Raw genomic sequence first — 55486 nt, forward strand, 5'->3', positions numbered from 1 at the left:
GTCGGCTCGGATGGAATCCGGGTGAACTGCGTGACGCCCGGCTGGGTGATGACAGAACGTCAGCGGACGCGGTGGTTCACGCCGGAAAAGTGGGAGGCCGCACAGGCCCGCCAATCCATCAAGGGCGAGATCAGGCCGGCCGATGTGGCGGCGATGATCTTGTTCCTGGCGTCGGACCAATCGCGCATGTGCACTGGGCAGAATTTCATTGTGGATGCCGGTGTTGTCTGAACCATGAACGGTCTGGAAAACATCATCGATGCAGCCTGCATCGTGACCGACAGCAATGGGATGGCACCCTATCTGACCGATTGGCGGGGACGCTACCAGGGCATCGCGCAGGCAGTCGTAAAGCCTCGCACGATAGAAGAGGTGGCGGCCGTCATGCGTTGGGCGTCATCGACGGGAACCCCCGTCGTGCCGCAGGGAGGCAACACTGGTTTGTCCGGCGGGGCAACGCCTGACAGATCCGGACGCGCCATTGTTTTGTCCCTTGAGCGCATGAACAGAATTCGCGCCATCGATCCGGTCGGCAACACACTCGTGGCTGAGGCAGGGTGCATTCTGGCGCATGTTCAGGAGGCTGCAGTCGAGGCAGGGCGCCTCTTCCCGGTGAGCCTGGGCAGCGAGGGCTCGTGCCAGATCGGCGGGATCGTCGCCACCAATGCAGGTGGGATCAACGTCATTCGCTACGGGATGACGCGTGACCTCGTACTGGGCCTCGAATACGTCACCGCCGCCGGAGTGATTGTTCCTGGTCCCCGCCGTCTGCGAAAGGACAATGCGGGGTTCGACCTGAGACATCTTCTTGTGGGATCGGAAGGAAGTCTCGCCATTCTCACGGCAGCGGCGTTCAGGATCGTGATACCGCCCCCGGCCCGGGTGAGCGCGCTTTGCGGCATCACCGATCCAACCTCTGCGCTTTCGCTTCTCTCCCATCTTCGCGAGGTCGGCAGCGACGCCATCACCAGTTTCGAACTGATGTGCGATGGTGAAATGACGCTCATCCGTGAACGGCTGCCCGAGATCGCACAACCGCTCTCCGGCCGTTACCCGTGGTATGTCTTCGTCGAGCTTGGCGGATCGGTTCAGGAACCGCTTGAAGACCTTATGAGCGACGCACTTTCTCAGGCCATCGACAGCGGCATTGTCCAGGACGCGATCTTGGCACAAAGCGTCGCCCAGGCGCAGGCGATCTGGCACGTCCGATTTGCCGTCTCAGAGGCCAATCGCCTTGCGGGCTTCTCCGTCTCGCACGACGTCAGTGTCGCAACCGCCGACCTCCCGGCATTTCTAGCCGCCATATCGGACCGCCTGCCGCGGATTTTTTCCGGCGCTCGTCCATTGTTTGTCGGCCATGTGGGCGACGGCAACATGCACGTCATCTTGCACTTTCGTCATGACGGGCCGAAGAGTCGGTTGGAGCGTGACGCGCTTGCGTTGCGGGTGAACGATGCGGTCTATGACATCGTGGGCGAATTTCGGGGGAGCATCTCGGCAGAGCACGGGATCGGCCGCTCAGGGCTGGCAGTCTTTTCGAAGACGGCAAACCCCGAAGAATTACGGCTCATGCAGGGCATCAAACAGGTTTTCGATCCTGCACATATTCTCAATCCGGGCGCGGTCGTGGACCCTCCCCGCACGCGCGACTAGCGCGAAAAACCGAGAGACCCAATTTCTATGATCACCTTGGCCAATGACGATCTCACAGTCACTCTCTCGCTTTTCGGCGCGGAACTTCAATCCGTGACCAGTCGAGACGGTCGATCCTGGTTGTGGAGCGGTGATCCTGCATTCTGGCCGTCGCGCGCGCCCGTTCTGTTTCCGGTCATCGGGAAGAATCCGCAGGATCGGGTTCTGATCGATGGCGTGCGCTATCCGATGGAGGGGCATGGCTTCGCTCGCAGCAGCACCTTCGATCTCGTTGAACAGGAGGCCCAGGGTTGCGTGCTTCGCTTGACCGATTCAGAGGAGACGCGACGCTCCTTCCCGTTCGCATTCGCTCTGGAGCTCGCATTCGCACTCGACGGGCCGACCGTGCTCACGACGGCAAGCATTTCCAATACGGGAAGCGCGCCCATGCCGTTCTGCTTTGGATTTCATCCCGGGTTTGTCTGGCCTCTGCCAGACTCCGTCGGCCGTGCACACCAGATCCGGTTAGAGGACGGGCTATCGCCTGCTTTTATCCGTGCAGACGCGAACGGTCTCATGCTTCCAGAGCTTCACCCATCTCCCTTCCACAACGGCGAACTGGCGCTAGTGCACGATCTCTTCGCAACCGGCGCCCTTGTTTTCCACGAGGGCGCAGGCAAAGCCCTGTGGTATGGCGCCGTCGACCGTCCTGGTATCCGGGTCGCGTTTGCCGACATGCCACAGCTGGGACTTTGGACCAAGCCCGGTGCGCCCTTCCTGTGCATTGAGCCGTGGCATGGGCTTCCCGCGCCAGCAGACCGCGCAGAAGGTCTCGCTGAACGGCGAGGCAGCATGACCCTCGAGCCCGGCAGGAGCATCAGTCTTGCCATGAGCATGACTTTCGGCGTACCGGCGGAGTGAGAACGCCCGCGAACCGCCGGCACCCCTCGTCACAGCATGGCAGCGTATCCATATCTCCTTCGTCCATGCCACACCGTGTCGGAAAAGAGTTCGCCATGCCCCCGCTTTCGATTCTCGATCTCGCGCCCGTTCCGCTAGGGTCGACGCCCGGTGGTGCGCTTCGCAACACCCTCGATCTCGCGCAGCATGCGGAACAGTGGGGCTATCGTCGCTTCTGGCTTGCGGAACATCACAACATGGTGGGCATCGCCAGCGCCGCGACAGCTGTTGTGATCGGGTACGTGGCAGGCGGCACCCACACCATCCGCGTGGGCTCTGGGGGCATTATGCTTCCCAACCACGCGCCGATGATTATCGCCGAGCAATTCGGCACGCTGGAATCGCTCTATCCAGGTCGGATCGATCTGGGTCTGGGGCGCGCGCCGGGCACCGACCAACAGACCCTTCGTGCCCTTCGCCGCGATGCCTCGAGCGCCGAGGCCTTCCCTCAGGACGTGCTGGAGTTGCAGGCTCTCCTCGGGCCGCTTCAGCCGGGCCAAGCCGTGCAGGCGGTCCCCGGGACTGGGCTAAACGTCCCCCTTTGGATTCTGGGGTCAAGCCTGTTCGGCGCACAATTGGCTGCGATGCTGGGGCTTCCCTACTCTTTCGCGTCCCACTTCGCGCCGGCTGCGCTCATGCGGGCATTGGAGGTCTATCGGGCGAACTTCCAGCCCTCAGCGCAACTTGATCGACCCTACGCGATGGTCGGCGTGAATGTGGTTGCGGCAGAAACCGATGCGGAAGCCCAGCGCCTTTTCACCTCGCCACAGCAGCAGTTTACGAACCTTTTCCGTGGCACGCGCGGCCAGCTCTTGCCTCCGATCGACGACATCGAATCCTATTGGTCACCGTCGGAGAAGTCGCAGGCGATGAGCATGCTGGCATGCTCCTTCGTCGGGTCGCCTACCACAATCCGGGGCGATCTGGAGAAGTTCGCGCGGCAAACAGGCGCCGATGAGTTGATGGTCGCGTCGGCCATTTACGATCACGGCGCGCGGCTGCGATCCTATGAGATTTTAGCCGGGGTTAAGGTCGGCGCGTGACAGTTGCGCGTGTCATCTAGGTGCTATTCGCTGGCGGCGCGGGGCTGGCGCGGCGAGCCATGGTCGGCTATCACGCCTGATGACCATTCGCACCACATACCTCGTTCAAACATTCGAGATCCACCGCAAGCGCCTCGTGCCGACAATCCGCACGGCCGTGAAGACTGAACAACAAGCCGAGCGGATGGCGCAAAGCGCCGCAGAGCGGAAAAGCGGTGCTGCGGCAATTGAAATTTCTGCAGACGATGAGACTGGGGAGGTGAGCCACATCAGGATCATTTCGACCTTCGGTGAGGTTCCCGAGGATTTCGCCGAACTCCTGCAAAACGCTTAAGTTTTTCGGAGAGCATCTTGAGACGTCACTCCGAGCGGAGGAAGTTCCAAATCACCCGTCGAAGAGCCTTGAAGGTTTCAGGTCTACCGCCGGATTGGCATACCCACGAGAGTGATGTTTGGCTTGGCTGATGCTGATGGGCGGTGCCCCAGATTCATGACCGCCGACAGCTTTGGTTCGATGTGAGTTCTGAGGCCCCGACAAGAGCCCCGCCCGCAGGGTTCTCTCTGGGGCGTTGTACCAGGATCGACTATATGATCTGCGGACTGGTTGATCCCTAACCGATCGCCAAATACTTGGGTTACCCTGGCTGAGAGTCTCGCCTGATCGTCGGGCCTGTCTTGGGTCGTAAGTCGGTCATGAGGTTCGCGTTGGTTTCTCGATAGCGCCTTCATCAGGAAGGCGAAAAACAGAGGGCGGCAGATAGAGATCCGCCCCCTGTTTGTTTCGTCTTAGAGGCCCGAATAGCGGCCGCGCTCGCGGACAACCTCGTCCGGGGTGTAGGCAGGCGCCTCAGCGTCAAAGCGCGTCCAGCCGCTCTGGCGATAAACCTCGCCACGCGCAGCAACATCGACGGACTTGTGACGCTCCAGGATCGCGCGGGCTTCGGTTGCGCGAGCGTCTTCAACCTTTGCGGTCACAAGCGTACCACCGCGGCGCACGCCTTCGGCATACACATGGGCATCGTGCTCAGGCACGCCGGCTTCCGTGAGGGCCCCAACAATGCCGCCTGCAGCACCGCCGACAGCCGCGCCGGCGACCGCGCCAAGAGCCGTCGCAGCCAGCCATCCTGCAGCCACGACAGGCCCGACGCCCGGAATGGCCATGATGCCAAGCCCCGTCAGGAGGCCGCCTACGCCACCCACTGCCGCACCAATTCCTGCGCCCTTGCCGGCGTCCTCGGCGGCTTCGGAGTCATGATGCTTATCATGCCAGCTGTCGGAATTATTCGCCACGATGCTGATATGGGAGTGTGCCACACCGGCGGCTTCGAGCGCGTTCACGGCAGACTTTGCTGCGTCATAGGTGTCGTAGAGAGCAGATACGGTCGTTGTCATCGTTGTTTCCTCGAAAAATACTGGATCGGAGAGCACATCACTTCGGAAAGACGTTGCCCTGATAGTCGAGGCTCACGTCATGAGACGTTCCCGCCTTCGAGGCCTTGCCGCGCCAGATGCCGTCCTTGTCCTTTGTCAGAGCCGAAACACTGGTGAACCCTGCCGCCTCGAGACGCGTCTTCGCCTGAGCTTCCGTGAAGCTGTTTGCACCAGCAGCCGGCGTTCCGGTGGCGTTCGTGCTAGGCGTAGCGACGGCAGGCATCGCGGGATTGGGATTTGCCGGGGCGGGTGCCTGTGCAAAGGCAGCGCCAGCCGTCATGGCAAGGGCAGCTGCTGCGGCGAGGAATTGCTTCATTTCGGTGCTCCGTGATCGGTTAGTGAGCACCGAGAACGGATTGTGCGGAAGTTCGTTCCTGCAAATCACGATTTCAGCCTGTGGCGGGACTGAGACGAACCGTGCAATTGGAAGACTGTAAAAAAAAATCGACCGCACGACGATCGTCGTCGGGCTTCGTCTGTTTCGCGTCGACATACGGCAGCTGTCAGCGCTCGAATGCCTTTAGGTAGCGGGCCAGCAGATCGATCCTGCGATCATGGCTTCGATGCGTTCACTTGGACGATGCGTCGTTTGCGATGTTCGACGACCACCGGTCGCGCGCCGCGAGTTGCAATGGGGTTGGGCACACTTCGCGCGGGCGGCAGGCGAGATAGCTTCAGCACCTCCCGCCGAACAAGTTCGGGCGACATCCCCATCAATTGGGACGCGATTTCGACCTGAGCGTCAATTTCCTCGGTCAGACATTGTGCGGCTGTAATAGCCTCGTGCAGGTCTGGCGGATCGACCCGGGTCCGCCGGCGTTTCCAAGCGTCCGGTATCTTTTTCTCAGTCATCGTCAAACTCCTGCTGCGACAATAACGCCTTCCTGGCACAAATTGTGCACTGCACAAAACGTCGCAGATGCGTTTCCAACAGGATTTCGCCTGGGGATGGGCCGCTGGAGCGGCGAATTCGGCCGACGCGACCAGCCGCCCCGGTAACAGTCGTAACTTTTATCCAGACCGGCGTCCCAGCGTAACCGACGGTTCCCTTCGAGCCTCGCCGGGCTCCATAGCCCGGGAATGTGAATACTCACCCGGGAGCGGCATCGGACGACCGGAGTGAACGACTGAACAAAATCTTCAGCGTGATGCGACCAAATACGGCCTCGCGGTGTTGATAGGCCGAAAGGGACCTTCATGACCGAGATTGGCGACAGCCCCCGCATTGTTCTGGTCGTGGAAGACGACGCTTTGGTACGCTATAGCGTCGTGGAACTGATCGAGGCTGAAGGCTTCGAGGTCCTGGAGGCGAGAGACGCAGATGACGCTCTATCGCTGCTTGAGGAATGTAGCGAAGATGTTGCTGTCCTGTTTACCGACATCAACATGCCTGGTTCGATGGACGGACGCGATCTCATGCGTGTGGTCGCGGATCGGTGGCCGCACATCATTCCCTTCATGACGTCGGGCCGCGCCTATGTGTCCGACAGTACGATTCCAAGTCCCGGCCGATTCTTCATCAAGCCCTACCAGGTGACCGAGATTGCCGCCGCCTTTCGTGCCGTCTCACGCCGCACCGGCTGAGGATGAACGCATTTCGATCATGAAATCTCTCTGGTGACGGCTAGTTGTTCAACTCAGGAAGCTTGACTGAGCCGCGTTCAGTCGCTGGTAGAGCCCCGGTTGTGCGAGGAGAGCGCCATGCAGGCCCTCTTGAACCACGCGGCCCCCCTCCACCACGACGATGCGGTCAGCGTTTCTGATGGTAGCCAGACGATGGGCAATGACGAGGGTGGTGCGGCCCTTGGACAAGTCGGCGAGGGCCTGCTGAATTGCCCGTTCGGTTTCCGAATCAAGGGCGGATGTCGCCTCGTCCAAAATCAAGATCGGAGGATTTTTCAGGAAGATGCGTGCAATTGACAGACGCTGCTTCTGACCGCCGGATAACTTGACACCCCGCTCGCCAACCACTGTTTCGATCCCACTCGGCATCGCGGCGATCACGTCGCCCAGTCGAGCCTTTCGCGCGGCCTCGAATATCTCGCCATCTGTGGCGTCTAGGTCGCCATAGGCGATGTTGTCCCGGATCGTGCCTGCGAAGAGGAACACGTCCTGCTGCACGATGCCGATCTGGCCTCGAAGGGACTGAAGAGTCATCTCTCGAATATCAAGTCCGTCGATCGTGATGGAGCCACGTGAGACATCGTAGAACCGCGGAAGCAACGAGCATATCGTCGTCTTGCCGGCACCCGAGGGGCCCACGAACGCGATTGTCTCCCCGGGCCGTATCGAGAGGTCGAGACCGTGTAGAATATCTCGATCTGACGCATAGCCGAAATGAACGTCCTGATAGCGGATACTGCCCTTTAGCGCTGGTGCATCACGCGCATCCGGCCGGTTCGCGATGTCGGGCCGCATATCGAGGAAAGCCGTGTATCGCTTAAAGCCCGCGATCCCTTTCGGATAGGTCTCGATGACAGAATTGATCTTCTCGATCGGTCGAAAAAAGACACCGACGAGCAGCAGGAAACCGACGAAACCGCCGGTGCTCAGATTTCCCTTCAAAACCATGTAGCTTCCGGCCACCATGACCACCATCTGGGTCAGCCTCATGCTGAGATAGCTCAAGGATGTGGAGGCCGCCATGATCCGATAGGCCTCAAGCTTCGTGTTGCGATAGCTCTGGTTATCGATGGCGAAAAGCCGTCGTTCGTGAGCCTCATTGGCAAAGGCTTGAACGACGCGGATTCCGCCAACATTTTCCTCAATGCGCGCATTGAAGCTCCCAATGCGACCGTAAAGCGCGTGCCAGTTTCGTGTCATTCGTCCGCCGAACCGCGTGGTGAGCCACGCCGTGAGTGGCACCACGACGGCCGTGATGATAGCCAGTTGGACATTCACGTTGAACATGAGCGCAAACGCACCGATCAACGTCATGACGGCGATGACGACGTCTTCCGGCCCGTGATGTGCGACCTCACCGATTTCCTCGAGATCCTTGGTCAGGCGCGCTACGAGATGCCCCGTCTTCTGATTGTCGAAAAATCCGAAGGAGAGTTTCTGAAGGTGATCAAACGCCTTGCGGCGCATCTCCGTCTCGATGTTGATGCCCAACATATGGCCCCAGTAGGTCACGATCGCCATCAGCCCCGCATTCAGAATGTAGACCACCAGCAAGGCAGCTGACGCGATTGCAACGAGACCCCACTCGCCGGTCGGCAGCAGCCTGTCGATGAACACCTTCACGGCGATGGGAAAGCCCAGTTCAAGCAAGCCCGACGTCACCGCGCACGAGAAATCGAGAAGGAAAAGGCGGCGGTGGGGGCGATAATACGCAAAAAATCGCCTGAGCACGGGAAGCATGAGAACCTGACCTATGGGACGAACGCCAGCAGAACACATAGAAGTCCGGCTCTGCACAGCAGGAATCTAGCGCAGTCCGGTCACTCCCGGAAGCCGGCTCGGGCGTGCCGCGGCATGCCGGCGAATGCTGGCCGATCGGCGCCGATGGGATGGCGCTCCCCGTTAACGATTGTACCTCACTGGCACGGTCAATGTGAGGGATGGGGCATTGCGGGCGGCTTCAGGCGGCGGTGGCGGAACCGGGTTTGCTCGTTTCACGAGCGCGACAGCCTCCAGATCTAGTACGGGATCGCCCGAGGACCGCATGAGACGCGCTGACAACACCTGGCCAGTCTGGCTGATGGTGAACGCCACCGTCGCGGTCCCTCCGCCAGACGCGCCAGCAGGGAACCGCTTATGCCGGTTGAGATGCGCCAGCAGGCTGCTCCGCCACGACGCCTGTGCGACAGCACTCAACGCACCGGGGATCGGCGATGTGGCAGGCTGCTCCCCGCGTGCCTGGGAGGGCGGCGGGGCGGACGAGAGATCTTGTTGGGGGCTGTCAAGATTGACAGACGGCTTGCGGACCGCTGGTTTCTGGAGAGGTCTCCTGGGCGCCGGCCGTGGAGGTTGTCGGGGGCGGGACGGAGGCAGGACTGCCTCAGCGGGCGCGACCCATGCCTGTTCGGGTAGCGGTGATTCCTGGGAAAGGCTCGGCGTCTCCGGAGCATAATCACTCAACAATGGCGAACGTCGCAGGGGCGTGTTTTCGTCGACAGCTTCTGGAGTTGCAGAATCTGGCCTGGCGGTTAACGGCTTGGGCTGCGTCTCCAACAACAGCGGGCCAGGCGCGACATCCTGCAGAACCGCCTCCGCGGCGGCAGGCAGCGGTGAAAGCTCCAGGAGAATCGCCGCGGGAGAGCCCGCGGCGTGCGTGCTGATATTCGATCGCGACACCAGCATCACGATCGCGGCCGCATGGACCGCAAGCACGAGGGTGCCCGCACAGATCCAACGCGCCAAGACGGCCGCGCTCTCATCGCGCGAAGGCGACAAAAGAGAGCCGGCGGAAGCACTCATGGGCCAGTGGTCTCAATTCCCTTGGCAGGAAGCGGTTGTCCCGCGTCTTCGACTCCCACCAGCGCGACCTTCAGGTAGCCCGCCGACCGCAGCAGGTTCATCACCACCATCAGATCGCCATAGGCGACCTGCTCGTCCGCTCTCAGAAAAATTCGTTGATCCCGCTCGCTGCGTGTTTGCACATCCAGCGCACTCTGCAGGCTCGCGCGTGCCACGACGTCACTGCCCAGCGAAAGACTGAGATCCCTCTTCACGGTGAGAAACAGTGGCTCATCCGGTCGCTGTTGCGAAGTGGCATTCGAAACTGGCAGGTCAACTGCCACATCAACGGTCGAGAGCGGCGCTGCGACCATAAAAATGATCAGCAGCACCAACACGACATCGATGAACGGCGTCACGTTGATCTCTGAGACGTCTGCCAGATCGCCGTCCTGCGGATTTTTCAAGGACACGCCCATGCATCAACCCGCTGGCTGTAGAAAGCGCGAAGCGTTCGGCGCTACGGCGTGTCTTTCGCCCCCATTGGCCCTGTGGTCGCTCTCACTCCGGCGATCAAGGTCGCGCGAAAGATGCTGCAGAACCTCTCCGGACGCATCGGACAGGCGAGCACGATAGCCGGTGATGGCGCGAGCAAACATATTATAGATGATGACCGCTGGAATGGCCGCCACGAGGCCGATCGCGGTGGCAAGGAGCGCTTCGGCGATCCCTGGTGCAACGACCGCCAGGTTCGTGGTCCGCGCCTGGGAAATCCCAATGAAGCTGTTCATTATCCCCCAAACAGTGCCGAACAGCCCGACAAAGGGAGCCGTTGCGCCGATGGTGGCGAGAAGTCCCGTACCGCGCGCCATGGCCCGACTCGCCCGCGCCTCGATCCGTGAAATGGCGATCGATGCGCGCTCCTTGGTTCCCTCAGCGGCGAGCGTGCCTGACTGCTGCATCTCACGCGCAGCGGCGCGAACAAGGTCGGCCACCGGCCCACCCGCCGACCGGCTGGCATCGACTGCAATCAGGGCCGTCTCAAGGGATGATGCCTTCGCGACCGCGCTCGTGGCGATCCTTGCATGGCGCGTCGCAGCGGCAAGCTCAAGTCCTTTGGCCAACCAGATTGTCCATGTGACGAGGGAAGCAAAGGCAAGGCCGATCATCACCGCTTTCACGACAATGTCCGCCTGATTGAACATGCCCCACGGGGACAGGTCGCGCGGCAGCGCACCCAGTGCGGAATCAGCCCTGGACGCTGGCGAAGCGGCTGGCGTCGTTGCTGGAGCCGCTCCGGAGGGCCCGACTGAGGTCGTCACCATTGGCGGCGCGACGGCCGGCACCGTCTGCGCGTGAGCGCCCACAGTCGAGAACCCCAGGATCAACATCAGGCCCATGATGGTGAGACTTTTTCGCCTGCCGGTCATTCTGACGTTCCAGCCGGGCCATACGCCCTCGTTCTTGTCATCGTCGGTCTTGCTCCGTGCGTCTAAACTCTCGCCAAAAGGCGAACCGTAGGGCTTCCGTGACACGTCTCTCGGCTGGAACAGCGAGCCGAGACTGAAGCGATTGCGCGGCTTAGACCCCGTGACTCGATCTACTCGTCAAGCGAGCCCGCGGCTCGCCCGGCGTCATAGTCCAAATAAAATTACCCTGCAAATACAATGTTTTAGAGATCCTCTAAAGAGCTCCAAATACCGTCCGCAAAGTCTCGTGGCGCTCAGGGGACGTTGGTATATCGCTGAGCGAACTCAGCACTGAGGTATTTGAGCTGCGCAAGCGGATGAGGTTGCGAGCCTTCCAAACTTGGCTTCAGGACTTCTCGCCAGTGTGCCGCAAATGTGAGATAGTTTTTTATCGCGCCCTGAACGGAAGTCCCCCATGTCACGCCCCCTCTCGCTGCGTCCGGCCGCCATCGAATGAACCGACCATCCAGCCGTAGTCTTGCCGAACGCACCCCTGCTGTCTCAGGACGCAATGAGGAGATGATCTGGATTGCAGGCGGGACTTTCAGGATGGGCTCTAACGATCACTATCCGGAAGAGGCGCCAGTCCACCGCGCGACGGTCGATGGTTTCTGGATGGACCCTACACCCGTCACCAATCGTCAGTTCAAGGCCTTTGTGCAGGCGACCGGCCATGTGACGACCGCAGAAACGGTTCCCGATGCGAAAGACTATCCGGGCGCGATACCGGACATGCTGAAGGCTGGATCATTGCTGTTTACCCCACCCCATCATCCGGTTGATCTGCGCGATTGGAGTCAGTGGTGGACATTTTCATTCGGCACCCAATGGCGGCGCCCCCAGGGTCCGACGAGCAGACTCAAAGGTCTCGAGGATCACCCCGTCGTCCATGTGAGCTACACTGACGCTCTCGCCTATGCGAAGTGGATCGGGAAGGACCTTCCCACGGAGGCAGAGTGGGAATTTGCAGCGCGCGGGGGACTTGATGGCGCAGAGTACGCGTGGGGTGATTCACTCACGCCGGAAGGCGTGCATATGGCCAATACATGGCAAGGTCAGTTTCCCTTCGAGAATACACTGCAGGATGGATACGCACGAACCTCCCCGGTGGGAGTCTTCCCGGCCAACGGATTTGGTGTTTTCGACATGATCGGCAACGTCTGGGAGTGGACGACGGATTGGTATGCTCCCAAGCACAACGAGGACGCGCCGAAGGCCTGCTGCATTCCTGAGAACCCTCGTGGCGGCCGGGAGGATGCAAGTTTCGATCCGCAGCAGCCCGAGATCCGCATCCCACGTAAGGTGGTCAAGGGCGGCTCCCATCTCTGCGCGCCGAGCTATTGCCGTCGATACCGGCCCGCTGCACGGCACCCCCATCCGGTCGATACATCGACGAGCCACATCGGCTTTCGCTGCATCCGGCGGGCTTGATCAAGCGCCGTCCCGTCGCGTCTCACCAAGGTGGAAAGACTGTCTTCCTGTCGTTCTTCATGTCGACGACGAGCCAGTCGCGCTGAGGCGCCTCGTCAAGGGCAGGCACGCCGCCGGAGACCGTCAGGAGAGCCGCGAGAAGATCACAAGCGCCGCCAGGTAGAGACCGGCGACCAATGCCGCGCCGGTGACATTCGTTGCCAAAGCGGAGCCGGGCGCTGCGAGCCACCAGTTAAATTTGCGGCTTGCCCAGGGCACCAGCCAATTGAGGAGAATGACACCGACAACGTTCCCGACAAAAAGCGCCAACCAGAAGGGAAGTTCGAGCCGTCCCATGAGAATCGGCGTTTGCACAAAGATGCCGAACAGAAAGACCACGGGGTAGAGCATCAGCAGGACAACCATGTTCTGCTTCCACGCCGCCGGGCCTTGCGTGGATCCGTCAGATTTGAACCATTGGTCGAAGCCGGTTCTGACGATGCGGGTGTGAAACTCCTCCGTAAAGGAGACGGCCTCTGCGAGAAGTTTCTGCCGATCCGGAGAGTTCAGCCAGTTCTGGAGATGCTCCTCGGAATCAAATCTGACGATGGCAAGCCAATCGTCCTGCACGCCGGGCAACGGTGGTTCGAACCGATATCCCTGGAAACCTGGAGCCTTGGACTGAGCGGCAGCGATACGTTGTTCCCAGGCGCGATAGGATATTTCGGACCCCTTCTTGATCCGCGTCGCGATCACAGCCGAAACTGGGGCCGGAAGAACGCCAGACCCGCCGTCGCGGACAATATGAACATCGTCCTTTCCGGCCAGCATCGGCAATGCAGCCCGGACAAGGTCGAGGCGCTCATGCGAATGAAGCCAAGCGACCGCCGATTTCTCGCTGTCGAAGTCCTGCAGAATGACCCAGTCGATCTGCATGGGAGGATTCGGCGGCATGACCGTCTGGCGCAGAAAGCCTGGAAAAGTCCCGGCTGTTTTTCCGATTCCATCCTGCCAGGTGGCAAACGTCGCCTCCTGACCAGGGACGACCTGGGTCTGCGTCACGATCGTGACGGGTGCCGGCATCGTCCCTGCGCTCATGCGTCGTGACTCAGTCTGTCAAAGATCCGGTCTGGCGTGAGCGGGAGATGAGCAAACCGAACGCCGGTCGCGTTCGCAAGGGCGTTCGCAATGGCGGGTGCCACCGGGTTGATGGCGCTTTCACCTTGGGACTTCGCGCCAAGCGGGCCGATCGCGTCGTAGGTATCTGCAAAGTGGACCTCGCTTTCAGGCACGTCTGCAAAAGCCGGAATCCGGTAGTTCCGGAACGCCGGATTGATGACGGCGCCGTGGTCATCGATCATCATGTTCTCGGTCAGCGTCCAGCCAATAGCCATCGCGATGGCCCCATCAATCTGGCCGCGGCATTGCATTGGATTGATCAGGCGTCCGATATCGGCCGCCTGGACGCTTTGCAGAATTCGAATCTCGCCGGTCACCTTCTCGACCGCAAGCCGAATGCCGTGAACGTTGAAGGCCACGGTCCTCGGGGAGAGATAGGCTTTACGCTTCGCCTCGAATCGGTGCCCGACCGCATGTCCGGCCTTCCAGAGATCCTGTAGGGACATCCGACGATTGCCACAGACGATCTCGTCATCGTCAAGATGGCACTCCGAGGTCGGCGCTCCCGTGTGGCGGCTGGCAAAATCGAGGATGTTGTCCAACAGAGCATTTGCTGCAGCATCAACCGCCCTCCCCGCCACAACTGTCCCTGTGCTCGCGAATGTTCCCGTATCGTAGGGTGTGAGGTCGGTATCGGCGTTGATAATCGCAACCTGATCGGCGCGCGTGGAAAGAACGGATGCCGCGATCTGGCGATGCGACGTGACAGAGCCGTTGCCCATCTCCGTCGATCCGATAGCCAAGTGATATCGGCCGTCGGGCAAGAGCGCCATCTCGGCGCCGGACCGGTGCTCCGTGGGTGGTCCGCAATCCAGCATCGCGAGAGCGACACCCGTGCCACTCTGCCAGTTTTCGCCGGCAGGAGGCTCCGCGCCGCGTCCGCTGGAAAGCGCGTCTTCAACGAGATCAAGGCACTGATCGAGTCCGTAACTTCCAAATGTGACGTCGGACGGGTCCTTCCAGACCGATTCCATCCAGTCGCCCGGCCGCACCATGTTCAGTCGGCGCATGGCGAAGGGGTCGATCCCGAGGGTGCGGGCAAGATCATCCATCGCCGATTCGATCGCAAAGGTGGTCTGCGACGCACCATAGCCGCGAAACCCGCCGCCCGGCACGATGTTGGTATAGACGGCGTATCCCTCTGCCCGCTTGTTTTTGCAGCGATAGGCCGTCAGCGGATTGCCCAGAGCCGCCGCCAGTGTCTCGCCACCGTGGCCGCCATAAGCGCCGGTGTTCGAGACCACATGAACGTCAATGGCCGTGAGCGTGCCGTCGCGTTTGGCGCCAAGTTTCACGCGCGTCGTCATCTGGTGACGCGTGGTTGCACCGATGAACTGCTCCTCGCGGGTAAATTCCCATTGCACCGGCCGTCCGATCTTCAGCGTCGCCAGAACGCACAAGTCCTCGGAGATCATCTCCTGCTTGCCGCCGAAGCCGCCGCCGATCCGCTCGCAGAAGACATGAACGTCGCGCGGGCTCATCTGGAAAAGGTGGCAAAGTTTTTGCTTGGCGATGAAGGGAGCTTGCGAGCTGGTACGGACGTGAAGGCGGCCGGTCTCGTCCTTCCACGCGATGGAGCCGTGTGTCTCGAGATGGGAATGCTGTACGCGCGAAGTCGAGTAGGTCATTTCGTGAACCGCGTCGGCGCCGGCAAAACCCTCAAGGACACTGCCTACTTCGCCCTTGATATCGACGTAGATGTTCCCGCGCGCAGCATCGCCTTTATCGTGAAGCACGGGGGCGTCGGGCTCCATCGCAGTAACCGGATCGAACACTGCGGGCAGGATCTCGTATGTGACATCGAGCAGATGACAGGCAGCCTCCGCCGCTGCCTCAGTCTCTGCCACCACAGCCGCCACACGCTGGCCCACGAACCGGACCACATTGTCGAGCATATAGGTGTCGTCAGGGTCGACCAGATGGTCCTCATGGGTCGCCGTGCTGTAGAGCCGTCGCGGCACGTCCTCCCATGTAAAGATTCCAGCGACACCTGGTACAGCGAGAGCCTTCTGCCGGTCGATCGCGACGATGCGCGCATGGGCGTGAGGCGATCGCAAAACCTTGAGATGAAGGGCGCCCTCAACCGCGACGTCCATTGTATAATGGGCCTGGCCGGTGACAATGGAAGGCCCGAAAGGATTAGGAAGACTGGCGCCGCATGCGCGACCTGCCACATCGGCTTCGACCGATGTGCGCCCGTGAAGAGCGTCGTTGATCGATCGATACCCCGTGCAGCGACAGAGATTTCCCTTCAAGCTGTGCGGGAGGTCCTGCAGTCTTTCCGCATCGAGCGAGGCTGCGGTCATGATCATGCCCGCAGTACAAAAGCCGCATTGGAAGGCCTGCGCATCGAGAAAGGCCTGCTGCATCGGATGCAGGACGCCGTCGACTGCGAGCCCTGCAATGGTCGTCACTTCCCGCCCGGCTGCGCGAAAGGCAGGCGTGAGACAAGAGTGAACTGGGACGCCGTCGAGCCACACGGTGCAAGCACCGCAATCCCCGCCGTCGCACCCCTTCTTGACTCCGAAACTCCCGAAGTCGCGCAAGAATGTTCTCAGGCATTGACCGGCATGCGGTTCAGCCGAGATCTGTTTGCCATCCACCAGATAGGTCATGCCAGAACCGCCGGTTGCGCCAGTTCCTGTCGGATCTGCTCTGCGAAGTGATACGTGAGGTGATGCTTGTAGGGAGCCGACCCATGCGGGTCGGCAAAATAACCGTCGCCGGGGATGGCCGCGTCAATCGCGCGACGAAGCTCGATCGACGTCGGAACCGCCGGGAAGGCGATCTGCACCGGACGCGGCGTCGCGGCCGTGATGGTCAAAAGCATGTCGCCAGTCCCGCCGGTCTGCGTCCCCACGATGAGAGCGGCCGATCGGCCCAATTTCGTCAAGGAGGCGTGGCGCAGGGCAAATCGTTTGGAGAGGGAGCGTGCAGGAATGTGAATGCTGCGGAGCAATTCGCCCGGCTTCAAAACATTGGCGTGATTCCCCGTCACAAAATCCAAGGCTGGGATTTCACGCTGAGTCCCGTCCCTCTGCCACAGTTCATAGGTCGCCTCGAGAGCGACGGTCAGAGAAATCATCGCGCCTGCCGGCAGGGACATGCAGATGTTCCCACCCACTGTCGCCGCGTTCCAGATTTTGAACGACGCGAGAAGACAGTTGGCGCACTCCTTGATCAGGGCCGCTGCACCCCATTGGACGGGCGGGTTAAACCCGTAGAGTGTCGCGATGCTACAAGTTGCGGCGATGTCCAAACCGCCGTCCGAGAGCGCCAAGGCAGGCCAACCGAGCTGCTCCAGATCGATCAATGTTTCAAGCGAGGGTTGCGGCTCTGAGAACAACCAGGTTCCGCCTGCAAGCCAAGCGTCTCCTGATGCCCATCCAGTAATCTCATCCGCCGTCAATGGGCGTTTGATCGCGCGGATCGCATTGAGATTCATTCACGTTTGTCCTTCGACGAGCATGACAATGTCACGGGATCGAGACGTGTCAGCGGCAATTCGGATCAGTGCAGATCGTCGAGGGATGCCGGCCCGTCACCTGGCGTGACGAGTGTCGGCCACTGGTGCGAGCCGAAGGGAACGGCAGGCGGCAGAAAGGTCGTCATGCCTCTCCGTTTTGTTTCAGCGATGATCGCGGTGCGCGCATCGCCGCCCATGAGCTCATAATCCATCAGATGATAATTCCCGAAGAAGAGCGCGCCGACGGATCGGTCTGCGATGATCCGGGTCAGGGAATCGAGCATGTCGTCAGGTGTGGTGGTGAACGACACCGTCTCGATCAGCAGAAGGCGGTCGTTGATCGCCTGCGGGCCGAAATATTGTGCCAGGACGCTAAAGATCACGTTGTTCTGGCGAGCCACATAGATCGTGTTGCTGGCTGCGTAGGTTTTGTCCCAGTCATTTCCGACAAGCGCCTTCCATTCGGCGAGAACACCCATCCAATGCTTCACCTGGGTCTCTGCTGCCCAGGCGACATTCTTGCGCAACAACGGTGCCTGTTTTGCGGCGAAGGCCTGAAGATTGGCAAAGCCAATGGCGTTGTCTCGGAGTGACACGTCCATGAACGCAAGGTTGTTCTCAAGGACAAGGCGACTGTTCTCTCGCCACTCTTCCGGCATGTCGGTCACAGCCAGACCATCCAGAGCGGATTGCATCCGGCTTCGGAAAGCCAGCATCGACCCACGCCAAGAGGGATCGTTCGGACTTGACAGATAAGGGCCAACGACCTCTGCCAGAGCCATGGTGCTATGCGCGACAGACTTCAGAAGCTGATATGAAATGGGGACTGAGGGCGCTTCAAGAGGCGCCTGTCCCGGCCGGTAGAGGATGAACTTTCCACCCGCGCCGGAGAACAATGCCAAGATAACCGGGCGAGATGCCAGAATGTTCTTTCTGAAGATCGCAGCGGCATCGCCATATAGATCGAACATCGACCGATTAAGTTGCAGGACGTTCCTGGTTTCGACCGCACCTGGGGCAGGCGTCGTCGTGCCGACAAGGCCATCCATATAACTGGGGAGCGTTTGAGCGTGGGCTGGAGCCAATCCCGGCGCGAGGAGAACGAGACCGGCGGCAAGCAAGCTCTTGCGAAAAGAAAATGGCGTCACTCAATGTCTCCGGTGCGATGTCTGATTTGATCCTCCGTAACGTCGCCCGCATGGGCGGAACCGACATCAAACGGGATCGTGAATGGAAATTCTTCTTTTATTTGTCGCGAACGCTTTAGGCATCGTAAGGTAAGAGTGACCATAGAGTTAGGCCGAATGTCTCATCTTGACCGCCCAACAATTGACCTGGCGTCTCAGGCCCGGAGCATCTGCGAACGCCCCTCCTGGGGCCAGATCATCGATCTCTCGACAGAGGGGGTTCCAGCAGAAGAGCGGTTCTCGTTCTGGCGAGACTCGGTATTGCGACGCATGGAGCCGACCCGCACGAGCGATGACGGACGCCCATTTCGCGCGCGGCTGCGGCGTGTTCTAGGGGCGGGAACGGAAGTCGTAGAGCATGCCTCCGACAGCATTGCCGCCATCCGGACTGCAAGTCGCTGCAAGCAAGATGGTTGCGACGACATCAGCATCGACCTCATGGTCAACTGTCAGCGTGCGAGTCTCGAGCACGGGAGCGGCGAGCGGCGCATCAGGGCTGGCGACCTCTGGATTGTCGACTACGCGCGCCCGGTCCGCGTCGTCCGATCGCGCCACCGGGCGGCAGCGCTGATCCTGTCTCGCTCTCGTGTGGAAGACGTACTGGGGTCGGACCTGACGGCTCTTCCGGCCTTGCGTCCGAGCAGCAGCGGAATCTGGGCCTTGGTGCAGTCGCAGGTCAAAATGATCCTGGATGAAGCGCACAACCTGTCGGGTCATCAAAGGATTCTGGCCATGTCCGGTGCCGCCGACATGGCACTCGCGGCGCTGCAGTCCGAATGTCGGGGGAAGGTTGATGGCGAACGACTCGCGGATGGGTTTCACCGTGCCGCTCACCTCTTCATCGAGCGGGAATGCAGCGATCCGCATCTCACACCCGACAGCGTGGTCCTATCTCTGGGATGTTCGCGGGCGTCCCTCTATCGCGTTTTTCTCCGGCATGGAGAGAGTATCTCGGCTGCGATCTGGGAAGCACGCCTGAGCCGCGCCCTTCTTCTGCTAGGCTCGAGTAGCAATCGCCATCTGTCGATTGCAGAGATCGCATTTCGGTCAGGCTTTGTCGAACAGACGTCCTTCAGTCGCATGTTCAAGCGTCGGTTTTCCGTGACGCCCCGCGACGCGCGCGAGCACCGCGCACTGCACGCTCCGCGCGAGGATCATCGGAGCTCTTCGCAAGGGCAAGCAAAGATCGAGAACGTTGTGAGGACGACGTCAGGATTGAGACAGCGCTGAAGCTGCCTGATCTGGCGACATCCTCTCTGTCCAGCGACAATTCGAATGCTCTCCCGGCGAGAAGAGCCATCAGGCAAGCCTCATCCTGGCCATGCGAGCCTTGGGGGCCCAGTGGATCTGCACAATTTCCGGGCTGCGCTGCGCAAAACCTGACCCGTGCCGGGATCGGCCAAGATTGACGCTGCGGTATTATTTCGAATACAAATTCGAACTGCACAGAATTCTTCTGTTGATGCCCAAGAGGTCGTGATGAACCGCTCAGATCAGAATCGTCGTCAGTTCTTGCAGGCGGCGGTAGCCCTCGGCGCTTCGACAGCACTAAGCTCCGTTCCTGCGAGGGCCCAGAGCGGCGACGCCATGACCTACATGACGCCGTTCGGCTTCTTGATGGACTATGCCGAGACACTTTATGGCGCGGTCGGCGGCCAGTTCCAGAAACGCGGAATCACCCTCAACATTGAGGGAGGGCGCGGTTCAGCCATGGGCATCCAGCAATTGACGGCCGGCAACGTCCTGGTCTCTCGCACGGGCGGCACGGACCTTCTCAAGGCCTACGCCAAGGACCCGCAGCTGGTAGCCATCGCCAATGTTTATCCAAAAGACCTGTTCTGGGTCATCAGCCATGCCGATCAGCCGATCCGAAACATTGCGGATCTCGCGGGAAAGACGATCGGGGTGGTGTCGGTAGGCGGCGCAACCGAGAACCTTCTCGATATGATGCTCGCGAAAGCCGGAATCCCGAAGGCAGACGTAAAGCGCGAAGCCGTGGGCACCGCGCCAGCCGCCTTCGAGTTCATCAAGGCGGGACGGATCTCAGGTTACATCTCCACCAACCTGACCGTCTTTCTCCTGCAGCAGGCCAAGCAGCCCATCGAGGCCTGGAGCATTGACAAGGTGGCCCCAACGCCAGGCGATCTTTATGTGACGACCAAGAAGGCCATCACTGAACGTCCCGAGACGCTCGCCAAGTTCCTTCTTGGCGTCAATGACACGCTGGCCGCCCTCACCGCGTCGACCAATCTTACCGAAATTGTGGACGCAATGGCGACGCGCTTCGATCTCGCGGAGGCCAAGAGACCTGACCGCGGGATCCCCGCGCTGGAATTCGCAATGGCAAACTTTAGGTACGTGCACGGGACCAGAATGAAACCGGTCCCGGAGACATTCGAATCCGCCATTGACCTGATGACCAAAGCGGGGATCGTCAATGGCGTCAGCGACAAGAACTATCTCGACATGTCGATCTGGAACAAGGCGTTCGGCTAGAGAGATCCGCGCCACTGGCCGGCTGTCATAGGGACGACTCCTTCTCTTAGCTGATGAGCATCGTCATAATCCGCAAGACCGTGAAACCCTAGCGGCGCAGCGATTTCGATATTCTTCATGGCGGCCTCGAATCGATCAAGAATTTCCAGGCGCGCAGCGTCCCCGCCCCGCAAGACAGAATACGCGATAAAGGGGGGCAGGATGTCGAGACCTGCATACCGGAGCGCATTGTGAATAGGCCATAGGATGCGGTTGATATCGCCATGGCGTCCAGTCGGTTCATAGGCCGTTGCAGCGCCAGCGCATGTGAAGGACAAGAGAGCCCGCCTCCCCCGCAAGCCGCCCTTCTCGAACCAACGGCGTGCATCGCTGCGGGCCGAGACCTCGTGCGCAAAGCCACTTGAGAAAACACGCTCCATCCAACCTTTCAGAATCGCCGGTTGAGAATAGAGCCAGAGGGGAAATTGGAACAGAATCAGGTCGGCCCATATCAACTTCTGCTGCTCGGCCAGGATATCGGCGGCTGTGGAGCCTGAATGGTAGGCTTCCTCTTGCTCGAACGGAATCTGAAGCTGAACAGGGTTCGCGCGAGCCGGAAAATCATCTCCATCGATCGTGCACTTGAACTTCATCTCGTAGAGATCCGAGATCTTCACCTCATGCCCTGCCCTCTCGAAAGCCAGCAGAGCACGGTCCTTCATTGCGCCGTTGAACGATTTCGGCTCTGGATGCGCATAGACGATGAACACCTTCATGGCTTCGCCCAGCCCGTGCGAGGTGTCGTGTCGAGTGCGAGAGTCAGAACGTCCGGGCGCGAGTAATGCCCCGCACTGTCGACCAGAACTTTCGCTCGCAGGATGTCGTGGAGATCAATTTCAGCGATCACGAGCTTTTCCTCCGACCCGGTGTGCGGGCCAGCAATCGTAGCGCCACTTGGGCCGTAGATCGCCGATGACCCGCCGCCGGTCCCAAGCACATCCTGCGGTCCCATGATGGATTCCATGGCCTCAAGATACTGGTCTGTGACAGGGTTTTGAGCGACGATAACAAAGCATTGACCTGTGATCGCATGGGCGCGCATGAGCGTTTCGACGGTCAGATCGTATGTGCCGCCTCGTGCCTTGCTGCTTGCAAAGGTGGGCCAGCTTGCACAATGAATCTGAATTCGCTGGAGGATCAAAGCCTGGCGCGCCAGATTCATCATGTGCTCGTAGCAGATCAACCCGCCAACTCTTCCGACAGACGTGTCGAACACGGACAACGTTGATCCGTCGCCTTGGCCCCAGAGCATACGCTCCGCAAAGGTCGGCTGGAGTTTTCGGTGCTTGCCAAGCACCTCGCCGTTAGAGCCGATGAAGACCTGCGAGTTGTAGATTGTTCCGCCATCGCTTTCGCTGATGCCCATGACCACGTTGGTTCGGGCGCTTGCAGCAGCGGCACAAATGGGCGCGAGTCCGCCGTCCCTAAAGTCGATAGACTGAGCCGCGTACCTCACATGAATGTCGTGCTGTTCCGCCGGCGGATAAAGGTTGATCCAATAGGGAAAGCCCGGGATATAGGTCTCGGGAAAACAAAGAAGCTCGACCGCGCTGCGGCCAGCCTCTTCGATGAGATTGCATGCTTTGTCGATGCACGCCGCCTTGTCGAGAAGCACCGATGAGCTGTGCGCCGCCGCAATGATGTGCTTCGCCATCGAAGGCCCTTCCGCTGCAAGGCCGATCAGTCTTTCGACCGTCACTCGGACGCGTTGACATTTAAAGTTTGTCCTATCATTAATACATATAAGCTTTGACCGACGAAGCATTTCTTGGCATTCGCGACGATTTTTTTCAGGCAGGTTGATGGCAGTGGTTCGTGTCGATCCCGAAACCGACAAGGCGCCTGTCTCGGTGCAGCTGTCAGGGGTTTCAAAGACGTATCCGACGCGCGGAGCGCCGGTGCAGGCGCTTTCGCCAACTGATCTTTCGGTAAAGTCCGGCGAATTGGTCGTCCTGATCGGACCTTCCGGGTGTGGAAAGACGACCTTGCTTCGGCTGATCGCCGGGTTGATCAAGCCCACATCGGGCACGGTTGACATTGTTGGAACGAACTTGTGGCGCAACAACAGGCGCCAGGGTGACGCCGCCTCCGAGATGGGGGTGGTTTTTCAGGAAGCAAATCTGTTTCCGTGGTTGTCCATCGAGGAGAACGTGGCGCTCCCGCTCCAAATGCGTGGATCGGACAAAGCGGATCGATCGCGTCGTGTTCAGGCATTGCTCGACCTCGTCGGCATTGGCGGCTTCGGTCAGCGGTGGCCTCGGGAATTGTCTGGTGGCATGCGACAGCGCGCAGCCATCGCGCGCGCGCTATCGTATGATCCAGACATCCTATTGATGGACGAGCCTTTTGGCGCTCTCGACGCGATGACGCGCGACACGATGAACATCGAGTTGCAGCGCATCTGGATGGAAACGTCGAAATCCGTCATTCTGGTTACGCATTCTATCAGTGAGGCAGTGTTCCTTGCGGATCGGATCATCCTGTTGTCACCGCGACCGGGGCGTATCGATTCGAGCTACGACGTTCCCTTTTCCCGGCCGCGGACGACCGAGCTCCAATCAACCATCGAGTTTCAGACGATCGCATCCACGCTGCGGAAACGTCTTACGGAAATTTCGTGACCGAGGCTGTCCCCATGTCCGAACCAACTTCGCCAGACGGGCGGTCCAGCTTCCTAGACTCGAAGTGGCTGCCGTGGGTGACCACGCCCGTGCTGCTGCTCGCGATGATCGCTACGTGGCAAATCTATGTATCTCGGAGTGGGGTCTCTGCTTTCATCCTCCCGGCCCCCATGGCGGTTGCCCATGCGTGGATCGATCTGCTCGGCAGCGGCCGAGCATGGCACCACGTGCTGATGACGATTTACGCTACTCTCGCCGGCTTCGCGTGGGCGTTAGTGTTTGGAGTTGGTCTGGGGACCCTGATTGGGCGCATTCGCTGGCTTGAGGCAACACTCACACCATTCATCGTCGCGACTCAGGTAATTCCCAAAGTGGCCCTCGTTCCCCTCTTCATCGTCTGGTTCGGGTTTGGAATTACCAGCAAGGTCATCGTTGCGGCCGTGCTCGCCTTCTTCCCGATTCTGACCAATACAGTCCTGGGCGTGAAGTCGGTCGACGCGGGGCACCAGGATGTGATGACAAGTCTCAATGCGTCACGGTGGGAGATTTTCCGCCGATTGGAGCTTCCCAGTTCCATGCCTTACATCATCACCGGCATGGAGGTCGGCATCGTTCTTTCTCTGATTGGCGCGATTGTTGGCGAGTACCTCGGAGGCGCCAGCGGTTTGGGCTTCCTGCTCGTCTCACGCATGAATGCCTACGAAACCGACGGCCTGTTTGCCGTGATGATCCACATGACATTGCTGGGATTTGTCTTCTATTTTGGCATCGGGTTTCTGCGGCGGATGCTCATCCCTTGGCATCAATCTGCCAATATGTGATAAGCGGTCGCGATACGTTGTTTGCTGATCGTGCTGGAGTCTGATTGTCACATGGCCGGACCGCTCGGGCCCAATACCGACACCTCCAAGACCCATAAGCTGTATCTTACGCTTCGGCATTCGATCGTCACAGGTTCTCTCCCCGGAGGAGCCAAGTTTCCGAGCGAGCCTGATCTCGGAAGCCTTCATGGTGTCTCACGCGTGACCGTGCGGCGCGCGCTTGATCACCTCGAGCAGGAAGGTCTGGTTCGCCGCCAACCGGGGGCTGGAACATTCGTCGCCAATCGACCAGAGACCACGCCGTTCGTCGCCGACCTTGCCAATGCGCTGGCGAGCATCGGAGAGATGGGGCGGACCACGGAAGTTCGGTTGCTGTCCTTCGCTTTTGTATCCGCCTCCAACGCGATCGGGCAGGCATTGCTCATGAGCGAGGGAGAAACGTGTCAACGCTCCGTCCGGGTGCGGCTGATCGACGGAGAGCCATTCTCCTATCTGGTCACGCATGTGCCGAGCTCAATCGGAGAAACCTATTCCGAGGAGGAACTGGCATCGACACCGTTGCTGTTTCTGCTCGAACGCTCTGGCGTGCAAGCGCAGCGCGCACATCAGACAGTCAGCGCGACCATTGCGGCGCCGGAAGTCGCGCACGCACTCAACACCGATATTGGTTCGCCCCTGATATCATTGACACGCGTCGTCTTTGACCGGGACGGACGCGGTGTCGAGCACCTTCACGCTCTGTACCGGCCTGATCGCTACAGTTTGAAGATGGACCTCGTGCGATCCGGCAAAGCTGAGAAGCGACACTGGACTCCCAAGCGGCAGAGTCCGGCATAGCTGGCCGCGAAGTTGCTGCCAACAGAAACCGCGATGATTGTGCAGCCGGCACATGCTGATTTTGCACTTCGGCAGGCTGATCATGCTTTACGAAAAGTAAAGGCGCTGTCATATTAATAAGACAAAGTTGGGGTATCCGATGCTGAGCAAGGCAACAATGAACCGGTCTTGGCAGGGACAGTCGATGCCCCGGACGGCGTCAGGTCGGTCTTCTCTCGTTGAGCCGCTCCCCCATCACATCAGCTGTGACGCCGTTCATGTGGCTTTTCGTGCTGATCCGGAAATCATCGCGGCGTTTCTTCCACCGGGATTGGAACCGTTGGAGTCAGGCGAGGGCTGGGCCATGGTTGCCGAGATGGCAAAGGTCAGTCTCTCTGCTCCGGACCAGGCATGGAAGGACCCGGCGCGCTCTTCCTACAACGAAGGTGTTGTGGGGTTCTACTGCCGGTTTGGCGAGAAGATCGGGCGGTATACGGCGTTTGTTTGGGTCGATCGCGACTGGTCCATGGGCATGGGACCCATCTTCGGCTGGTCGAAGCGGCTTGCTCAGGTCGACCGTTCGCGATTGCAGGGGTGCAACCCGGCATTTTCGTCAATGGGTCCGGGCGCTGTTGCGGGAGGGACGGTCAGCCGCTACGGCACCTCCGTCCTGCGCCTTTCAGTCCATGTCCCGGAGGATGCGCAAGCCATTCAAGCGTTGCCTGGTCATGCTGCCAGTACATTTCTGCATCGCTACATCGCAAGCCCCAGCCCTGATGTCCCTGATATCGAGCAGCTTTTCGAGCTGACCCTCGACAACATGTCCATGTCCCCGGTCTGGCCCGGGCAAGGCGCCATCGCTTTTGGCCATGCGGATGACGAGGAACTGCGCGCACTGGGCGACGTGGATGTCACGGGCGGGTATCTCTATCAGCGTGGTTGGACGACGGCGCCCAAAGCTCGCCTCCTTTACGATTACGGTCCCGGTGCGAACCGTTGAGGCCTGCCTGCCGATCAACGATTAAAAAAGAGGGATATACATGAAGACCATCCACCGTCGACATCTGCTGCAGGGCTCGCTTGCACTGGCTGGATCCGCCGTGCTTTCCCCGGCATTGACGCGCCATGCATTGGCGCAAGCTCCTCAGAAAATCAGATATCTCACGCCGTTCGGTTTCATCTTTGGTTTCTCAGAAGTGCTTTACGGCCAGACGGGAGGCTTTTTTGCAAAGCAGGGCCTCGATGTTGACGTGGAAGGCGGACGTGGTTCTGCGATGGCCGTTCAGCAGGTCACTGCAGGCAACACCCTGATTTCACGGACGGGCGGAACAGACCTGATCAAGGCATATGCCAAGGACCCCTCCATTGTGGCTGTCGGTGAGTGCTACCAGAAGGACATCTTCTACATCATCAGCCATGCCGACAAGCCGATCAAATCGCCAATGGACATGGCCGGTAAGACCATTGGCATCGTGTCGAACGGAGGAGCGACTGAGAACCTTCTCGATATGATGCTCGTCAGCAAAAACGTGCCGATCGCTGATGTCCGCCGCGAAGTCGTTGGCAACGCGCCGACGGCTTTCGAGTTCATCAAGCTCGGCCGTATCGATGCCTTCATGGCGACCAATGACACGCTGTTTGCCCTGCAGACAGACAAACAACCCGTGAGTGCGTTCTCGGCCGACGAGTTCGCGCCTTCTCCGGGCCAGGTCTACATGGTTTCGAAGAAAGCGCTGGAGGCACAGACGGAAACCATCGCCAAGTTCATGCGCGGCGGTCACGCGGCCATCGGCGATATGATCGAAAAGCGAGCCAATCTTCTTCCTGTTATCGAGTCGATGACCAAGGTGTTCGATCTCTCCGAAGCCCGGCGCCCCGACAAGGGCGTGTCGATTCTCGCCAATGCCATCACGACGACTTTTGAGCCCCCATTCCGGGACAAGTTTGCGTCAAAGCCGGGTCCGTGGGAATCGGCCTATGACCTGATGGTCAAGGCGAAGATCATCACGCCATTGAACGACCGCGGCTTTTACAACGACAAGGCCCGGAGCCTGGCGTTCGGATAAATCGATGAGAACCCTTCTTCTTCTGATCGATCTGCAACGGGCTTTCTGCGACGAGAATGGGTCGACGGGTCTACAGGGGCGTGATGTGACGCCCCTGGCTGCCGCCGCGCAGGAATGCCAACGTCTGGCCGTGATCGCGCATGCGCACGACGTTCCCGTCGCCTGGACGCGCATGATGCTGAGGCCCGACTACTCTGATGGCGGGACGTTGCTCGCAATGCGACCCAATCTCGCTCGCATCGGTGCCCTCCGCGCGGGCACCCCGGACGTTGACCTGTCCGGTCTCGTGACGCCGGGTGAGAGTGATCTCATCATCGACAAGCCGCGCTACTCCAGCGTCTACGCCACATCGCTGGAGGCGCATCTGCGGGCAATGCGGATCGACCGCGTCGTGGTCGGCGGCGTGACGACATCCATGTGCGTCGAGACGACTGTTCGCGACCTCTCGCAGCGCGACTACGAGGTCATCGTTGCACAGGAAGCCTGCGCCGATTTCGACGACTCTCGCCATCAGGCTTCTCTCGAAGCGATGGCCTTTGGTTTTGCCCCGATTGCTCGAAAAGACGAAGCCGCGGCCGCACTCTTCCAAGACAGCTGGCGGCAAAACTAATCCCCATACACGGAGCTATGTGATCCATGCCACCGATCATCGACGTCTCGGTCAACTTCAAGCCGCACACACAGCTCAAGCTCTATGACGTCCTAGGGATCGATCGAGCCACCGCCAAAGGCGTCGACCCCGACGCCTACATTGCGGAGATGGACCGCAACGGTGTCGCCATGTCCGGCCTGATCGCAAACGTGGTTCAGGATGGCGTTCGGGGCGATCTGCTCGCGACCCATGTGGATGAGGTGTACCCTGTTTTGCAGAAGCATCCGGACCGCTTCTTCGGATGGGTCGGCATCAATCCGTTAGGTGGCCGAGAGACGTTGCGCTACATGGAATATGCCGTGAAAGAACTCGGCTTTATCGGCGTGCACGTCTATCCGCACTGGTTCGGCGTGCCCATCAACGATCGGACCTATTGGCCAATATACTCGAAATGTTGCGAGTTGAACGTCCCCATCACGATCCAGGTCGGACGACAGTCGCCGCGGTCCGGCGCTCGCCTGTGCGCGCGGCCGATCTGGCTGGATGAAGTGGCGTTCGAGTTTCCGGAACTGACCATTATCGGCCTCCACATTGGTGTTCCGTGGGACTCGGAGATGACCAGTGTCGTCTGGTCCTACGAGAATGTCTACATCATGGCAGATGCACATCCGCCCCGGTCTTGGTCAAGGCATATGGTCGACTTCATCGCACAGCGCGACTGGGGAAATCGCGATGGCATGGACCGCGTCATGTGGGGAACCGACTGGCCCGTTCAGAACCTTACCCAATCCATCGAGGAAGTTCGTGCACTCGATATCCCCGAGGAGGCGAAAGCCAAGATTCTCGGCACAAACGCAATCCGCATCCTGAAACTTCCCGTGTCGCTCGACAGCAAGGCAGGGTGACGAAGCCACCCCGCCTTTTGTTGAATCCCGATCAGCCCTGCGGGAGCTTGTAAATTCGAGCAGCGTTATCTCGGAAAAATTTCTGCTTCACGGAAGGTTTGAGGTTCAGGGCAGCAATCTCCCGAGTCGTTCGCTCAAAATCCAGCACAGGGAAGTCGGTTCCGAAGATGACTTTGTCCTGACCATAACTGTTGATGAAATCGACGAAGCTCTGCGGCCAGTATTTGGGGCTATGAGCGTCTGAACCGATAAAGACATTCGGATGCTTCCAGGCCATCGCGATCATCTCGTCCGTCCACGGAATGCCCACATGGATTCCAATGAGTCGCAGTTCTGGGAAATCACAAGCAATACCGTCCAGTGTGATCGGTCGGCCGACACTGCGGGTGCGATGCTCGGGAGCATAGATCATCGACTGGCCGACCTGCAATTGGTAGGGAATGTCGAGCTCGACGCATTTGGCGTAAAACGGGTAGTACTTGGCATCATCCGGCGGCAAGTCAAACCAGTGCGGATAGCAATGGGCTCCGATGAATCCGTCATCCTTGACCGCCCGCTCCAATGCCCTTACCCCATCCATGCCCTCGAACGGATCGATGCCTGCAAGCGCAGAAAACCGATCGGGATAGCGGGAAACAGCATTGGCAACGATCGAATAAGGAAGATGGTAGCACCCGGGCAGGCCCACACGGCCCGCTTTCGGGGCGATCAAAAAACCCCGCTCAATTCCCGCACGATCCATTCGTTCGATCATTGCCTCAAGAGAAATTCCGGACATCAGACCGCTATCGGCCTTCATCTTGCCGACGAAGAAGCCGGGCCCCCAATCGGGACGATGGGCCAAGGCCTCGGGCGTCCAAATATTTACCACCGCATCGATCATCTTCACGTCGGCCATGATGTCTTCCTTTTTCTGATGCGGTCACCGCATTTTATCCACGTCTTTGTCAAGGATCACCCAAAATGAATCTCGCGTCGGCTTTGATCACTCACGCTATGAGCCGCCCCGATCATCCAGCGATCGAGCAAGGCAACGTCATCACCTCCTATGCGCAGGCTGTAGAGATCATCGGTCGGCTTGCCGCTGTCCTGGGCGAACAAGGCATCAAGAAGGGCAACAGAGTGGGACTCTGTCTGTCCGACACTTCGGCGCATCTTCTGCTTCACTACGCAGTCGCCTGGCTGGGCGCCACGATCGTTCCCATCGATTTCCGCTGGAAGGCAACCGAGAAGGTCGCCGTGGTCAAGGCGTTTGGTTGCAAGATTGTCCTGATCGAGGCCGATGACGAGACCGCTCCCCTCATGCCGTCGCTGGTCTTCGATCCCAACTGGCAGAACGAAGAGCGGCCTGTGCCTGCGCCTGTTGACGAGGCGAACTTGCCGATTGTCCTGTCGCTGTCCTCCGGCACCACCGGTAGCCCTACTGGAGCCATGGTCACTCACGAGCAACTTTATGAGCGATTCATTTCGCAATGGGTTGGGATGGGATTCAACTCTTCGGATCGATACCTGCTTGCGACGCCACTCTATTTCGGTGGCGGCCGGTCCTTTGCCATGAGCATGCTCGCCGCTGGAGCGACCGTTCTGGTCCGCGCGACTGACCAGCGGGACGAGATTATCGCGATTGTCAACGAGCGCGATATTACCGCCCTGTTTTTGGTTCCGACTCAACTTGGCCGCTTGCTCGACGCCTGGGACGGCAACGGTATCGCCATGCCCAGCGTCAGATGTCTTGTGACGAGCGGTGCCGCCATTCAACCCGACGACCGCCGCCGCGTGATCGAGCGACTGACGCCGAATTTGACTGACTATTACGCAACCAGTGAAGGAGGCGGAATCGCGGTCCTGTTGCCGCATGAGCAGCTGACATTTCCGGACACCGTCGGACGCCCGGCATTCAGAGTTGAGATCCAGGTCGTGGACGACGAAGATCGGCCGCTGCGCGCTGGCGAAGTGGGGCGGCTGCGCTATCGAGGGCCCGGCGTGTCGACGCAGTTGGTCGATGGGCAAGGTCGATCGACGACCGCGGAAGAAGGTGGCTGGTTCTCGCCCGGCGACCTCGCGCAGATCACGCCGCGCGGCCATGTGCGCCTTGTCGGACGCATCAAGGATGTCGTGATCCGCGGTGGGGTCAATATCTATCCGGTCGAGGTCGAATCCGTGTTGAGCGGCCATCCCGAGGTCGTCGAAGTTTGCGTCTTCGGTATGCCCGATCGGGATCTTGGCGAAGTCGTCGCGGCTGCCGTGGTGAAGCGGGCCGGTGCGACCTGCAGCGAGGACGACTTGCGGGCGCATGTGAAGGAGCGGCTCGCTTCTTACAAGACGCCAAAGCTCATCACATTTGTCGAGGCGCTGCCTCGAAATCCCAGTGGCAAGGTTGTCCGCACCGCGCTGAAAGCGCTCCTTGGCGTTCCCGATGCTTAGTCTCATTTTCCGATCCCGCGCGGAAGGCTCCTGCGTTGCCCGAAACATGATTTTGAAAGACGGAAGTCCGCGCTGGAATGTTGACAATGGAAGTCTGCGCTCGAAACCGCATCGCCAACGCGTGCTTGAATACCCAGGCGTTGCGTGGACATCATGAGAGCCAGACTGTGAGGCGGAATCATAACTCTTCAACCCGCGATAATGTCTAAGAACTCTGAAGAGGGGGCTGTGGGACCTCTCAAACTTCGGCTGCCACACCCGCATCCCGCGCGAGGGCCACTCCAGCGCGTCTACGCGGTTTCTGCCACTTCGGACTTATCTTCATCTTCGTAGGATTTTCCAAGCGCCAGCAGAGCGTTTGTGCCGATGACATCGTTCAGGCCATCGAAATCAAACATGCTGTCACGAAATGCGGCGTTGCTCCCGGTCTTGATGAGCGACCGATAATAGTCCTGCGCCGTTCGCGCGATCGCCCGGACAACTCCGCCCGGAAAGATGATGATGCTGAAACCCTGCTGCCCCAATTCAGCGGCCGAATAAAGCGGCGTCTGTCCTCCTTCCACCATGTTGGCCAGAAGGGGGCGGACATCACCGAGAGCATCGACGATTGCCTTCAGCTGCTCGGCGGATTTTGGCGCTTCCACGAATAAGATATCGGCGCCCGCCTCGGCATAAAGATGCGCCCGCGCGATCGCAGCCTCGAGGCCCTCAATGGCTGCTGCATCGGTTCTGCCGATGATCAATGTTTCCTGGCTATGTCGCGCATCAACCGCTGCTCTGATTTTCCCGACCATCTCGGCTGCAGGAACAATCCTCTTTTCGGCAAGATGACCGCAGCGTTTCGGAAAGGTCTGGTCCTCCAATTGGATCACGTTCGCGCCGGCTCGTTCAAACACCCTGACTGTCCGCTGAACGTTGAGCGCATTCCCGTATCCGGTGTCGGCATCAACGATCATGGGCGTCTCGACGCGGTCGCGGATAAGCGCGATGACTTCTGCAACCTCGGAGACTGATACCAACCCCACATCAGGACGCGCGAGGCGCGTATAGGCGATGGCGGCCCCGGACAAGTAGAGCGCCTCCGCGCCAGCTTGAGTTGCAAGGCTGGCTGTAAGGGCATCACAGATACCCGGCGCGAGAATAGCACCGCGCGACAATCGGGCCGTGATTGTCGAGTCTCCGCGTCCGCTGTCTTCACGCGTCATTTTGAAATCCGTCCTGCGTGCCACGCCGGAGGGCCGGCTACCGAATTATTTGAGTGTCTGAGCGGGCAAGCTGGGGACGACAATCCCGCCACATTGTTTCCCACTGTAGGGCTGTATGATAGATGATACAAATCGTTCACGTCAAGCAACCGCGAGGGGTCTTGCAAGTGACATGTCCGCACGCCGTGCGGAGTCGCAATGAACAGCGGCGTGGCCCACCGCCGCCTTCTGCAGCATCCTCAGGAGCGGGCAACAGCATCAGTCTCTAGGACCCCTACGCCGGCACTCCCTTGCGTCACCTCGCCGTATCCAACGCGAGGGGCGCACGCTCCTTGACTAGATTGGTCAACCGAACGCAAATCGTGGCGCCTTGGTCGATTGCATGGTGTGATGCGATCGCAGCGCGCGTTGTCATTCTTCGCCTTTGGCTCGACGCCCGTCGGGTTCCAAACTAGGATACGATGATGAGGCGATTTGTTTTCAGTCTTTGCTTTGCCATAGTGAGCTGGCTACCAGCGCAAGCGACGGAGGCCGTGACGCCGTTGGATATCGAGGCCGCCTTCTGCGTCGGCGTGTTAGAGCAACGCGCACAAGGGCTGGACCTGTCCGACGCGGCGGCGCGGGCGCGGGAGGTCAACAGATCAAAGGCTCGTCAGGCGGCTCAGGCCTATCTTGAGCAGCGTGGGCATCGTCTGAACGGTAGCCTGTTCGGAAGCAGCAGGCCCGTCCGCATTGCGCGTCGCCGCGGTGCAAGTGCGGTGGAAGCATGCCGGGCCGCGCGACAGAGCATCGGCATGCAGAGCTGTCGTTCGCAATGTGCGAGAAATCTGACAGCATCCAATGTCACCTCCACTCCCGGCGCGCTTGCCGCCTGCCGTCAGGATTGCGCAGACCGCAGGAGGCCCCTCCTCGATCAATGCCAGAAAGTAGTCGCGTGCAGGAGTGTCCGTCAGCGGCTTCCCATGTGACCGACATGTGCTGGCAAGCGGGCTACTCCTGGACCTCGTCTTGGCGTGAAGCTTCACGATTCGCTCGAAAGCGCTCCGGCGCAGCACAACGTCACGCTTCGCCCTCCGGACTCCTGCCGAAATCTGCCTCGCTACCCTCCCCCGTCAGCGTACCGTTACCTGATCCTTCACGCGCTCGAAAGCCGAGCGGTTGAGGATCCGCTTCCGCATCAGATCCTCGGCAGAGCGATAGGGCCGCCCGCGCGTAATCGCCCGTCCAATCATGCCGCCACCCCGCAAGGCATTGAGTTGTTCGATCGAAGCAGAATTGAGATCGACCAAATCTGCCGAAGGTGACGCGGAGGCGTCTGCAGTGCCCGGTGTGGAGGCCGAAGCGACAACGGCTGGCTTAGGCTCTGCTGATGGCAGTGAAGGCCTTTCAGGCTGCGCCCTCGCGGGGATCCCTGGAGATTGTGTGGGGGCAAACGCACGAGCCGGCTCGGCGGAAAGCTGCGTTGCCAGCGGGACACGGGGGGGGGCAGTCAAGGGAGCCACGGGGTCCTTCTGGGCAGGCGATTTATCGGTCAACGGCCTTTCGACAGCGGCGGATGCAGACGCCACGGTGGCCCCCTCCCCGTCCCCCGCTGCGTCGCCGGGGGACGGAACTGGGGAAAGCGCCGGTCTAACGTGGGCTTTAGCGTCGAGCAGCGCGGGCGAGAGTGCGCTCAGGGCTGTTCCCTCTGGATCAGGGGAAGAAGCAGACTGAAGCCAGCCGACGAGAATGCCGAAAAGAGACACCAGAAACATCGCACGGAGCACCGAGCCGCCCAGTTGCCTGGCAGGGGATCGACCGCGTGGGAGGTGGCCAGCTTGCATCGTGCACTCGCCTAAGCATCGAATGAACTTGGCAGGTTTTAGACACGCGATGTGGCGCAGAAAAGGCAGAAGCCTGCACTCACACGGATACTTCCACGACTATGGAATAAAACGATACATCTTTCCGAACACGATCATGCCGAGTGTCAATCATCACTGAGTCGCACACACAATGACAGTCTAACAGAGCGCAATCTCGTTCACAGCGCCTCCAGAAGCGACGATTCCCGCGAGCGGACCAATTTGATCCCCTCATATCGGGGGACCCGGTCACTCACCGGAGCCACCCTACAGCTGTTGATTCCCAAGAGCGCGTGTCCCTAACGTGACAAGCCGTCCGGCAATCGTCAAAGCGGTCCACTACGGACCGGTTTTGCCGCGAAGCGAGTCTTTTGCCGTCAGCGCCCATGGCGCGACCGCTCCTGCGGAGGAATTTGTGGGAGCAGACGTCGTGACGAGACCGCACTAGCTCTTGCAAGCCGCCCAAATGACGGGGCCGTCCCCGTCGTGTGCGTTGGGCCCAAGGCAAGTTGCTGTCCCACCAGCAGCGAGCGACAGCGGATTTCATTCAGGCCGGAAGCCGCGAATAATGAGCCGGACATACTCGGTTGCAATTGTCTCAGCTGAATCGGGCCCATCAGCACGCCACCAGCGGGCCATCCAGTTCAGACAGGAAATGATGGCCCGGGCGCCCAGCTTGACATCCAGCTCACGGAACTCGCCACTCTCTATACCGTCGCGGATGATACCGCGCAGGATCTCCTCATAGGAATCGCGCATTCGCTGGACCCGCGCCTTCACGACCGGGTCGGCAAGCTCATTGTAGCCGAGCGCCGAGGCAAAGTAGAGCGGGGCATTCTCCGAGATATGCTGCGCATGCGCTTGTGCGAAGGCCTCGACGCGCTCGGATGAGGTGGTGCAGGCACCAAGGCGCTCACGAATGAGCCACAACAGGCGCTCCACCGATATGGTCACGACAGTGCTGTGGATCTCACGCTTGTCTGCGAAGAAATGATAAAGGGATGCTTGGGCAACGCCGACGGCCCGCGCGATGTCGCGGATTGACGTACCATCATACCCCTTGACAGCGAAAAGCTTCGCGGACTCGAGGATGATGTCCGACATGCGGGACCGATCGTCCAAGTCGATGGGGTGAAGTGCGGTGTCCATGCGCAGGCTCGTCGATCCGCCTTGAGGGTCCAGCGTGGGGCGCTCGCCAAGCGACGAACGAACGATCGGTACAATGGTGCGTAGCTCGGATTTCGGCATCCTGTCAATCCGATTAAACCGGATCGATGACCGGCATCCCAAGTAGTTAAAATGTATAAAGTGCTGTCCAACAAGCCTATTCGGTATTGACTTCGCATAACCTTCGATATGAATTCTCGCGTGGTTGTTATAAATTTTATTAAAACCTTTGTTGTTGAAACAATAGCGCTAGTCGTATCGAGTCTGCTTCTCAAGCGATTTCTCGAGAAAGGCTCAGACACGACGAACGCGATCCATAGGCACTTTTCGCTTGCCGAACGAGCGTTCGGTAGAATAGCCTCACCTAGGACTAGCATGGCCATAGAGGGGCGCGAAGGTGGGCATCGACGACAACCCAGCCGATTACGTCGCCAGACAGCGGCTCGATGGAAAGCTCTGTGCTGTTGTCGGCGCCGGCAACGGCATTGGGCGGGAAACAGCGATTGCTCTTCGCCAGGCCGGCGCCGATGTCGTCTGCCTTGATATCGACGAGGCGAAGGCCGGAGCGGTTGCGGCAGAAGTAGGCGGGAGAGCGATGACCGTCGATGCGACCCAGCGATCGGAGGTCGATGACGCGGTCGAGTGCATGGTCGAAGCCTACGGACGCCTTGACGCCGTTGTCGATATTGTCGGCGCCTCTTTCGGCAGCTCGCTGCTTGAGATCGACGAGGATCTGATTCGCCGCAACTTTGACCTCAATCTTTTTCAGGCGATGCACGTCACAAGAGCTGCTGCCGCCGCCATGGCAAAGACCGGTGGCGGCACCATCGTTCTCATCGGATCCTCGGCGGGCCTCTCGAGCCTGCCGAACCAGATCGTCTACGGATCAGCAAAGGCTGCCCTTCACCACTTTGTGCGCTGCGCAGCGTCGGAACTCGGGCATCTCGGTGTTCGCGTGAATGCCGTCGCGCCAGGCTACGTGCGGACAGAACGAATGGTGGCGCGCTTCGACATCGAGCAATGGGACGAACTATCGTCAAATATCCCCCTTCAACGTGCCGGCGAACTGGCGGAGATCGCTGGAGCAGCGCTGTTTCTGACGCAAGAACTATCCAGCTTTATCACCGGGCACGTCCTCGTCGCCGACGGCGGCATGCTCAATCCGCCGCGTGTCCTGCGCGCCTCATCAAGCCGCCAAATCGCCGGCCGCCTCAGCAACAATTGAAACCACACGACGAACCCCGTTAAGGAATGCCACGGGGCCAACGACGACGACGGCGGCAAAGACCGCCGAACAGGGAGACGTGATTTGCAAATGACCGGGCATGCCGTCATCGGGCGGGACGAATGGCTTGCGTACGATGTGGGTTTTGCGCCGCCGGAGACTCGCATATGAGAGTCTTTCCGGGCCCTCAGCCGTCTACCCTCTGGAACAGCCTTGACCAGCTGCGCTTGGAGCGACCGGACGATGTCGCCCTCGTTCATTCGACAGGCCGCCTGACCTATCGCCAACTTTGTGCTGAGGCCGAGGCTCTGGCCTGTGGGCTTCTCTCTCACGGTGCGCAGCCCGGCGACACGATCAGTTTTCAGATGCCAAACTGGTCCGAGACAGTGCTCATCGCCTTGGCTGCGATGCGTATTGGGGCGATCTGCAACCCCATCATCACGATCTATCGCGCAAAAGAGGTCTCGTTTATCCTCGAGAACGCGAGAGCGCGCTTCGTATTTGTGCCCGAGACCTATCGGGGCTTCCAGCACGCCGCGATGGTTTCCCCGTTGGCCGAGCAAGCCGGCGCGCGCTTGGTCGTCTGCCGAGGAAAGAACAGCGACGGGCTGACCTTCGACGGTCTTTTGCGCAACGGGTATCGCCTGCGCAATAGTGCTGAGTGGTCCGGCTTTGACGCCGTCAATCCAGCTAGTGACGCGCTCTACCTGTACACCTCCGGAACGGAAGGCAGACCAAAGGGAGTCCGCCATTCCCATGCGACGCTGTTGAGTGAAGCGGGCTCGGTGAGCTCGGCCACGCAGCTAAGCGCGCGCGATACGCTGTTTATGGGATCGCCGCTTACGCATATCACGGGATTCATGTATGCGATCGTCTTGGGGCCGTTCCTCGGAGCGAAGGTCTGTCTGCAAGACGTCTGGGAAATTCATGAAGCGGCCGCTCTCATCGACAGGGAGAGCTGCGCTTGGACGGTCGGCGCGACGCCGTTTCTGCAGGGGCTGCTCGACCCTGAACTCGCCCTGCAAATCCAAAGTCTGCGGATATTTCGCTGCGGCGGCGCCGACGTTCCACCGCAGCTCATCCGGCGCGCGCAGGAGCGAGGTATTCGCGCTATGCGGACCTATGGCTGCAGCGAGCACCCAACAATTTCCGGAGGGGTAGGCGACGATCCAGCCAAGGCGGCCACCACGGACGGCCGTGTCCATCCGCAGAACCAGGTACGCATCATCGACCTCGACGATGACAGCCATGTCCTGCCACCGGGTGAGGTGGGAGAGATTCAGACAAAGGGCGATGAGCTCTTTCTCGGCTATGTGGATGCCAGTCTGAACGAGAGGGCGTTCACAGGTGATGGCTGGTTTCGTACGGGCGACCTCGGCCGCCTGGATTCGGACCGCTACATCACTGTCGTTGGCCGGCGGAAGGACATCATCATCCGCAAGGGCGAGAACATCAGCGCGAAGGAGGTCGAAGATCTCATTCTCGATCTGCCTCACGTTCTCCAATGCGCCGTCGTCGGGGTTCCGGACGAGGAGCGTGGTGAGTTGATGGTGGCCGCCTGCGTACTCGCCTCAGGCACCAAACTCTCCCTCGGGGACATCACGGATCATCTCCAGAGGGCAGGCATCGCGCGTCAGAAGTTCCCCGAACGTCTCGAGACCATCGCCGAAATGCCGATGAACGCCGCGGGAAAAATCCTTAAATCCGAGTTGAGAGGAAGGTTCTCGACAACGCCCGCCATGAAATTCCAGCCATAGACAAATTCCAGCCATAGGGAAGAGACGATCATGGGCCCCTTCGATCTAACATATGTCCGTGTCGATATCGCCGATCTGGTGGCAACGGTGACAATGGACAATCCTCCGGTCAACGCACAGAACGACGAGAGTCAGGAAGAACTCATCTTCGCTTTCGATTGCCTCTCAGATCGGGACGACGTGCGTGTTATCGTGCTCACCGGCAAGGGGAAGGTGTTCTGCGCCGGCGTCGACATCAAAGCGCGGGCTGGAAAGCCTTGGGGAGAAGGCATGCGGCGCCGCAACCAGCGCTCCGCGCGCGAAAGCTACCACACCGTGAGGGAGTGCACGAAACCGGTGATAGGAGCGATCAACGGTGCCGCGCTCGGAGCCGGTCTCGCCATTGTCGCATCGTGCGATATTCTCCTTGCGTCCGAGAACGCATCGCTCGGGTTGCCGGAGGTCACTATCGGCATGATGGGGGGGTGCCGCCACGCCATGCAGCTTTTCGGCCGATCGAAGGTTCGCCGCATGATGCTAACGGGCGACCGGGTCGACGGTCGAGAGCTTCTCCGCCTGGGAGTTGTCGAGGATTGTCTGCCACCTGAGGAGTTGCTTCCGACCGCCATTGCAATGGCGAGGCGGATCGCAGCCTACAGTCCGCTGGCAACGCAACTCGCCAAGCAATCTCTCAACACCATCGAACAACTGAGTCTGCGCGATGGTTACCGCTATGAACAGGATATGACCTTGCAACTGGGTAAGAGCGACGACTCACGTGAGGCTATGACCGCTTTCCGAGAGAAACGCCCCCCGGTCTTTGTCGGGCGCTGAGCGCCTTATCTCTCCGCGTATTTCAGCAGATCGGTCGCATCCGGATGGATATTTTCTTCAGCAGCACCCAGAATGCTTACCGGCACCAAGTTCGCGACTGGCTTTCAGCGAACCTTCCGGACAACTGGAATCAGGCTGGACATTGGCCACGCCTTTCGGAAGCGCAGGAGCAGGACTTCCTGATCAACTGGGAGCGCCGCATTTACGCCGCCGGTTACTCCGGCATCTCGTGGCCGAAAGAGTACGGCGGTCAGGGACGGGATCATTTCGATGAACTGATCGTCAACGAGGAATTGGGAAGATCCGAAGCACCGGAAAGTATCAACACGATCGGCCGTGAACTCGTTGGCCCCATTCTCCTGAGCGCTGGTACGGAGGAACAGAAGCGCCACTACATTCCTCGTGTCCTTCAAATGGAAGACGTCTGGTGCCAAGGCTTCTCGGAACCGAATGCCGGTTCCGACCTTGCCGCCATCAAGACCCGAGCGGTGAAACGCGATGACGGAAGATGGGTGATCGATGGCCAGAAAATCTGGACGAGCTATGCGCATTTCGCCACCCACTGCATTCTTCTTGCACGAACGAATCTCGGGACTTCCGCCTATCGCGGGATGTCCCTGTTCATCGTTCGCATGGACACACCAGGCGTCGAGGTGAGGCCTATCAGGCACATCAACGGACAACCGCATTTCAACGAGGTCTTCCTGACAGGGGTCGTCGTCGAACCTGAGATGTTGATCGGTCCTGTGGATAGTGGCTGGATGGTAGCTGTCGAGGTCCTGGGATTCGAACGGGCGACGACGCGGCAGTACCGTCAGGCCCGTTTTCTCGAAGAGCTGCGGGTACTCGTCCAGCATGTGCGGGGCTCGGGGGAGTTGTCCCAAGCCCTCCAGGCGGAACTCGGCGATATTGCGTCGGAGCTGTCTATCATGCGCTACCACAATCTGCGCTTCGTCAGCCGCATATCCCAAGGCGGCAAGATCGGCGAGGAGGCAAGTCTCCTGAAGCTGCTGTGGAGCCAGATTCACCAGCGCATCGCACGCCTCGGGTTGGAAGTGCTCGGGTCTGAATTCGACGCCATATCGCCAATCGCCGAGCGCTTTCGGCGAATCTATTTCACGGCGCGCGGCGAGACGATCTACGCCGGGAGTTCTCAAATCCAGCGCAACATCATCGCCGAACGGGTTCTCGGCCTTCCCCGTGGCGAGAAGAGGACAACCACTTGAACTTTCAACATTCCGAAGAACAGCAGCGCTTCAGGGACAGTCTCAGGGCGGCTCTAAGCCGTGCAGGTGAGGACGGTGCTGTCGCAGCGCTTTCCGACCTTGGAGTTTTCGGCCTCACGGTCACCGAGGCATTCGGCGGCAGCGCTCTCGGCATGGTTGAGGGGGCAATCGTCCTCGAGGAAGCAGGGCGGAGCGGCCTTCGCTACCCGCTGGCCGAGACGTTGCTGGTAGCTGGAACAATCGTCTCCGATCAGCCCGAGACTGTGACGCAGATGCTCACGGGAGACCTGCCGGTGAGCGTTGCCGTGTCGGGGCGTCTGTCGCGCCACAGGCAGAGGCTCGCCGGCTCGCTGACGTTCGCTGATACCCGCGCGGCTGCGTTGTACGTGGCCTCGGTCGACGAGCATTCCCTGGCGTGTCTGAGCCAGACCATCACCGCACCAAGGATACCCCGTGCGGCGATCGAGCCCGACGAGCAGACGTTTTCCGTGGCGATCGACGTCGCAACAAGTGATGCTTGGGTCGTGACTCTCCCACACCATGAAAAGAGGCTCGCGATCTTGCGTTGCGCGGAGCTCCTGGGCGCGGCCGAACAATGCTTCGATCTCGCGATCCGCTACCTCAAGGACCGGACGCAGTTTGGGCAGGCGATCGGTGCCAACCAATCGTTGAAGCACCTCGCTGCGGACAATTTTCTGGCGCTCGAGAACGTGCGGGTCAGTGTCGATTATGCAGCCGCCATGATGGACGCGGCCAACGCGATGGTAGACGACGAGACGATGCGGCGCGAAGCCGATACGGCCGTGCACGTCATGCTCGCCTACGTGCCGCGAGCCACTCGAGAAATTGCCGAGGCTGCTATCCAGTTTCACGGGGGCATCGGCCTGACCTGGGAGTACCCGCTCAATCGTTATCTGCGACGCATTGTTCGCATCGGGACGATGCTCGGCGCGGTGGCGTTGCACCGCCATGCCCTCCTTGATCTAATGTGCCCAGAACAGGCCAATAGTTCGGCAATGGCCGACGCCCCGCAGGGATGGACGACCGCATGACTGCAAGCTACGAAGAAACCGACGACACCATCCGGCTATTCCTCGCTCATGAAACCCCTCAGGTCATCTTCGATGAGGGAAGCTGGAACGAGGGGCCATGCTACTTTCCCGCATCCCGGTCTCTCATATGGTCCGACATCCCCAACGACCGTCTCATGCGGTTCGACGAGATCTCCGGAACCGTGTGCATCTTCCGGTCACCGTCGAATCATTCCAATGGCAACACTGTCGACCGCGTGGGGCGGCTCCTCACCTGCGAGCATGGCACCAGGCGGGTCACGCGAACGGATTTCGACGGCAGTGTTCGGGTGCTTGCAGACACCATAGATCATCGCCGGTTCAACAGCCCGAACGACCTCGTGGTCAAGTCCGACGGCACGATCTGGTTTTCCGACCCGACCTACGGCATCGACGGCGACTATTTTGGCAATCGAGCGACAAGAGAACAGGACGGCGCTCACGTCTACCGGCTCGATCCTGATACGGGACGTCTGGATCGAGTGATCGAGACGATGCACCAGCCCAACGGATTGGCCTTCTCGGCAGACGAGACCCAGCTCCTCGTCGTCGATTCCGCGCGGACGTCAGGGCCTGATCTGCCGGCACATATCCGCCGCTTCGAGATCGGCGCGAATGGAAGGCCGGTCGATCGGGGCGTGTTGATAGAAGCGACCGCCGGTCTCTTTGACGGGATCCGCCTGGACGACGCTGACCGGATCTGGGCCGGCGCGGGTGACGGCGTTCACTGCTATGACGCGGACGGCCGCATGCTCGGCAAGATTCTCACAGGTGCCCCGGTGATCAATCTCTGCTTCGGTGGACCCAAACGCAACGTTCTTTACATGTGCACCCCGCGCACCGTTCTACGCGTCCCTGTGCGCGCCCGTGGCCAGGATCCCTTTAGGACTGGATTGTCATCATGAGCGCGGCCAGCCAATGGATGCCCGAAGGGGGGCCGCTTCCCACGCCGGCAGAGCGCCTACGCGGGCGATCGGTTCTTGTGACTGGTGCGGCGCAAGGGATCGGTCGGGCGATCGCCTGCCTTTTCGCCGCCGAGGGCGCGAAAATTGCGCTGCTCGACTGTAATGAGGCTGCCCTCGCGGAGGTGGCGGAAGAAACCGGCGGCGTCGCCGTCCGCTGCGACCTGCGCTATCCCGATGAGATCGTCGCGGCCATCGCCGACGTGATACACCGGACGGGCGGTTTAGACGGCTTGGTCAATGCGGCGGGGGTTCACGCCGCGGGCTCGATCACAGACACGACGCTGGAGAAGTGGCGGGAGGTCATGGCCGTCAACCTCGACGCGCCATTTCTGCTCTGCCGGGAGGTTCTGCCGCACCTGCGCGCGGCAGGGGCCGCCACGATCGTCAATATCTCGTCGGGCGTGGGATTGTCCCCCTTTGCCGAAAGGGCTGCCTATGCCACATCCAAAGGTGGCCTCATCACGTTGGGCAAGGTGCTGGCCATGGAGCTAGCGCCCAGGATCCGCGTCAACACCATCTGTCCGGGGCTGATCGATACTCCGATGGTGGCGGCGCTTCCGCTTCACAACAGCAACCCGGACTTGTTGAAGCGATACGCGCTCCAGCGGCTCGGGCGAGATGTGGAGGTTGCACAAGCAGCCTTGTTTCTCAGCTCGACCGCGTCGTCCTTCGTCACCGGCATTACCATGGCGGTCGATGGTGGCCGCACATTCCATTGAGAGCGCACGCTGCCAGCGGACAGGAGAGGGTTGAAGACCATCGTCGGTTCCGCACCAACGGCTCTAGTCGGATACGTCACGGGAGGTTCGAACATGAACAGGCATATTGCTGGCCAGGTTGATGAAGCCAACCAGCCCGGCGCCATCGCCGAACGGTGGCTCGCGGATTTCAGCAGGGCGCTAGATACGGGAGACCTTGAGGCGCTCGCAGACCTCTTCATCGAGGACGCCTACTGGCGGGATCTGCTGGCATGCCAGTGGGATTTCAGGTCCATCAAGGGGCGTGAGCTGATCTGCGCGCGCCTCGTCAACGAGGCCTCGCAGTCGGGCTTGCGTGAATTCGCAGTGGATCACCGCTATTCTCCTCCGCATTGGGAAACCCGCGCTGGCAAGCGGGTCATAGAAGTCATCGTCGCCTTCTCGACAGGTATCGGAACAGGTAACGGAGTTGTCCGGCTTGAGCCTGTCGAAGGCGGGCAACGCCCGTACCGAGCCATGGGACTAATGACTTCGCTCCAAGGTCTGAACGGATACCCCGAAGCCGTCGACGACAACCGCCGCGAGCGGGTCGCTGTCCGAAATCCGGGCGAGAACTGGATCGATCAGATCGAGCGATCCGGACGCTTTGACGGGGAAGAGCCGGAAGTGATGGTGGTCGGGGCTGGACATTCCGGCCTGATGATCGCCGCGCGGCTGCAAGCGATGGGCGTTCGGACCCTGGTCGTGGAAAAGTCGCCGCGGGTCGGCGACATCTGGCGAAACCGGTATCACACGCTGCAATTGCACAACGAGATTTTCACGATCGACTTTCCCTACACATCCTTTCCACGCAACTGGCCGGTCTACCTGCCCAAGGATATGTATGCCGCGTGGCTCGAATTCTACGCCACGGCGATGGAGCTCGCGGTCTGGACATCGGTGGGATTTGCCGGCGCCACCTACGACGAGGACGATGGACGATGGACAGCGCAGCTGACGATGGCTGATGGCTCCACCCGACCGATTCGGCCTCGACATATCGTGCTGGCAACCGGTGGCGTTTCAGGCCGCAAGTTCTATCCCAAATTGCCAGGGCTTCAATCCTTCGCCGGCACGGTTGCGCATTCGGCAGACGTGCGCCCAACTGACGAGTATCGCGGCCGGAAAGCTATTGTCGTTGGCACCAGCACGAGCGGTCATGACGTGGCGCTCGAACTGCATCAGCGTGGCTGCGACGTGACAATGGTTCAGCGCGGTCCGACCAATGTCATCAGCATCGAGCCCGCCAACACGATCTATGCCTTGTACAAGGAGGGGCGGTCGATCGACGAGGTCGATATTGTGTCGATCGCGAGTGACCTGCCGACAACTATGTATGCCTTTCGCGAATTCGCGCGTCGGGGGGAACGCCACGACAGTGACTTACTAGAGGGACTTCGGAAGGTCGGGTTCCGACTCGACCCAGGCTATATGGAAGGTGGATACTTCGCCAATTATCTCAATCGTGGCGGCGGGTATTATATTGACGTCGGCGCGTCTCCGCATCTCGTCGATGGTCGCATCAAGCTGGCGCAGAACGACGAGGTTGAGCGATATGAGGCCAACGGGGCGCGTTTGCGGGACGGATCGCTGATCGAGGCTGATATCGTTGTCCTGGCAACCGGCTACCTGAACCAAGAGGCTGACATCGACGCGTACTTTGGCCCGGCGATCGCTAAGCGCGTCGGCAAGGTCTGGGGTTGGGATGAGGCCGGAGAGTTGCGTCGGGCCTGGCGCCCGACGGGACAGCGGGGCCTGTGGCTCCAGCTAGGCGGCGTTCCGCAGTCTCGTACGTACTCAAAGTTGCTCGCCCTACAGATCGTGGCTGAACTTCGCGGGATCAAAGACTGCTGATCCCAACATCGGCGAAAGAGAGTTGCGGATAACAACATGCTTCTCCCCAAGCTCATGACAAAAATCTGTCGAAATAGAACCACAAGATCAATGCAGACCGGAAAGGCAGAAGTCTCGCAAACTTGATATCGTATCGGCCGCTGGAGGAAAGAGTGGCGATAAGGCGCGTGTATTTTATGCCTTTTCGCGTTTGACGAGCCGGATCATCATCGATCTATTTGGAACTTGATCGAACCAGGCTCCGGTGATGTTGGTGAATTTATTTACTGTGAGGGTTGCACTCATCTCGACAGTGTCATCGTTCAGTCTCCTCGGACTGCCCGATGAGGCAGCAGCGGGGTGCGCTCCGTCGGCGACCAATGGCGACGACATGATCGTCTGTAACATTTTGATTGTTCCCGACCCGGTTTTGCCGCCCGTCGACCTGCTGAGCGGAAATGACCAGGTCAGGGTCGAGAGTGGAACCTATAGCGGTGGCATTACCGGAGGTGCGGGCACGAAAGTTGTGGCATTCCTTGGCGGAACGATCGCGAACTACACCAACACGGTGGGCACATCGGCGATCGTTTTCGAAACCGGAAGTACAAGCAACCTCGTCGACGGAATCAGGACGGGAGCAGGCGCGGACAGCCTGACGGTTAGGGCGGGGAGCATCGGCGGCGCTGTCAATCAGGGCGACGGCGCCGACACCTTTCTCATCTCTGGCGGAACGGTGAGCGGCGTCGTTTCGCAGGGAAACGGAATCGACACGTTCACGATGACCGCGGGCCAAATCCAATCCCTGGCGCAAGGCGACAACCGCGATATCTTTCTCATGACAGGGGGTACGATCCTCGGGTTCTTCGAGGACGGCGATGTCGCAACCATGAGCGGCGGTACGATAGGTCGCGTCGATATGAAGCTCGACAATAACATCTTCAATCTCTCAGACGGCGCGATCCGAGGAAACCTCGTCACGGGCTTTGGAAATGACATTATCACCATGTCGGGCGGCAGTGTCGGCGGCAATATCAGCGTCAGTGGCGGCGCGGATGTCGTGACGATCACGGGCGGGAGCGTGGGCGGGGACGTGCGCTTGAGTACGGGGACCGATGTCTTCACCTGGTCAGGCGGCGGTGCAATTGAGGGAGTGGTCGATCTTGGGCCTGATGATGATCGGGCGATCCTGCGCGACCTGACATCCGTTAATCTTGCCGCCACCGATCTCATCGATGGTGGGCAGGGCGACGACACGATCTTTCTCGGCGGAATCCTTCGATCGTTCCTGAATGCAAGCATTGTGGCAAATTTTGAAACGCTCATAAAGGACGGTAGCGGAACCTGGAGCCTGTCGGGGTCTTTGCGCGACATCGCGAGGGCAGAGGTGCGGGAAGGCACGCTGATTCTCACCGGCGACAATAGCGCCTATCCTGGCCAGATGATCGTGCGAAGCCCAGGGACGCTCGAAGGTCGCGCTCAAACCTTGACGCTGCAGGTCGCGAATGCCGGCCTCGTGAGATTCAACCAGCCGGATTTCGGCATCTACAACGGCCAGATTTCCGGTGCCGGCGCAGTGGAGAAAACCGGAACTGGAACGACTGTCTTTACAACTGATCAAACCTACACGGGCGGCACCACAATCACGGAAGGCACGTTGCGTCTTGGCAACGGGTCGCCCTCGGGAATGATCGCGGAAAATGTCGTGACGGACGGCACGCTTAGCTTTGCAAGGCCTGACATCGTCTCCTTTCCCGGAGTGATTTCGGGCAGCGGCAATCTCTCGCAGATTGGGACCGGGACTGTCATCCTGACCTCCGACAACACCTATAGCGGTGGAACATTGGTCCAGCGTGGAACGCTCGCAGTGGGTGGACCGAGTTCGCGGAGTGCAGCTTTGTCAGGTGGCGGATCTGTGCTGATTGCCTCTAACGCAACCTTGGGCGGCTATGGATCGATTACCGGCCCCGTGACGAATAACGGGACGCTGGCGGTCGCCGATGCGCTTGTCGCATTTGCCAGCAACCCGGGGGGCGATTTTACCATCAATGGCACGCTCTCCAATGGAAACCTTGTCCAGATCGGCGGAGCCAAGACCGGCAACCGGCTTCTTGTCGACGGCTATGTCGGCAACAACGGCATCATCGGGCTCAACACGTTTCTCGGTACAGATGACTCTCCTTCTGACAGGCTGGTCGTTCGCGGCGGATCAGCCACCGGATCGACCACGCTCGCGATCAGTAATCTGGGAGGACCGGGCGCGCAGACCAATGGCAACGGGATTCTCGTCGTGGACGCGGTGGCCGGGGCCCGCACCGATCAGCGCGCATTTTCCCTATCAGGCCCTGTCGCGGCCGGAGCCTACGAGTATTTTCTGTTTCGCGGTGGCGTCACTCGCGGCGCCAATGACAATTGGTACTTGCGGAATACAGTGGTGGCGCCTCCCCCTGCAGTTCCCGGGGAGCCACCTCTTCCGCCGCCGACGCCCGCACCGGACTCACCACCCTTGCCATCGCCATCGCCGGGTTCTCAACCCGTCCCGCTGTTCCGCGTGGAAGTCCCCGTCTACAGCGTCGTACCAGTTATGGCGCGAGAGCTGGTGCTCTCGTCACTCGGGACATTTCACGAGCGGCAGGGCGATCAGACGATCCTGAATGGTCAAGGTACCGTGCGCGTTGGTTGGGGGCGAATTATCGGCGAGAGCCGGAGACAGGATTGGAGCGGCCCTGCCGCACCCAAGTTCGACGGGAATATTTGGGGACTTCAAACCGGCCTCGATCTTTACGGCGTCGACCATCCGGACGGGGCGCGTGACAAGTTCGGGGCGTTCTTCGGTTACGCGCGCGCTCATGGCGAAGTCTCGGGATTTGCCCTCGGCAGTCCAAGCCTGCCGGTCGGAAGTCTTGAAACCGAAAGCTACAGCGTCGGCGCCTACTGGACCCACCTAGGCGCATCAGGCTGGTACGTGGACACCGTCCTGATGGGATCTCGGATGTCCGCGGATCCCCGCTCACTCCGGGGGGTGAACGTCGAACTCGAGGGGCGCGCCCTCACAGCGTCCGTCGAAGCAGGCTACCCGATGACGCTCGGCGGGGGGATCATCGTCGAGCCGCAGGCACAGATTATCTGGCAGTCCGCTTCCTTCGACAGCGCGCGCGATCCCTATTCCACCATCGCCATCGACCCCGGGAGTGGAGTCAAAGCGCGCCTTGGGGCACGCATCAAAGGTTCGTTCGCGAGCGGCGAAATGGTAGTCGAGCCCTACTTGAAAGCCAATTTTTGGCACGACTTCGCTGCCAAGAGCCTTATTGGCTTCGACCCTGCCACTGCCTTGCCGGTGAGAACGGAGGGATCGAGCCTCGAGATCGGCGGTGGCGCGGTTGCCAAACTCAGCTCCCACCTCAGTATCTGGGCCACCGGATCCTACACGGCAGGCTTGGGCGATGACCGTCTCCAATCGGTCAGGGGGGATCTCGGACTCAGGGTGACCTGGTAAGGCTCGAGGACGATCTTGACACTGCAGATGACCGACAGGAACGGAGGTTCAGAGAATACAAACGGAATCAAGGTCAGCCATGGCATTGGAACGCTGCACTTTTCAGTCGGCCAGCCATGAATGCGCGTAGCCATCGTGGCAGGCACTGGTCGAAATCCGTGGGAATGTCGAAAAAACGTGCCGATCAAGCACAGTCAGACGACGATCCGCCACCGACGCACCAGAACAGGTATACATCGCCACCCTGCTTCTCGGGCATTCGTCGCGAAAGATAACCGAGCGGCACTACAATCGGGCCTCTTCCATCTCCGCAGGTAGGCGCCTCAGTTGATGCGGTGTCGACAGAGATTGATCGCCGCCGTTTTTACGCGTCAGGCAGATGCAACTCGAGGTGAATTACGCGTACAAATTGTTAAGCTTAGCTTGCGCTTTCAGACGCTGGGCGGCGATTTGACGACCTCCTGCTGCATCACACGAAGAAATGCGCGTCCGATACGCGAAAGCTCAATGTGGCGTGCGTGAATGACACGCGGCACCACCGTGATTTCAGGTACGAATCGACGGAGCACGGCTTTTGGAAAGATCTCCGCGACGCCCATCGGCTCAACCACAGCAATACCACAGCCCTTCATAGCCAGCGCGCACGCGCTGACCGTAAAGTTGCTACCAATCATCACATTCTTATCAAGATCAACGGTTCGAAAAGACTCTCCGAGCAATTCGTGGATTGGTTCGCTATGGATGTTGGTGATGATGACCTCCTGGGCCAAATCGCTAGGTTTGATTTCGGTCTGATTTGCCAACCGATGTCCAGGCGCCATCACGCAGACCAACGAGGTCTCAAACAGCGGTGTCGTCAAGATTCCTGCGTGGTCCCCAGGCGTAAAAATAACGCCCAAATCGATCTGCCCGCTGCTCGCAAGATCAAGAATTTCTTTTGTTTTCGTAACTTGCAGCCAGATCCGCACTCTCGGCCGCTCGCGTCGGAATCTTGCGATCGCATCGGCAACGAAACTGCAGGAGAGCGTAGGTGTGCACGCAAGTGTCAACACACCAGCCTTCGACTCCTTCAAGTCGCGGGCGTACTTCTCAACAACACCAACGGAATGAAACACTTTTTCAATCTCACGAAGAAGATTGAGGGCCTCCGGGGTCGGCTGGACTCGTCCTTTACCTCTCAGGAATAGGACGAAGCCGACGAGATCCTCCATGCGCTGGATCGATTTAGACACGGCGGGCTGCGACATCTGCAACTGCTGACCAGCTGCGGTGAGACTGCCGGACAGCACCACAGACCGAAAAACTTCTAGTTGGCGCAGGGTGAACATAATTCCCCATAACCTATAGTTATGAAGATTGTATCAATTAGTGCTCGACGTAGCGGCAATCTCCGCACAGCATTTAGGCAGCATTGCCGTGCAGCGGCGCTACGTGATGGGGCGAATGGAGAAGGGCTTTAGTTTGTGGCTCTGGCCAATCTTTCCAGGGAGTGATGAATGGCAAGATTTTCGACGCGAGCAATAGAGTTTCACAGCAGCTTCGTGTGGAACTTCGACTGGATCCGCCAAGGCCTGGAGTTTGCGCGCCGGCACGATATGACTTCGCTTATCCTTCACCGCAACGACATCGTCGACATGGTGGTATATCCAGGTAAGCTCTTCGGTGCTTCCGAACGAGCACAAAATATCTTCGAGCGTTATCGAGATATTTATCCTGAGCTCTACAAATACACTCCTACCCGTCGTAGCGGTCCATATCAGCGCCGCGACTATCTTCGCCGCGTCATTGATCTAGCGGGCCGGTATGGCATTGATGTGTGGTTTCAAAACAAGGAGCTATCCTTCCCTGACATCCTTCTCGAGCTTAATCCTCAGCTTGTGAAGGATGGAACCCTGTGCCCGAACGATCCGTTTTGGTGGGACTTCGTCGACACGAAATACACTGAGTTGTTTCAAGATTTCCCTGAGGTAGCTGGCATCATCACTGCGCCCGGGACTGGTGAGAGCCGGCTCGCGATCTCTTCCAACCGCTGCACATGTGAAGCGTGCATGAAAAGTACCCCTCAGTCTTGGTATCGCAATCTGATCATGGCCATGCACGCGCCGATCCGCGCGGCGGGGCGAGAGCTGGTCGTGCGCGACTTCGTCTTCGAGAAGAAAACGCAAACTGAGTTGGCTGAGACAATCGCCGATTTACCAGAAGACATCATCGTCAGCCTCAAGAACACGCCACACGACTACTATCCGACCTTCCCCGACAACCCACGCATCGGCGATGTTGGCAATCATCGGCAATGGGTCGAGTTCGACACTATGGGCCAATATTTCGGTTGGGGTATTGGGCCCGCCATCATCATTGACGACTATCGTAAGCGCATGGCGACCGCTTTGCGTCACGGCGTCGAGGGTGTCATTCTGCGCACCGATTGGGAAAGCCTGGACGGACACTCATGCTTTCACACGCCTAACCGATTAAATCTTCACGCTGCTGCGGCGTTGGCAGTTGATGAATCCGTTACTGATCGGGCGATCCACCGGGAATGGCTGACCGAGACCGGGATGACGATGCTAGGCGCGAACGACCTTGACGTTGATGCAGCGGCTGACTGGAGCGCCCGCCTCTTCGGACGGTCTTGGGACATCGTTGCGAAGAGCCTTTTTGTGAATGACTGCGTCTTCTCCGACTCGAGCAACTACCCGGTCAGCCTTGATCACGCTTGGTGGCTGGCCGAAAAGAAAAACAGCCTGAAGGACTGGGATCCGTCAAAGGAAAATGCGCTCGAGATCACGGAACCCAACCTCCGTGCTATCTTAGCCGACAAGGACGAGGCGGTGAGGCTCGTAGAGTTGCAACCGCTGCTGGCTCGCAAGAGACCCGCCGCGCTGACCGAGGCAGCCCACACGGATCTTGTCGGCCGTATGGAAACTTTCAGGCTGTATGTAGCAGGATGGCGCGCAGCGGTTCAGGCCTGCATCTTCACAAAATTCCTGCTGGATCGCCCGGATGACGATGATGCCTTCGCTCAGGAAGTGCGGTCGCGCGTCGGTGGCGCTTTCGATCTGTTGCGCACCCTGGCGGAGGAGATGAAGGCTTATGCCCTCGCAACCGACCAGCACTTCGCGGCCTACAACATGCTCGGCTGGGAACGTTTACTGACTCTCCACGACGATCTTGCGGGGCGTCTCTCGAAGATGCCCCAAACTTCCAAACGGCCGGCGATTGTGGAGTGAAGCGTTTGAATGATGCCTATCGCTCGCAGCCCTCCGCCCCAACCATGCAGATCTTGGTAGCGCTCACTTTGCTCGCCGGCTGCTCGCTTTATCTTTACGCCGCGATGGGATTCTCCTTTGGTGTCTGGAGCAGTCCAAAGGCCGGTTTCATACCAAGGATAGCCGGATGCCTTGGTGTGACGTTAGCCGCTTGCAATGTTGCGCGTGTTTGGTGGACCGCAAAGCCGGGGCCGGTCGATCTCGGCCTTTCGCCGCGGCGCGCGTTCGCTTTTCTTGGTGTTCTGGTGGCTTACGTCGCGCTGTTGGGCAAGCTTGGGTTTCTCCCTGTCACTTTCGCCGCAACACTTGCTCTGCTGCTCGTTAGCAGAGGCAGGAGGGGTCTTGTGATGACACTGACGATCGCAGGCGCCTTTTCGGTTGGCATTTGGCTGCTCTTTGGTAGCATTTTGAATCTGCCTCTGCCATGACCTCGCTCGACGGGCTATTGCAAGGCTTCCAACTCGCTGCCACGCCCACCAACCTAGTTGCGGCAGGCATAGGCGTGCTTCTCGGCACCTTCGCGGGCATGCTGCCTGGCCTTGGAATCTCTGGTACAATCGCTTTGCTAATTCCGATCAGCTTCGGACTCGATCCCCTTACGGCGCTCGTAATTTTTGGAGGCATCTACTACGGCGCGGCCTTCGGCGGCTCGACTACCGCGATCCTTCTCAACGTGCCGGGTGAAGGAGCATCAGTCGTCACGTGCGTCGAGGGTTACGCAATGGCCCGGCGCGGGCGCGCTGGCGCCGCGCTTTCAGTAGCTGCCATCGGTTCATTCTTCGCCGGTATACTAGGCCTCGCGGGACTCGTACTATTCGCACCGACCATCGCGGGGTGGGCACTCGCCTTCGGCCCGCAGGAGTATTTCTGCGTCGCGGTTTTAGCGCTGGTAGTGCTCTCTGGCATTAGCGGGCAGTCGATGATTCAGTCGAGTTTGATGGTCGTGATAGGCATCATGCTGGCTTCTATCGGCATCGACCCAATGACTGGAGTCGAGAGGTTCACAATGTCGACTGACATTCTGGCCGACGGGATCTCGTTTATCATCGTGGTAATGGGCGTGTATGGGATGGCTGAAGTGCTGCAGACCGCTGCGGACGGAGATTGCGCAGTCGCGCCGCCGCGCATCGCCTTCCGCGACCTCTATCCGACCCGCGAAGAACTCAGCCGTTCAATTCCCGCCATCGGCCGCGGCAGCATCATCGGTCTCTTGATCGGGCTGGTGCCTGGGCCGTCTGGCACGATCTCGACCTTCTTATCCTACGCGGTTGAGAAGCGTTTCAGCCGAGGACGCAAGCAGTTCGGATCTGGCGCAATAGAAGGGGTTGCTGGCCCAGAAGCTGCCAATAATGGCGCCGATACCTCGACCTTGATTCCGCTGTTGTCGCTTGGTCTCCCCTTCAACGCCGGCGCTGCGCTGCTGCTTAGCGGCTTCCTCATCCACGGCATCACGCCGGGCCCTGACCTCGTCAATACACGCCCAGATCTATTCTGGGGTCTCGTAGCGAGTCTGTTCATCGGCAACGTCATGCTGCTGGTCATCAATCTTCCTTTCGTAGGCTTCTTTGCGTCCGTGCTACGCATCCCACTTGGGATATTGATGCCGCTAGTCGCTGTGATCGTATTGAGCGGCACTTATTTCATGAACAACAACCTGTCTGACCTCTGGCTCGTGATCGCATTCGGCTTGTTCGGCTGGCTTCTAAAGGGGACCGGTTACAGCGTAGCGCCGTTAATCATCGGCTTGTTCCTTGGTCCTCTCATCGAGAGGGGCTTCATCCAGTCGATGGTACTTGCCGACGGCAGCCTGATCACGCTGATGGCTCGACCTTTCAGCGGCGTCATGCTGGGAGCGGCGGCACTGTTCATTGTTGTCCGCGGCAGCGTCGAGATACGGCGCCGCTTCGGCAGCAAGTCTCTTGGAGTCGGCTCGCAAACCTTATGACAGCCTATCATTTGCGACAACAAATCAGCATTAGGGAGAGAAACATGACATACCTAGCGTCAACTCGTCGCGCCGCGTTTTCCGCTATCTTTGGCGCCTCGTTTTTTGCGGCACTGCCAGCCACCGCTCAGGACTTTCCGCAGCGCCCGATCCGGGTCATCGTTCCATGCCCCGCTGGCGGCGCGACCGATATTATGGCGCGCATACTGACGAAGGCCGTGGGCGCGCGTCTTGGAAAGCCTCTTATTATCGAGAACAAGCCCGGCGCAGGTACCATGACCGGCCTCAACGAGCTCGTGAGCGCCCGCCCGGACGGGTACACCATCGGGATGGTGACGAGTACAATGGTACTGCAGCCGCTCTATGGCAGCTCGCGCCACGAGTACCCAACTGCTTTGCAGCCGATCGCGCAGGTCACGGTCACCCCGCCCGTTCTCGTCACTGGAGCCGATACTCAATGGAAGACAGCGAGGGAACTCGTCGACTTCGCTAAGGCTAATCCCAAGAGTATCAAGTATGGTATCACTGGGTTCGGCAATTCCTCTCATATTGGACCGACGCAGCTGGCCCGTGCAGCTGGCATAGAGATCGAGGCGGTGTCTTTTGATGGGGGGGGCGTGCTGTTGACGGCGTTGCTCGGCGGCCACATCGCAGTGTCTGCAGGAAGTACCGTCGACTACAAGCCACATATCGAGGCCGGTAAGCTGCGCCCGCTGCTCAACTTCGGGCCGGCCCGGAGCGAAGACCCTCTCTATAAAGACGTCCCGACTGCAAAGGAACTGGGGTATGACGCTGAGATTGTCTCTTGGACCGGCGTCGCCGCCCCAAAGGGACTGCCTGCAGACGTCATCGCCAAGCTCAATGAGGCGTTCAAGGCCGCTATGGCCGACCGTGAAGTCGCCGATGCCCTCTCAAAGTTGGGATCTGAGCCGGTGTACTTGGATGCTGAAGGTTTTGGAGCTCGCTGGGCGTCGGAGACAGTCAAGCTACGTCAGGTCGTGACCGAGACGGGCATTCTCGAAATCGTTAAAAGTCAACGCCAATGATGGAGCGGTGCACTACCGACCGGCCCACCTATAGGTTGCAGAGGCCGTAACGACCTCCTACGATCCTTCGTCGCGGGTGTGTTGCGTATAACCCGGCCTCCAAAGCCAGCCCTGACCAGAGCTCACTCTGGTTGGGGCTTTTTCTTTAGGCCGGTCTAAGACAGGAGCCAAGGCAATCTCCCAGCGCCAGCTTGCCGGATTGACCGCCGACATCTCTCGGCTGGACTGAGAGCTTCCAACTCGCCGTGACAGAGGTCCCACTATGCGCGTTGCCATTTACGCCCGCTACTCCTCGGACCTTCAATCGGCCTCATCCGCCGAGGACCAGATTGCGATCTAAAAGGAGCGGATCACGTGCGAGGGCGGGACGCTGACCGGTACCTTTGTCGACAAGGGCATCTCCGGAGCCAGCATGCTCCGCCCGGGCTAACAGAGCCTGCTGCAGGTGGCGCGCTCAGGCGGTTGCGACGTGGTGGTGGCGGAGTCGCTCGACCGCATCAGCCGCGACCAGGAGCACGTCGCGGCTTTGTTCAAGCAGATGATATTTGCCGGTGTACGGATCGTCACCCTGGCGGAGGGCGAGATTGGCGAACTGCATGTCGGTCTCAAGGGGACGATGAACGCCCTGTTCCTCAAGGAACTCGCCGACAAGACTCGTCGGGAGCTCAAAGGTCGAATCGAGAAGGGTCAGTCCGGCGGCGGTCTGTGCTTCGGCTACGCAGTCAAGCGGGAGACGGCATCCGACGGCAACCCGATCCGTGGCGGCCGGGTCATCAACGAGCCGGAGGCGGCGATCGTCCGCCAGATCTTTGTCGACTTCGCCGCCGGCAAGAGCCCGCGCCGGATCGCCTTCGACCTCAACGATCGCGGCATCCCCGGGCCGCGCCATGCCGCCTGGGGTTCATCCACCATCAACGGCAATCGGGCACGGGG

The 55486-nt window shown here is 59.7% G+C and carries 50 protein-coding genes (1 of these 50 only partly in view); 31 read left to right on the forward strand and 19 right to left on the reverse strand.

Features of this window, described 5'->3' with window-relative positions; all coding sequences use genetic code 11:
* From J4G32_RS18780 to J4G32_RS18800, 5 genes are all read left to right on the forward strand, one after another.
* On the forward strand, nucleotides 1–231 hold the end of the coding sequence (locus tag J4G32_RS18780; RefSeq protein ID WP_210497080.1) for an SDR family NAD(P)-dependent oxidoreductase. It extends 528 nt beyond the left edge of the window; only the last 231 of its 759 coding nucleotides appear in the window; the start codon falls outside the window, past its left edge; its stop codon occupies nucleotides 229–231.
* A 3-nt stretch (nucleotides 232–234) separates the two neighbouring features.
* Nucleotides 235–1653, forward strand: coding sequence for an FAD-binding oxidoreductase (locus J4G32_RS18785; RefSeq protein WP_210497081.1), 1419 nt, complete (start codon nucleotides 235–237; stop codon nucleotides 1651–1653).
* A gap of 27 nt (nucleotides 1654–1680) precedes the next feature.
* Nucleotides 1681–2553: an aldose 1-epimerase family protein gene (locus J4G32_RS18790; RefSeq protein ID WP_210497082.1), complete on the forward strand. Its 873-nt coding sequence runs from the start codon at nucleotides 1681–1683 to the stop codon at nucleotides 2551–2553.
* 95 nt (nucleotides 2554–2648) lie between these two features.
* On the forward strand, nucleotides 2649–3635 hold the full coding sequence (locus tag J4G32_RS18795) for an LLM class flavin-dependent oxidoreductase (RefSeq protein ID WP_210497083.1): 987 nt from the start codon (nucleotides 2649–2651) through the stop codon (nucleotides 3633–3635).
* Between the two features lie 79 nt (nucleotides 3636–3714).
* Nucleotides 3715–3969, forward strand: a complete 255-nt coding sequence (locus J4G32_RS18800; RefSeq protein ID WP_210497084.1) for a hypothetical protein — start codon at nucleotides 3715–3717, stop codon at nucleotides 3967–3969.
* A 452-nt stretch (nucleotides 3970–4421) separates the two neighbouring features.
* Here J4G32_RS18800 and J4G32_RS18805 read toward each other — a convergent pair whose 3' ends face one another.
* The 3 genes from J4G32_RS18805 to J4G32_RS18815 all read right to left on the reverse strand — a co-directional run bounded on the left by J4G32_RS18805 (nucleotide 4422) and on the right by J4G32_RS18815 (nucleotide 5918).
* Entirely contained in the window at nucleotides 4422–5027 is a 606-nt protein-coding gene (locus tag J4G32_RS18805; RefSeq protein WP_210497085.1) for a general stress protein, read from the reverse strand.
* 37 nt (nucleotides 5028–5064) lie between these two features.
* A complete protein-coding gene (locus J4G32_RS18810; protein ID WP_210497086.1) occupies nucleotides 5065–5382 on the reverse strand; it encodes a PepSY domain-containing protein in 318 nt (105 codons plus the stop codon).
* A gap of 236 nt (nucleotides 5383–5618) precedes the next feature.
* Complete coding sequence (locus tag J4G32_RS18815; RefSeq protein ID WP_210497087.1) at nucleotides 5619–5918, reverse strand: hypothetical protein; 300 nt, start codon at nucleotides 5916–5918, stop codon at nucleotides 5619–5621.
* A gap of 345 nt (nucleotides 5919–6263) precedes the next feature.
* Here J4G32_RS18815 and J4G32_RS18820 point away from each other — a divergent pair, with 345 nt between their 5' ends.
* Complete coding sequence (locus tag J4G32_RS18820; RefSeq protein WP_210497088.1) at nucleotides 6264–6650, forward strand: response regulator; 387 nt, start codon at nucleotides 6264–6266, stop codon at nucleotides 6648–6650.
* 48 nt (nucleotides 6651–6698) lie between these two features.
* Here the strand turns inward: J4G32_RS18820 and J4G32_RS18825 are convergent, their stop codons facing one another.
* The 4 genes from J4G32_RS18825 to exbB form a co-directional block, all read right to left on the reverse strand.
* Complete coding sequence (locus J4G32_RS18825; RefSeq protein ID WP_210497139.1) at nucleotides 6699–8420, reverse strand: ABC transporter ATP-binding protein; 1722 nt, start codon at nucleotides 8418–8420, stop codon at nucleotides 6699–6701.
* Between the two features lie 171 nt (nucleotides 8421–8591).
* Entirely contained in the window at nucleotides 8592–9488 is an 897-nt protein-coding gene (locus J4G32_RS18830) for an energy transducer TonB (RefSeq protein WP_210497089.1), read from the reverse strand.
* On the reverse strand, nucleotides 9485–9946 hold the full coding sequence (gene exbD, locus J4G32_RS18835; protein WP_210497090.1) for a TonB system transport protein ExbD: 462 nt from the start codon (nucleotides 9944–9946) through the stop codon (nucleotides 9485–9487). Before exbD ends, J4G32_RS18830 begins: the two co-directional genes overlap by 4 nt.
* Nucleotides 9947–9949: 3 nt before the next feature.
* The gene (gene exbB / locus J4G32_RS18840) at nucleotides 9950–10897 is read right to left on the reverse strand and encodes a tonB-system energizer ExbB (RefSeq protein WP_210497091.1); all 948 of its coding nucleotides are present in this window, start codon (nucleotides 10895–10897) and stop codon (nucleotides 9950–9952) included.
* Between the two features lie 558 nt (nucleotides 10898–11455).
* On the opposite strand from exbB, the gene J4G32_RS18845 reads away from it, so the two are divergent.
* Nucleotides 11456–12367 (forward strand): formylglycine-generating enzyme family protein, encoded by a 912-nt coding sequence (locus J4G32_RS18845; RefSeq protein WP_210497092.1) that lies wholly within the window; start codon nucleotides 11456–11458, stop codon nucleotides 12365–12367.
* Between the two features lie 123 nt (nucleotides 12368–12490).
* Here the strand turns inward: J4G32_RS18845 and J4G32_RS18850 are convergent, their stop codons facing one another.
* From J4G32_RS18850 to J4G32_RS21865, 5 genes are all read right to left on the reverse strand, one after another.
* Nucleotides 12491–13444, reverse strand: a complete 954-nt coding sequence (locus J4G32_RS18850; protein ID WP_210497093.1) for an antibiotic biosynthesis monooxygenase — start codon at nucleotides 13442–13444, stop codon at nucleotides 12491–12493.
* Nucleotides 13441–16140, reverse strand: a complete 2700-nt coding sequence (locus J4G32_RS18855; RefSeq protein WP_210497094.1) for a molybdopterin-dependent oxidoreductase — start codon at nucleotides 16138–16140, stop codon at nucleotides 13441–13443. The genes J4G32_RS18850 and J4G32_RS18855 overlap by 4 nt, the downstream gene beginning before the upstream one ends.
* Nucleotides 16137–16970, reverse strand: coding sequence for an FAD binding domain-containing protein (locus J4G32_RS18860; RefSeq protein WP_210497095.1), 834 nt, complete (start codon nucleotides 16968–16970; stop codon nucleotides 16137–16139). The genes J4G32_RS18855 and J4G32_RS18860 overlap by 4 nt, the downstream gene beginning before the upstream one ends.
* Nucleotides 16971–17035: 65 nt before the next feature.
* On the reverse strand, nucleotides 17036–17707 hold the full coding sequence (locus J4G32_RS21860; protein WP_246505296.1) for a hypothetical protein: 672 nt from the start codon (nucleotides 17705–17707) through the stop codon (nucleotides 17036–17038).
* Between the two features lie 801 nt (nucleotides 17708–18508).
* Nucleotides 18509–19045 (reverse strand): hypothetical protein, encoded by a 537-nt coding sequence (locus J4G32_RS21865; RefSeq protein ID WP_246505298.1) that lies wholly within the window; start codon nucleotides 19043–19045, stop codon nucleotides 18509–18511.
* On the opposite strand from J4G32_RS21865, the gene J4G32_RS22210 reads away from it, so the two are divergent.
* Entirely contained in the window at nucleotides 18929–19408 is a 480-nt protein-coding gene (locus J4G32_RS22210) for a helix-turn-helix domain-containing protein (protein ID WP_425515537.1), read from the forward strand. The two genes, J4G32_RS21865 and J4G32_RS22210, sit on opposite strands and share 117 nt — an antisense overlap.
* A 249-nt stretch (nucleotides 19409–19657) precedes the next feature.
* Complete coding sequence (locus J4G32_RS18875; protein WP_210497097.1) at nucleotides 19658–20674, forward strand: ABC transporter substrate-binding protein; 1017 nt, start codon at nucleotides 19658–19660, stop codon at nucleotides 20672–20674.
* Here J4G32_RS18875 and J4G32_RS18880 read toward each other — a convergent pair.
* Both J4G32_RS18880 and J4G32_RS18885 read right to left on the reverse strand, forming a co-directional pair.
* Entirely contained in the window at nucleotides 20671–21429 is a 759-nt protein-coding gene (locus tag J4G32_RS18880) for an NAD(P)H-dependent oxidoreductase (protein ID WP_210497098.1), read from the reverse strand. The genes J4G32_RS18875 and J4G32_RS18880 overlap by 4 nt on opposite strands.
* The gene (locus J4G32_RS18885; RefSeq protein ID WP_343232684.1) at nucleotides 21426–22727 is read right to left on the reverse strand and encodes a carbon-nitrogen hydrolase family protein; all 1302 of its coding nucleotides are present in this window, start codon (nucleotides 22725–22727) and stop codon (nucleotides 21426–21428) included. Before J4G32_RS18885 ends, J4G32_RS18880 begins: the two co-directional genes overlap by 4 nt.
* On the opposite strand from J4G32_RS18885, the gene J4G32_RS18890 reads away from it, so the two are divergent.
* The 7 genes from J4G32_RS18890 to J4G32_RS18920 all read left to right on the forward strand — a co-directional run bounded on the left by J4G32_RS18890 (nucleotide 22612) and on the right by J4G32_RS18920 (nucleotide 28534).
* On the forward strand, nucleotides 22612–23334 hold the full coding sequence (locus tag J4G32_RS18890; protein WP_343232685.1) for an ABC transporter ATP-binding protein: 723 nt from the start codon (nucleotides 22612–22614) through the stop codon (nucleotides 23332–23334). The genes J4G32_RS18885 and J4G32_RS18890 overlap by 116 nt on opposite strands.
* Before the next feature lie 14 nt (nucleotides 23335–23348).
* Nucleotides 23349–24155: an ABC transporter permease gene (locus J4G32_RS18895; protein WP_210497101.1), complete on the forward strand. Its 807-nt coding sequence runs from the start codon at nucleotides 23349–23351 to the stop codon at nucleotides 24153–24155.
* A gap of 51 nt (nucleotides 24156–24206) precedes the next feature.
* A complete protein-coding gene (locus tag J4G32_RS18900; protein ID WP_210497102.1) occupies nucleotides 24207–24992 on the forward strand; it encodes a GntR family transcriptional regulator in 786 nt (261 codons plus the stop codon).
* 184 nt (nucleotides 24993–25176) lie between these two features.
* Nucleotides 25177–25971 carry an acetoacetate decarboxylase family protein gene (locus J4G32_RS18905; RefSeq protein WP_210497103.1) on the forward strand — a complete coding sequence of 265 codons (795 nt, stop codon included), beginning with the start codon at nucleotides 25177–25179 and terminating at the stop codon, nucleotides 25969–25971.
* Between the two features lie 40 nt (nucleotides 25972–26011).
* Complete coding sequence (locus J4G32_RS18910; protein WP_210497104.1) at nucleotides 26012–27037, forward strand: ABC transporter substrate-binding protein; 1026 nt, start codon at nucleotides 26012–26014, stop codon at nucleotides 27035–27037.
* 4 nt (nucleotides 27038–27041) lie between these two features.
* Nucleotides 27042–27647 carry a cysteine hydrolase family protein gene (locus J4G32_RS18915; RefSeq protein ID WP_210497105.1) on the forward strand — a complete coding sequence of 202 codons (606 nt, stop codon included), beginning with the start codon at nucleotides 27042–27044 and terminating at the stop codon, nucleotides 27645–27647.
* 26 nt (nucleotides 27648–27673) lie between these two features.
* The gene (locus J4G32_RS18920) at nucleotides 27674–28534 is read left to right on the forward strand and encodes an amidohydrolase family protein (RefSeq protein ID WP_210497106.1); all 861 of its coding nucleotides are present in this window, start codon (nucleotides 27674–27676) and stop codon (nucleotides 28532–28534) included.
* A 31-nt stretch (nucleotides 28535–28565) separates the two neighbouring features.
* Here J4G32_RS18920 and J4G32_RS18925 read toward each other — a convergent pair whose 3' ends face one another.
* Nucleotides 28566–29432, reverse strand: a complete 867-nt coding sequence (locus tag J4G32_RS18925; protein ID WP_210497107.1) for an amidohydrolase family protein — start codon at nucleotides 29430–29432, stop codon at nucleotides 28566–28568.
* Nucleotides 29433–29497: 65 nt separating this feature from the next.
* Between J4G32_RS18925 and J4G32_RS18930 the strand changes: the two genes are divergently transcribed.
* Entirely contained in the window at nucleotides 29498–30958 is a 1461-nt protein-coding gene (locus tag J4G32_RS18930) for a class I adenylate-forming enzyme family protein (protein ID WP_210497108.1), read from the forward strand.
* 290 nt (nucleotides 30959–31248) lie between these two features.
* On the opposite strand, the gene J4G32_RS18935 is transcribed toward J4G32_RS18930, so the two are convergent.
* The 3 genes from J4G32_RS18935 to J4G32_RS18945 form a co-directional block, all read right to left on the reverse strand.
* The gene (locus J4G32_RS18935; RefSeq protein WP_210497109.1) at nucleotides 31249–32163 is read right to left on the reverse strand and encodes an isocitrate lyase/PEP mutase family protein; all 915 of its coding nucleotides are present in this window, start codon (nucleotides 32161–32163) and stop codon (nucleotides 31249–31251) included.
* 1112 nt (nucleotides 32164–33275) lie between these two features.
* Entirely contained in the window at nucleotides 33276–33986 is a 711-nt protein-coding gene (locus J4G32_RS22010; protein WP_343232686.1) for a ComEA family DNA-binding protein, read from the reverse strand.
* Between the two features lie 564 nt (nucleotides 33987–34550).
* The gene (locus tag J4G32_RS18945; protein ID WP_210497111.1) at nucleotides 34551–35255 is read right to left on the reverse strand and encodes a TetR/AcrR family transcriptional regulator; all 705 of its coding nucleotides are present in this window, start codon (nucleotides 35253–35255) and stop codon (nucleotides 34551–34553) included.
* 316 nt (nucleotides 35256–35571) lie between these two features.
* Here J4G32_RS18945 and J4G32_RS18950 point away from each other — a divergent pair, with 316 nt between their 5' ends.
* From J4G32_RS18950 to J4G32_RS22115, 9 genes are all read left to right on the forward strand, one after another.
* Complete coding sequence (locus tag J4G32_RS18950; RefSeq protein ID WP_210497112.1) at nucleotides 35572–36399, forward strand: SDR family NAD(P)-dependent oxidoreductase; 828 nt, start codon at nucleotides 35572–35574, stop codon at nucleotides 36397–36399.
* Nucleotides 36400–36566: 167 nt separating this feature from the next.
* Nucleotides 36567–38156: an AMP-binding protein gene (locus J4G32_RS18955; RefSeq protein WP_210497113.1), complete on the forward strand. Its 1590-nt coding sequence runs from the start codon at nucleotides 36567–36569 to the stop codon at nucleotides 38154–38156.
* Between the two features lie 30 nt (nucleotides 38157–38186).
* Entirely contained in the window at nucleotides 38187–38969 is a 783-nt protein-coding gene (locus J4G32_RS18960; protein ID WP_210497114.1) for an enoyl-CoA hydratase/isomerase family protein, read from the forward strand.
* Nucleotides 38970–39013: 44 nt separating this feature from the next.
* Complete coding sequence (locus J4G32_RS18965) at nucleotides 39014–40195, forward strand: acyl-CoA dehydrogenase family protein (RefSeq protein ID WP_210497115.1); 1182 nt, start codon at nucleotides 39014–39016, stop codon at nucleotides 40193–40195.
* A complete protein-coding gene (locus tag J4G32_RS18970; protein WP_210497116.1) occupies nucleotides 40192–41247 on the forward strand; it encodes an acyl-CoA dehydrogenase family protein in 1056 nt (351 codons plus the stop codon). The genes J4G32_RS18965 and J4G32_RS18970 overlap by 4 nt, the downstream gene beginning before the upstream one ends.
* A complete protein-coding gene (locus J4G32_RS18975) occupies nucleotides 41244–42170 on the forward strand; it encodes an SMP-30/gluconolactonase/LRE family protein (RefSeq protein WP_210497117.1) in 927 nt (308 codons plus the stop codon). The genes J4G32_RS18970 and J4G32_RS18975 overlap by 4 nt, the downstream gene beginning before the upstream one ends.
* Nucleotides 42167–42949 (forward strand): SDR family NAD(P)-dependent oxidoreductase, encoded by a 783-nt coding sequence (locus J4G32_RS18980; protein ID WP_246505302.1) that lies wholly within the window; start codon nucleotides 42167–42169, stop codon nucleotides 42947–42949. The genes J4G32_RS18975 and J4G32_RS18980 overlap by 4 nt, the downstream gene beginning before the upstream one ends.
* A 93-nt stretch (nucleotides 42950–43042) precedes the next feature.
* On the forward strand, nucleotides 43043–44821 hold the full coding sequence (locus tag J4G32_RS18985) for a flavin-containing monooxygenase (protein WP_210497118.1): 1779 nt from the start codon (nucleotides 43043–43045) through the stop codon (nucleotides 44819–44821).
* 253 nt (nucleotides 44822–45074) lie between these two features.
* The gene (locus J4G32_RS22115; protein ID WP_210497119.1) at nucleotides 45075–48293 is read left to right on the forward strand and encodes an autotransporter family protein; all 3219 of its coding nucleotides are present in this window, start codon (nucleotides 45075–45077) and stop codon (nucleotides 48291–48293) included.
* Nucleotides 48294–48724: 431 nt separating this feature from the next.
* On the opposite strand, the gene J4G32_RS18995 is transcribed toward J4G32_RS22115, so the two are convergent.
* A complete protein-coding gene (locus J4G32_RS18995; RefSeq protein WP_210497120.1) occupies nucleotides 48725–49621 on the reverse strand; it encodes a LysR family transcriptional regulator in 897 nt (298 codons plus the stop codon).
* A gap of 168 nt (nucleotides 49622–49789) precedes the next feature.
* Here J4G32_RS18995 and J4G32_RS19000 point away from each other — a divergent pair, with 168 nt between their 5' ends.
* The 5 genes from J4G32_RS19000 to J4G32_RS19020 form a co-directional block, all read left to right on the forward strand.
* Nucleotides 49790–51523, forward strand: coding sequence for a hypothetical protein (locus J4G32_RS19000; protein ID WP_210497121.1), 1734 nt, complete (start codon nucleotides 49790–49792; stop codon nucleotides 51521–51523).
* Complete coding sequence (locus J4G32_RS19005; RefSeq protein WP_210497122.1) at nucleotides 51520–51990, forward strand: tripartite tricarboxylate transporter TctB family protein; 471 nt, start codon at nucleotides 51520–51522, stop codon at nucleotides 51988–51990. The genes J4G32_RS19000 and J4G32_RS19005 overlap by 4 nt, the downstream gene beginning before the upstream one ends.
* Nucleotides 51987–53507, forward strand: a complete 1521-nt coding sequence (locus J4G32_RS19010) for a tripartite tricarboxylate transporter permease (protein ID WP_210497123.1) — start codon at nucleotides 51987–51989, stop codon at nucleotides 53505–53507. Before J4G32_RS19005 ends, J4G32_RS19010 begins: the two co-directional genes overlap by 4 nt.
* Nucleotides 53508–53551: 44 nt before the next feature.
* A complete protein-coding gene (locus J4G32_RS19015) occupies nucleotides 53552–54553 on the forward strand; it encodes a Bug family tripartite tricarboxylate transporter substrate binding protein (RefSeq protein ID WP_210497124.1) in 1002 nt (333 codons plus the stop codon).
* Nucleotides 54554–54998: 445 nt separating this feature from the next.
* A partial coding sequence (locus tag J4G32_RS19020) for a recombinase family protein (protein ID WP_343232687.1) occupies nucleotides 54999–55486 on the forward strand: 488 nt, incomplete at its 3' end.

Source organism: Microvirga antarctica, assembly GCF_017921815.1.
Lineage (GTDB): Bacteria > Pseudomonadota > Alphaproteobacteria > Rhizobiales > Beijerinckiaceae > Microvirga > Microvirga antarctica.

What these genes read in the sequence shown, in the direction of transcription:
- J4G32_RS21860 (WP_246505296.1), bottom strand. Translation starts at nt 17,707, where the DNA reads ATGCTGGCTTTCCGAAGCCGGATGCAATCCGCTCTGGATGGTCTGGCT.
- J4G32_RS18965 (WP_210497115.1), top strand. Translation starts at nt 39,014, where the DNA reads ATGGATATTTTCTTCAGCAGCACCCAGAATGCTTACCGGCACCAAGTT.
- J4G32_RS18900 (WP_210497102.1), top strand. Translation starts at nt 24,207, where the DNA reads ATGGCCGGACCGCTCGGGCCCAATACCGACACCTCCAAGACCCATAAG.
- J4G32_RS18875 (WP_210497097.1), top strand. Translation starts at nt 19,658, where the DNA reads ATGAACCGCTCAGATCAGAATCGTCGTCAGTTCTTGCAGGCGGCGGTA.
- J4G32_RS18895 (WP_210497101.1), top strand. Translation starts at nt 23,349, where the DNA reads ATGTCCGAACCAACTTCGCCAGACGGGCGGTCCAGCTTCCTAGACTCG.
- J4G32_RS18815 (WP_210497087.1), bottom strand. Translation starts at nt 5,918, where the DNA reads ATGACTGAGAAAAAGATACCGGACGCTTGGAAACGCCGGCGGACCCGG.
- J4G32_RS18810 (WP_210497086.1), bottom strand. Translation starts at nt 5,382, where the DNA reads ATGAAGCAATTCCTCGCCGCAGCAGCTGCCCTTGCCATGACGGCTGGC.
- J4G32_RS18995 (WP_210497120.1), bottom strand. Translation starts at nt 49,621, where the DNA reads ATGTTCACCCTGCGCCAACTAGAAGTTTTTCGGTCTGTGGTGCTGTCC.
- J4G32_RS18800 (WP_210497084.1), top strand. Translation starts at nt 3,715, where the DNA reads ATGACCATTCGCACCACATACCTCGTTCAAACATTCGAGATCCACCGC.
- J4G32_RS18945 (WP_210497111.1), bottom strand. Translation starts at nt 35,255, where the DNA reads ATGCCGAAATCCGAGCTACGCACCATTGTACCGATCGTTCGTTCGTCG.
- J4G32_RS18920 (WP_210497106.1), top strand. Translation starts at nt 27,674, where the DNA reads ATGCCACCGATCATCGACGTCTCGGTCAACTTCAAGCCGCACACACAG.
- J4G32_RS18980 (WP_246505302.1), top strand. Translation starts at nt 42,167, where the DNA reads ATGAGCGCGGCCAGCCAATGGATGCCCGAAGGGGGGCCGCTTCCCACG.
- J4G32_RS18850 (WP_210497093.1), bottom strand. Translation starts at nt 13,444, where the DNA reads ATGAGCGCAGGGACGATGCCGGCACCCGTCACGATCGTGACGCAGACC.
- J4G32_RS18915 (WP_210497105.1), top strand. Translation starts at nt 27,042, where the DNA reads ATGAGAACCCTTCTTCTTCTGATCGATCTGCAACGGGCTTTCTGCGAC.
- J4G32_RS18935 (WP_210497109.1), bottom strand. Translation starts at nt 32,163, where the DNA reads ATGACGCGTGAAGACAGCGGACGCGGAGACTCGACAATCACGGCCCGA.
- J4G32_RS18905 (WP_210497103.1), top strand. Translation starts at nt 25,177, where the DNA reads ATGCCCCGGACGGCGTCAGGTCGGTCTTCTCTCGTTGAGCCGCTCCCC.
- J4G32_RS19015 (WP_210497124.1), top strand. Translation starts at nt 53,552, where the DNA reads ATGACATACCTAGCGTCAACTCGTCGCGCCGCGTTTTCCGCTATCTTT.
- J4G32_RS18795 (WP_210497083.1), top strand. Translation starts at nt 2,649, where the DNA reads ATGCCCCCGCTTTCGATTCTCGATCTCGCGCCCGTTCCGCTAGGGTCG.
- J4G32_RS18960 (WP_210497114.1), top strand. Translation starts at nt 38,187, where the DNA reads ATGGGCCCCTTCGATCTAACATATGTCCGTGTCGATATCGCCGATCTG.
- exbB (WP_210497091.1), bottom strand. Translation starts at nt 10,897, where the DNA reads ATGACCGGCAGGCGAAAAAGTCTCACCATCATGGGCCTGATGTTGATC.
- J4G32_RS18975 (WP_210497117.1), top strand. Translation starts at nt 41,244, where the DNA reads ATGACTGCAAGCTACGAAGAAACCGACGACACCATCCGGCTATTCCTC.
- J4G32_RS18985 (WP_210497118.1), top strand. Translation starts at nt 43,043, where the DNA reads ATGAACAGGCATATTGCTGGCCAGGTTGATGAAGCCAACCAGCCCGGC.
- J4G32_RS22010 (WP_343232686.1), bottom strand. Translation starts at nt 33,986, where the DNA reads ATGCAAGCTGGCCACCTCCCACGCGGTCGATCCCCTGCCAGGCAACTG.
- J4G32_RS18860 (WP_210497095.1), bottom strand. Translation starts at nt 16,970, where the DNA reads ATGAATCTCAATGCGATCCGCGCGATCAAACGCCCATTGACGGCGGAT.
- J4G32_RS18930 (WP_210497108.1), top strand. Translation starts at nt 29,498, where the DNA reads ATGAATCTCGCGTCGGCTTTGATCACTCACGCTATGAGCCGCCCCGAT.
- J4G32_RS19000 (WP_210497121.1), top strand. Translation starts at nt 49,790, where the DNA reads ATGGCAAGATTTTCGACGCGAGCAATAGAGTTTCACAGCAGCTTCGTG.
- J4G32_RS18805 (WP_210497085.1), bottom strand. Translation starts at nt 5,027, where the DNA reads ATGACAACGACCGTATCTGCTCTCTACGACACCTATGACGCAGCAAAG.
- J4G32_RS18830 (WP_210497089.1), bottom strand. Translation starts at nt 9,488, where the DNA reads ATGAGTGCTTCCGCCGGCTCTCTTTTGTCGCCTTCGCGCGATGAGAGC.
- J4G32_RS18955 (WP_210497113.1), top strand. Translation starts at nt 36,567, where the DNA reads ATGAGAGTCTTTCCGGGCCCTCAGCCGTCTACCCTCTGGAACAGCCTT.
- J4G32_RS18820 (WP_210497088.1), top strand. Translation starts at nt 6,264, where the DNA reads ATGACCGAGATTGGCGACAGCCCCCGCATTGTTCTGGTCGTGGAAGAC.
- J4G32_RS18790 (WP_210497082.1), top strand. Translation starts at nt 1,681, where the DNA reads ATGATCACCTTGGCCAATGACGATCTCACAGTCACTCTCTCGCTTTTC.
- exbD (WP_210497090.1), bottom strand. Translation starts at nt 9,946, where the DNA reads ATGGGCGTGTCCTTGAAAAATCCGCAGGACGGCGATCTGGCAGACGTC.
- J4G32_RS18925 (WP_210497107.1), bottom strand. Translation starts at nt 29,432, where the DNA reads ATGGCCGACGTGAAGATGATCGATGCGGTGGTAAATATTTGGACGCCC.
- J4G32_RS18855 (WP_210497094.1), bottom strand. Translation starts at nt 16,140, where the DNA reads ATGACCTATCTGGTGGATGGCAAACAGATCTCGGCTGAACCGCATGCC.
- J4G32_RS18880 (WP_210497098.1), bottom strand. Translation starts at nt 21,429, where the DNA reads ATGAAGGTGTTCATCGTCTATGCGCATCCAGAGCCGAAATCGTTCAAC.
- J4G32_RS18910 (WP_210497104.1), top strand. Translation starts at nt 26,012, where the DNA reads ATGAAGACCATCCACCGTCGACATCTGCTGCAGGGCTCGCTTGCACTG.
- J4G32_RS18785 (WP_210497081.1), top strand. Translation starts at nt 235, where the DNA reads ATGAACGGTCTGGAAAACATCATCGATGCAGCCTGCATCGTGACCGAC.
- J4G32_RS18845 (WP_210497092.1), top strand. Translation starts at nt 11,456, where the DNA reads ATGATCTGGATTGCAGGCGGGACTTTCAGGATGGGCTCTAACGATCAC.
- J4G32_RS22210 (WP_425515537.1), top strand. Translation starts at nt 18,929, where the DNA reads ATGGCACTCGCGGCGCTGCAGTCCGAATGTCGGGGGAAGGTTGATGGC.
- J4G32_RS19010 (WP_210497123.1), top strand. Translation starts at nt 51,987, where the DNA reads ATGACCTCGCTCGACGGGCTATTGCAAGGCTTCCAACTCGCTGCCACG.
- J4G32_RS21865 (WP_246505298.1), bottom strand. Translation starts at nt 19,045, where the DNA reads ATGCGGATCGCTGCATTCCCGCTCGATGAAGAGGTGAGCGGCACGGTG.